Below are 56485 nucleotides of genomic sequence, written 5' to 3'. Positions count from 1 at the left end.
CGCCTCGCTGCAGGACGTGCTCGCCGCTCCCGGCGGCGCGAACCCGCTCGGAGCCGACAGCGCCGGCCGCGACGTGCTCTCGCGGCTGCTGTTCGGCACGCAGTTCAGCCTCGCGGGCGCCGCGGTGGCCCTGCTCGTCGCGCTCGTCATCGGCGTCACGAGCGGTCTGCTCGCCGGCTACTTCGGCGGCTGGTTCGACTCCGTGTCGGCCTGGACCTCCGGACTGATCATGGCGCTGCCCGGCTTCGTCGTGCTGCTGGCGGCCCGCGCGGTCATCGGCCCGTCGATGTGGCTGTCGATGGCGATCTTCGGAGTCCTGATGTCGCCCGCGTTCCACCGGCTGGTCTACGCCTCCGTCACCGCGGTGCGCGGCGAGCTGTTCGTCGACGCGGCCCGCGTCTCCGGCCTCTCGAACGGCCGCATCATCGCGCGGCACATCCTCACGGTGGTCCGCGCGCCCGTCATCATCCAGGCGGCGCTCATCGCCGGCATCGCCATCGCGATCCAGGCCGGACTCGAGTTCCTCGGTCTGGGCGACCTCTCGATCCCGACCTGGGGATCGATGCTCAACGACGGCTTCTCGAACATCTTCAACGCGCCCGTGCTCATGCTCTGGCCGAGCCTCGCGATCGCCCTCACCTCGATCGCGCTGACCCTGCTGGGCAACGCGATGCGCGACGAGCTCGAGCGCAGCGCCTCCGGCGGCACCCGCTCGAAGAAGCGCAAGGCCGCCTCGACGGCCGCGACCGTGCCGACGACCCTGTCGACCATCGGCATCCGCACCATGCTCGAGGAGGACGCCGCGACTCCGCGGACCGTCGTCCACGAGGAGCCCGCGGGAGCGGTCCGCGCCGAGGAGGTCCTCCGCGTGACGAACCTGTCGGTCGGCTACGGCCAGGGCGACGGATCCGTGAAGACGGTCGTGCACGACGTCTCGCTGTCGGTGCGCCGCGGCGAGATCCACGGCCTGATCGGCGAGTCCGGCTCGGGCAAGACGCAGACCGCCTGGTCGGTGCTGCGCCTGCTGCCCGAGGGCGGCCGCATCACGGGCGGCTCGATCGTCTTCGACGGATCCGACCTCGCCCACCTCTCCGAGAAGGAGATGACGAAGCTGCGCGGCAAGCGCATCGCGTACATCCCGCAGGAGCCGATGTCGAACCTCGACCCGTCCTTCACCATCGGCACCCAGCTCGTGCAGCCGATCCGGCTCTGCCTCGGCCTCTCGAAGGCGGCGGCCACGGAGCGGGCGCTCGCGCTGCTCGCCCGCGTCGGAATCCCGGACCCGAAGCGCACGTTCGACGCCTACCCGCACGAGGTCTCGGGCGGCATGGCGCAGCGCGTGCTCATCGCCGGCGCCGTCTCGTGCGACCCCGACCTGCTGATCGCCGACGAGCCGACCACCGCGCTCGACGTGACGGTGCAGGCCGAGGTGCTCGACCTGCTCCGCGAGCTGCAGTCCGAGCTCGACATGGGCATGATCCTCGTCACGCACAACTTCGGCGTCGTCGCCGACCTGTGCGACCGCGTCTCCGTGATGCGCGACGGGCGGATCGTGGAGACCGGCCCCGTCCGCTCGATCTTCGCCGACCCCCGCCACCCGTACACCCGCGCCCTGTTCGACGCGATCCTCGAGGAGGGGCCCGCCCGCGGACCGCTCGTCACCACCGCAGCCGCCACCACCGCAGCCGCCGCCACCGCAGCATCATCGAAGGAGGACGGACGATGAGCGATCTGCTCCTGGACGTCAAGGACGTCGTCGTCGAGTACCCCGGCAAGGGCTTCCGCGCCACGCCCTTCCGCGCGCTGAAGGGCGTCTCGCTCGACATCCGCCCCGGCGAGACCGTGGGACTGGTCGGCGAGTCCGGCTCGGGCAAGACGACCCTCGGCCGCGCGGTGCTCGGGCTCGCCCCGGTCACCGGCGGCGAGATCCTCTACAACGGCCGCGACATCGCGCACCTGGATCGCCGGCAGCGGCGCGGACTCTCGTCCGAGATCCAGGTCGTGTTCCAGGATCCGTACACCTCGCTCAACCCGTCGCTGACGATCGAGCAGATCCTGGTCGAGCCGCTGACGGTGCGGAAGGTCGACGCGAAGGTCGCGTCCCAGCGGGTGCGCGAGCTGCTCGATCAGGTCGGGCTCCCGCAGTCCGCCGCCGACCGGCTCCCGCGCGAGTTCTCGGGCGGGCAGCGGCAGCGGATCGCGATCGCCCGGGCGCTCGCCCTCGAGCCGCGGCTCATCGTCTGCGACGAGCCCGTCTCGGCGCTGGACCTCTCCACCCAGGCCCGCGTCCTCGACCTCTTCACCGAGATCCAGGAGCGCACCGGAGTGGCGTACCTCTTCGTCTCGCACGACCTGGCGGTCGTGCGGCACCTCTCGCACCGCGTCGCCGTGATGTACCACGGCGAGATCGTGGAGTGGGGCGACGGCGACCAGGTCACCGCGCGGCCCGCGCATCCCTACACGCAGCGCCTGTTCCTCGCGGCGCCCGTGGCCGACCCGGTGCGGCAGGAGGAGCGGCGCGAGCAGCGCCGAGCCCTGCTGACGGCGCAGCGCTGAGCCCCGCTGCACTGAACCCTTCTGCACTGCAGCCTGGGCGCATTAAAACCAACCAATGCTAGGTTTCGAGTGACGACGCCGTCGCCGAGCCCGTTCGACGAAGAGAGACTCCTGTGACCGACACCACCACCGCCTCCCTCCTCTGGGCGGAGGGCCCCGACGCCGATGCCCGCCTGACCGAGCTGATCGGCCGCCTCGACCTCGAGGAGAAGGTGCAGCTGCTCACCGGCCGCGACTTCTGGACCACCTGGCCGATCGAGAGCATCGGCCTGCGCCGCATGCTCGTCTCGGACGGCCCGTCCGGCGTGCGCGGCGAGGTCTGGGACGAGCGCTCGCCCTCGCTCAACCTGCCCGCGGCGACCGCGCTGTCCTCCTCCTGGGACCGCTCGATCGCCAGGCGCTACGGAGCCGCCGCCGCGGTCGAGGCGCGCCGGAAGGACGTCGACGTCGTGCTCGGCCCGACCATCAACCTGCACCGCTCGCCCCTGGGCGGCCGCCACTTCGAGGGCTTCAGCGAGGACCCGGTGCTCACCGCCGACCTGGCCGCGGCCTACGTGAGCGGCGTGCAGGAGAACGGCGTGGGAGCGACTCCCAAGCACTACATCGCCAACGACTCCGAGACCGACCGCTTCACCGTCGACGTGCGCGTGGGCGACCGCGCCCTGCGCGAGCTCTACCTCCTCGCCTTCGAGCGCGCGATCGTCGAGACCCGCGCCTGGCTCGTGATGAGCTCCTACAACTCGATCAACGGCACGACCGCCACCGAGAACGACCTCCTCGAGACGCCGCTGAACAGCGAGTGGGGCTTCGACGGAGTGGTCATCAGCGACTGGACCGCGGTGCGCTCGGTCGACAGCGCCCGCGCGGCGCAGGACCTCGTGATGCCCGGCCCCGACGGGCCCTGGGGCGCGGCGCTCGTCGCCGCCGTCCGCGACGGCTCGATCGAGGAGTCGGTGATCGACCGCAAGGTGCGCCGGATCCTCCGCCTCGCCGCTCGCGTCGGCGCCCTCGAGGGCTTCGCCCCCGCCGTCGCCGAGCCGGTGCTCGTCGAGGACGGCCGCGCCTTCGCCCGCGAGGCCGCCGCCGCGGGCAGCGTGCTGCTGCGCAACACCGGCGAGCTGCCCTGGGACGCCTCCGCCCTCTCCTCGGTCGCCGTCATCGGCCACAACGCCCGCGACGCCCGCACGCAGGGCGGCGGATCGGCGACGGTCCTGCCCGAGAAGGTCGTCACCCCGCTCGACGGGATCCGCGCCGCGCTGCCCGGCGCGCGCGTCGACTACGCCCTCGGCGCGATCGTGCAGGACGGAGTCGCGCCGCTCGCGCTCGAGACCATCACCAACCCGGTCACGGGGGAGCCCGGCCAGCGGGTGCGCTTCCTCGACGCGGAGGGCACCGAGCTGTTCGTCGAGGACCGCCGCGCCACCGCGCTCGTCTGGTTCGGCGGCACCGCGCCGATCGCGGCGTCCGCTCGCGTCGAGTTCTCGACGGTGCTGACCCCCGAGGCCGACGCGACCGTGCGCCTGGGCTTCGCGGTCGTGGGCACCGCGCGCATCTTCGTCGACGGGGACCTGTTCCTCGAGGAGACCCTCGCCCCGGTCGGCGCCGACCTCGGAGCCGCGCTCCTGGCGCCGCCGTCGGTCTCGGGCCCGCTGCAGGTCACCGCCGGCACGCCCGTCGACATCCGCATCGAGTACGACATCGAGCACACCGACGGCGAGCTCGAGGGAGCCCTCGGCTTCACCTACGGCATCGAGCCCGCCGACACCCCCGCCGAGCAGCTCATCGCCGAGGCGGTGGCGCTCGCCCGCGACGCCGACGTCGCGCTCGTGGTCGTCGGCACCAACTCCGCCGTCGAGTCCGAGGGCTACGACCGCAGCTCCCTCGACCTCCCCGGGCAGCAGGACGCCCTCGTGCGCGCCGTCGCCGCGGCGAACCCGCGCACGGTCGTGGTCGTCAACTCCGGATCGCCGGTGCTGCTGCCCTGGCGCGACGAGGTCGCCGCCGTGCTCGTCGGCTACTTCGGCGGGCAGGAGATGGGCGACGCGGTCGCCGACGTCCTGCTCGGCGCCGTCGAGCCGGGCGGGCGCCTCCCCACGACCTGGCCGGCCGCGATCGAGGACGTCCCCGTGCTCTCGACGCTGCCCACCGACGGCGAGCTGCACTACGACGAGGGCATCCACATCGGCTACCGCGCGTGGCTGCGGAGCGAGGTCGAGCCGGCCTACGGCTTCGGCCACGGCCTCGGCTACACGTCGTTCGACCTCGTGTCGCTGGCCCCCGTCGAGCCCGTCCGGGCCGGCGAGGACGCGGTGCTGCTGGTCGACGTCGTCAACACCGGCGACCGCGCGGGCAAGGTGGTGCTGCAGGCCTACGCCGAGCGCCGCGACTCCGCCGTCGAGCGCCCGGTGCGCTGGCTGGTCGGCTTCGAGAGCGCGAGCATCGAGGCCGGAGCCGCCGCGCAGATCGCGGTGACCGTGCCCACGCGACTGCTCGCGACGTGGAGCGACGGCTGGGACTACGAGGCCGGAGCCTTCACGATCCGCGTCGGCACCTCGCTCGAGGACGTCCCGCTGGCGTCGGAGCTCGAGCTGCTGGTCTGAAGCTGGGAGCGGGGTCCCGGACGGGTTTCTATCACGTTCGGGGCATCCCGCAACCCGGTGCGCTCCCAGGCGGCTCGCGCTTAACGTCGAGGAAGACGGCCGCAAGAGCGGACCGCCGCACACCGAGTGACAGAGCAAGGAGCACCACCGTGCCGCAGATCATCGAGACCGTCGACGTCAACGTCCCCGTGTCCGTCGCCTACAACCAGTGGACCCAGTTCGAGGAGTTCCCCAAGTTCCTCGACGAGGTCGAGTCGATCCAGCAGGTCACCGACGTCCTCACCGTCTGGAAGGTGAAGGTCGGACCGGTCGAGCGCGAGTTCGAGGCCAACATCACCGAGCAGCACCCCGACGAGCGCGTCGCGTGGAACAGCACCGGAGGCGAGACCGACCACGCCGGTGTCGTCACCTTCCACAAGCTCTCGGACTCCGAGACCCGCGTCACCGTGCAGCTCGACTGGGAGCCCAAGGGCTTCCTCGAGTCGCTCGGCTCGCTCGTCGGCGCCGGCAGCCACGCCGTCAAGAAGGACCTGAAGAACTTCAAGGAGTACATCGAGTCCAAGGGCACTCCGGACGGCGCCTGGCGCGGCGACGTCGAGGCCTGAGGCTCCGATGTCCGACACGACCGGCTCCCTGAACGACTCCGAGGGTGAGAAGAAGGACGGCGGCCTCGGCGACGACGGCACCATCCCCGACTCCGAGAGCGGCCTGGCCGTCGGAGTGACCGGCGACTCCCACTTCAATCCCGAAGAGGACGCCCCCGCCGACGACGAGTCCTGAGACTCGGGTACACCTCCGCGAGATGCCACTCGTGCGCACGCCCCAGGGCGTCCGCGAGTGGCATCTCGCGTGTGCGCGGGTGCGCTCAGCGCCAGGCGCGCGCGTACTGCGGCGGCACGACCGCGTCCAGGTCGGCGCCCAGCTCCTGCGCCATGCGCGAGGCGGCGTGCGGGTCGCGCAGCAGCTCCCGCGCGAGCAGCACGACATCGGCCTCGCCCGCGGCGAGCACCCCTTCCGCCTGCTCGGACGTCGTGATCAGGCCCACCGCTCCCACCGGTGCTCCGGTCGCCCGGCGCACCGCGGCCGCGAACGGCACCTGGTAGAGGGGAGCGACCGGGATGTCCGTGCCGCGGACCAGGCCGCCGGTGGAGACGTCGAAGAGGTCGGCCCCCGCCTCCCGCGCCCAGCCGGCGACGGTCACCGTCTCGTCGAGGTCCCAGCCGCCCTCCGCCCAGTCGGTCGCCGAGAAGCGGACCAGCAGCGGCAGCTCGCCGATCTCGGCGCGCACCTCGCGCACGACCTCGAGCAGGAGCCGCGCGCGGTTCTCGAGGGAGCCGCCGTAGGCGTCCTCGCGCCGGTTCGACAGCGGCGACAGGAACTGGTGCAGCAGGTAGCCGTGGGCGGCGTGGATCTCGATCACGTCGAAGCCGGCCTCGACGGCGCGGCGGGCGGAGTCGCGGAACGCCTGCACGAGGCCGGGCAGCTCGTCCGCGTCGAGGGCCCGCGGGGCGGCGTAGCCCTCGAAGGCGACGGCCGACGGGGCGACCGTGTCCCAGCCGCCCTCCTCCGCCGGCACCGTTCCGCGCCCGCTCCACTCGCGGTACGTCGACGCCTTGCGCCCGGCGTGCGCGAGCTGCACCCCGGCGAGGGCGCCCTGCTCGTGCACGAAGTCGACGATCGGCGCCCAGGCGTCGCGCTGCTCGTCGGTCCAGAGGCCGGTGTCCCAGGGGCTGATCCGTCCCTCCGGCACGACTCCCGTCGCCTCCGCGATCAGCACGCCCACGCCCCCGCGCGCGATCGAGCCCAGGTGCACGAGGTGCCAGGTGGTCGGCACCCCGTCGCGCGCCTCGACCGAGTACTGGCACATCGGAGCCGCCCAGAGGCGGTTGCGGGCGGTACGGGAGCGGAGGGTGAGGGGCTGGAGCAGAGCGGGAGCGGTGGTCATCCAGGTGACAACCGCTCCCGGCCGCCCGTCATTCCCGGCGGCGCGAGGGGTCAGCTCGGCCAGGTCGAGCCGGGCGCCTCCTGCCAGACGGTGCTCGGCGGGGTGAGCGCGGCGAGTTCCTCGAACAGCGAGTCCGGGATCTCGAGCGCGTCGTCGGCGACGAACTCGTCGAAGTGCTCGGCCGTCGTGGCGCCGACGACGGTGGTCGTGATCCGCTCGTCGCGGGTCGAGAACTGCAGGGCGGCGGCCCGGAGCGGCACCCCGGCGCGGTCGCACGCCTCGCCCATCTCGGTGACCGCCTGCACGATCTCGGGGGGAGCCGGGCGGTAGGCGTACGTCTCGACCGGCTGGGGCCAGCGGGCGAGCGCGCCGCCGCCGTAGACCGCCGCGTTCACCACGACGACGCCGCGGTCGACCGAGACGTCGATCAGCTCGTCCGAGGAGCGGTCGACGAGCGTGCAGCGGTTGTGCGTGATCACCGCGTCGAACAGCCCCGTCTCGACGTAGTGGTGCAGCATCGGCGCGGGTCCGCCCGAGATGCCGATCGAGAGCGCGACGCCGGCCTCCTTCATCGCGACGAGGGCCCGCACGGGGCCGTCCTCGGCGAACGCCTCCTCGTACGAGATGCGCTCGGGGTCGTGCAGGTAGAGCAGCGGGAGCACGTCCATGCCCAGGCGCTCGCGGCTCTCGTCGAGGCTGCGCCGCATCCGCTCGCCCGAGTAGCTGCCGGTCTCGGGATCGCGGTCGAGCTTCGTCACGACGGTGATGCCGTCCGGAACCCCGCCGTGCGCCCGCAGCGCCTCGCCGATCAGCCGCTCGCTGTGCCCCTGCGCGTACTCGTTGGAGGTGTCGATCACCGACACGGCGCGATCGGCGGAGGAGCCGAGCACCCGCTCGAGGGCGGGCACCGTCTCGAGGTCCCGCACGCGCTCGGGGTTCCAGGACGTGCCGAGCGTGAGCCGGGTGACCGAGGCGCCGGAGGGGCCGAACGGGCGGAGGAGAGGGGAGCTCGAATTCGAGGACTGCGATGTCATGCCCCCAGCCTGTCAGTGGGTGGACTCAGTGCACCAGCGTGCTCAGTGCACCAGCGTGCTCAGTGCACCAGCGTGCTCAGTGCACCAGCGTGCTCAGTGCACCAGCGTGCTCAGCCAGACCACGACGAGCCCGAGCAGCATCGTGCAGAGGGTGCTCAGCACGCGGCGGCCGGGCGGGCTCCCGCGGCGGGCCGAGGTGAGGTAGCCCAGAAGGGCCAGGATCGCGACGCCCGAGCCGAGCGCCAGGTAGTAGGCGGTCCACTCCTCGACCAGTCCGAGGGGGGCGAGCGCGAGCAGCGCCGCGGGCACGACCATGGCCACGAGCATCCCGATCGAGTGCCGTGCCGTGGCGAGCACCGCGTCGAGGATCGTGCGCACGCCGGGCTCCGCCTCCGGCAGCCGCGCGAGCGTGCCCGCGTACAGGTGCGCGAGCCAGAAGACGCTCACCGAGCCCAGGAGGAACAGCAGCACCTCGAGATCGGTGTCGTCGTCCCAGCCGACCGCGATCAGCGTGATCGCGAGGACCGTGCCGTAGATGGCGCCCTCGGTGCGGAGGATCGCGCTCACGGCACCGACGGCGGCGAAGGGGGTGCGGGCGGTCGCGGCGTGCGCGGGAGCGGGTGTCTCGGGGACGGGGATCCCGGGGACGTCGGCATCGGGGGCGGGAGTCATGGCGGCGGGCTCTCGATCGGCGACGGGGTGGTCCTCACTGTAGGGGGTGGGACTGCAGGGGGTGGGCGGCGTCCTCCCTCAGCTCGACGATCGCCGCGGCGACCCGCGAGACGAGGTCCGCCGGCAGCTCGCGCCCCCAGGGCAGCGCGACCGTGTCCTTGCCCGTGCGCAGCGGCGCGAGCTCGTGCTCGAGCTCGGGCGAGAGCCGGGGCACCGGATGCAGTCCCACGTGCGTCTTCCAGCCGGCCCAGTGGATCGCGTAGCGGCCGCCCAGCATCACGGCCGGCATGCCGTAGCGGATCCGCTCCTCGGCCCCGGGCGCCGCGGCGAGGATCAGGCGCCGCACCTCCTCGAGCCGCTCCCGTCGCTCCGGCGGGAACGCGGACAGGTACTCCTCGACGGTGACGGCGGCGGCGCTCATGGCGGCATTCTGCTCCGCCTCGCACCCGGACGGCACCCCTGCCAGGATCGGGAGATGGTCTCCGACTCCCTCGACTCCCTGGTCACTCCCGCGCTCGTGCTCGACGAGGCGGTCCTCGACCGCAACATCGCCGCGACCGCCGCCCGGGCCCGTGACCGCGGGCTGGCGCTGCGCCCGCACGCCAAGACGCACAAGTCGCTCGAGATCGCCCGGCGTCAGCTGGCCGCGGGGGCGGTCGGACTCACGGTCGCCACGGTGTCCGAGGCGGAGGTCTTCGCCGCGGGCGGCTGCGACGACCTGTTCATCGCGTACCCGCTGTGGCTCGACACCGAGCGGGCCGGACGGCTGCGCCGGGTCCTGCGCACCGCGCGCGTGCGTATCGGGGTCGACTCCGCCGCCTCGGCCGAGCGCGCCGCCGCGGCGATCCCGGTGGACGAGCGCGGGCGCCTCGAGGTCGTCGTCGAGATCGACTCGGGCCACCACCGCAGCGGGGTGCCGGCCGACGAGGCGGGCGAGGTCGCGGCCGCCGCCGTCGCCGCCGGACTCGACGTGGTCGGCGTCTTCACCTTCCCGGGCCACAGCTACGCGCTCGACGCGCGGGCCGCCGCCGCCCGCGACGAGGCGGAGGCGCTCGCCGCTGCCGCCGCGTCCCTCGCCTCCGTCGGCGTCACGGCGCGGGTCATCAGCGGGGGCTCCACTCCGTCCGCCGACTTCGCCGACGCGGGAGTCCTCACGGAGTTGCGCCCGGGGGTCTCATCGCTCGGCGACGCCCAGCAGTGGGAGATGGGCACGATCGGACCGGAGTCGATCGCCGTCACGGTCCTCGCCACGATCGTCTCGCGGCACGACGGCCGGCTGATCGCCGACGCGGGCAGCAAGGTCCTCTCCTCCGATCGCGGGGCCGTCTCGAGCGGCTTCGGGCGGCTGCCCGAGCACCCGGAGGCGCGCGTCACGGTGCTCTCGGAGCACCACGCCACGATCACCGGGATCGACCTGCCGCTCGGCTCGCGGGTCCGCATCGCCCCGAACCACGTCTGCGTCGCGGTGAACCTGGCCGACGAGTACCGGGTGCTGCTCGCCGACGGGGGCGCCGACGCGTGGCCCGTGGACGCGCGCGGGCGCAACAGCTAGAGGGCGGGACCCCGGCGCGGGATCCGCAGCCCGACGAGCGCGGTCAGTCCCAGCAGCACGAAGGCCGACCCGAAGGCGGCGGTCGGCGAGGCCGTGTCCGCCAGCAGGCCGGCGAGCAGCGGGCCGATGACGCCGCCGAGGTCCGAGGCCGCCTGGAACACCGAGACCGGCCGTCCGCCGCGATCGCCCGCCGCGTCGCCGACGAGGGCGCCCGGCGCCGTCCCCATGAACGCGGCCGCCGCTCCGTAGAGGCAGAGCAGCACCACGAGCAGCCACAGCTCCGAGACGAGCGGCATCGCGAGCATCGCCAGCGCCGCGACGGCGAAGCCGCCGATCAGTGCGGGCCGGCGACCCACCGTGTCGACGAAGCGGCCGGCCGGAGCGAGCGCCACGGTCTGCACGACGGCCGCGATCGCGAAGGCGATGCCCGTCCAGGCCGGGTCGTCGCCGAGGCCCTCGACCACCAGCACCGGCACGAGAGTGGCCCGCACGCCCATCGCCGACCAGCCGAGCGCGAAGTTCGCGAGCACGGCGCTCTGGTAGCGGCGGTCCCGCACGACCTCGCGCATCGGCCGGACGACCGCGGCCGTCCCCGCCGCCGCGTCCCGCTCGGGGCGGCGCAGCAGCACCAGTCCGACCAGCCCCGCGACGGCGAGCGTGCCCGCGTAGAAGAAGAAGGGAGCGGTCAGCGAGATCGCGGTCAGCACGCCTCCGACCGCGGGGCCCGCCATGCCGCCGAGCAGGAACCCGCCCTGGTAGAAGCCGATCGAGCGCCCGCGCCGCTCCGGTGCCGCCGTGCGCAGGAGGAGCGTCATCGCCGCGACCGAGAACATCGCCGAGCCGATCCCGCCCGCCCCGCGCAGCAGCAGCAGGTGCAGGTAGTCGCCGGCGAGCCCCACCAGCGCGCTCGACAGCGCCACGATGCCGATGCCCGTCGCGAGCACCACGCGCTCGCCGAGCCGGTCGACGAGCGGCCCGACGAACGGGTTCGCGACCAGCCGCATCAGCGCGAACGCCGACACGACCGCGCCGACCTCCACGTAGCCGACGCCGAAGCTGCGGACGTAGACGGGCAGCACGGGGACGACGACGCCGAAGCCCAGCATCACGAAGAACGCGACGATCCCGAGGACCAGGACGTCGCGCGGAAGCCTCTCGCGCTCGCCCCGGTTCTGCCACGGAAGTCTCACCCCCCGACGCTACCCGCTGCCCGGGCTGTGACGCGTCACCGCGCGAGGACGCCGAGCACCCTCAGCGCAGCGCTGCGCTCTCGGCGTCGTAGAGAGCCTTCACCTCGCCGGCCGTCAGCGTCCGGTCCCACACGCGCACCTTGGCGACGGTGCCGCGGGCGAAGTTGCCGGCCTTGCCCGTGAGCTGGACGCCTCCGACCGTGAAGTCGCCCGCGACCGGGTTCAGCCCGTGCGGGAACAGGTAGGGGTTCTTCGCGTACGTGTTGCGGAGCGTGTCGGTGTACCTCGGGTAGGCGGTCGCGACGCCGTCGAGGTACGAGACCGCCTGCGCGCCGTCGTAGGTGCCGACGTGCAGCTGCCAGACGGAGCGCGTCATTCTCGTGCCCGAGGCGGAGTAATCGCGGGAGTAGGGGTACCCCGGGGTCGGCCCGCCCGATCGCGAGACGTGGAAGTTGGCCCGGTCGGCACCGCCGTAGGTCCCGAGGTCGTAGAACAGGCCGTAGGAGCGGCGCGGCTGGTTCGCGTCCTCGGTCCACGAGCCGGCGACGAAGCCCGTGTCGGTGTCGGTGGCCCGCACCCACGCGGCGACCGTGACCGTGTTCTTCGACGCGCCGATCGTGAGCCTGCCGGTCGAAGCGGCCGGCAGGCGCAGGTAGCTGGAGCCCGTGAGCGAGAGGCCCGTGCCCCAGGGAGTCGCGACACGGGTGGCGGCCGTCCGCCCGGCCTGCGCGAGCGGCAGGTCAGCCGCGGTGGTGCGGAACGGGGCGGCCGACTCGGTGAAGTCCCACTGCGCGATCGGCGCGGGCACGCCGACGGGGACGCCGGAGGGGCTGGGGACCGTGGTGGGGGTCGGAGTGGGCGCGGTCGTCGGAGGAGGTGTCGGAGCCGGGGTGGGTGCGGAGGTCGGCGCGGCGGTCGGGGTGGGAGTCGCAGTGGGCGTCGGCGGGGGCGCCGCAGTGGCGGTGGCACTCGGAGTCGGAGTCGCCGTCGGCGTCGGAGTCGCGCCCCCCGCGTTCCGCACGATGAGGCGCACCCCCGCACTGGTCCCGGTGTTCCCCGCGGCGTCCCCAGCGCGGGCGGTCACGGTGTAGGTCGCGTCGCGCCAGGCGCGGGTGTCGGCGGTGAGGGCCCAGCGGCCGTCCGAGCGCTTCGCGCCGTCGCCGACGCGCGTGCTGCCGGACCAGAACGAGACGGAGGCGACGCCGACGTCGTCCGTCGCCGTCGCGACGAGGGTGGCCGGCCCCGACACCGTGCTGCCCGAGGCGGGGGATGTGATCCTGACGACCGGGACCGTGGCGTCCGCGGCGGCCGCGGGCGGGGCCGCGAGGGGCCCGGCGACGAGGAGGAGGGCGAGGAGTCCGACGCCGAGCAGGCGTCCGGTCCTCGACGCCGGAGGCGCGGCCGGACCCCGGCTCCCGGTGTCCTGCCGCGTGCTGCGCAGCGTGCTGCTGGGTGTGCTGTGCGGTGTGGTTCGAGGCATGGCGGAGCGGCCCTTCCGTCGTCGGGAGCGAGGACGGAGAGAGACGTGCGCGGTCCCCCCGTGGCGCCTCGTCTCCGGTGCTCGCACCCTAGAAGGGGCGCCGCGAGCACCTCCAGCGGGTTGACCTCTCGCTGAGCCGGGCGCTAGTCGGGGCGGCGGGATCCCCCGCTACGCGCGACGCCCGGGGCCCGCTCCGATCGACCAGACCCGCGGAGGGAGCGCACCGGTCACCGAGTGGTCGCCGACGATCCGCGCCTTGAAGACCCACGGATTGTGGCTCGCGGCGGTGCGGGCGTTGCGCCAGTGCCGATCGAGGTTCTTCGTCGTGCTCACTCCGGAGGCGCCGAGCGCGTCGAACACGTCGGACGTCGCGCGGGTCGCGAGCTGGGTCAGCACGATCTGCGCCTGCGCCGACTCGAGCTCGGCGAGGTCGTTCAGCCGCTCCTCCTCGACGACGTCCTCTCCGGACGCGGCCTCGTAGGCGAGCTGCAGGGCCTGCGCGGCCTTCTCGACGATCGCCGAGCCGGCGTACGCGGCGGCCGAGACCTGCCCGACGACCTGCAGGATCTGCGGATCGGCGGCGTACGAGTCGGCGTTGCCGTGCGAGTAGATGCGGGTGCGGCCGCGCACCGCCTCGGCGAGCTCGCGCTCGGCGGCGGCGATGGATCCGGCCAGCACCGACAGCAGCACGGCCTGGTAGAACGCGGTCTGGTAGCGGAACCGGGTGCCGAAGTCGACGACGTCCTCGGCCGCGACCACGGCGTCGACGAAGGTGCTGGTGCCGGAGCCCGTGGTGCGCTGACCGAAGCCGTCCCAGTCGTCGGCGTGCGTCACTCCGCCCTGACGGGCGTCGACGATCGCGATGACCGTCGCGCCGGTGTCGGAGCGCTGGGCGAAGACGTCGATCCAGTCGGCGAAGATACTGCCGGTCGAGTAGTACTTGGTGCCGTTCACGAGGAAGCGCTCGGCATCGCCCTCGATCGGGCTGACCTTGGTGTTCACGTCGCCGATGGCGACGGTGCCGACCTCGGTCCACGCGTTGCCGCCGATCTCGCCGTCGACGAAGCGCTGGAGCCAGCGCTCGCGCGTGCCGTCGGTGGCGACGAGGCGGTCCTCGACGAGCGCGAAGTGCCCGCGCAGGGCCTGCGGGATGTTCGAGTCGGCCGAGGCGAGCTCGGTCAGCAGCCGGAAGAGCTGGGGGAGGGTCGCCCTGCTCCGCCGTTCTCGATCGGCACCCGCACAGCGCCGAAGCCGGCCGCGGCCAGCGCCCGGATCTGCTCGGCCGGCAGCACGTGGTCGCGCTCGCGGGCGGAGGCGCCCGCCGCGATCTCGGCGAAGAGCGGGCGGAAGCGCGCGGCGAGCTCGTCGTAGGGCACGGTCCCGACGGCCGGGGCAGGTGCGGCGGCGGTGGCGGTGGGCGCGGCGGCGGTGGCGACGGACATGGTCGGCTCCTCTCGAACGGCGCGCCGGAGGCGGCGGCACGGGAGCGACGGTAGCCGCCGGGCGCGACGCGGCGGGCTCTGTGTCCAGGTGTTACGGGGAGTGCGGGGAAGTCGGGCGGCTGGGGAGGAGAGCTGGACCGGGGAATGCCTGGCGACGCTCGGTGTTGGCACAGGGGATGACTTCGACGCACCCGTCCCCCGCACACTCCGCTCCCGCCGACTCCGACCGCCGCGCCCTCGTGGTCGGCGCGACCGGCATCGCCGGATCCGCCCTCGTCGATCTGCTCACCGAGCAGGGCCGGCCCGTCACCGCCCTCTCGCGCCGGCCGATCGCCGAGCGTCCCGGCGTCCGCCCGCTCGCGGCCGACCTGCGCTCGGCCGACGACCTCGCCCGCGTGCTCGCCGACGAGCGGCCGACGCACGTCTACTTCACCGCCTGGTCGCGCCAGGAGACGGAGGAGGAGAACATCGCCGTCAACGCCGGCATGGTCCGCGACCTCCTCGCCGCGCTGGCGCACGCTCCGCTCGAGCACGTCGCCCTGGTCACCGGGCTCAAGCACTACCTCGGCCCGTTCGAGGCGTACGGCCAGGGCGCGATGCCCGACACCCCCTTCCACGAGGAGGAGGAGCGGCTGGACGCCCCGAACTTCTACTACGCGCAGGAGGACGAGCTCTTCGCCGCCGCCGAGCGCGCGGGCTTCACCTGGTCGGTGCACCGCTCGCACACCGTGATCGGCCACGCGGTCGGCAACGCCATGAACATGGGCCTGACCCTCGCGGTCTACGCCTCGATCCAGCGCGAGCTCGGCCGGCCCTTCGTGTTCCCGGGCTCGCTCACCCAGTGGAACGGCCTCACCGACATGACGGACGCCACCGTGCTCGCCGCGCAGATGGTCTGGGCCTCGACGTCCGAGGCTGGTCGCGACGAGGCCTTCAACGTGGTCAACGGCGACGTCTTCCGCTGGCGCTGGATGTGGACGCGCCTCGCCGAGCACTTCGGCGTCGAGCCGGTGGGCCCGGGGGAGGAGCCGCAGCCGCTCGAGCAGCAGATGGCCGACGCGCAGCCCGTCTGGCAGCGCCTGGTCGAGCAGCACGGCCTGATCGAGCCCGACCTCGGCCGTGTCGCGTCCTGGTGGCACACCGACGCCGACCTCGGCCGCGAGATCGAGGTCGTGACCGACATCAGCAAGTCCCGCCTCGCCGGATTCACGCTGCACCACCGCACCGCCGACTCCTTCACCGCGCTGTTCGACCGCTACCGCGCGGGAGAAGCTGATCCCGTAGGGCGAGCCCCCGCGCACCCTCCCCGTCCTCCCGACCGTCGCCGTCCCGTCGCCTCCCCGTCACCCCGATGACACCGACCGCACCTAGCGTCACGGCATGGCGGCGGCGGTGAGCGGAGCATGATCGAGCGGGTCGACCCGTTCATCGGCACGGAGGCGACGGCGCTCGCCGAGCCCACCGGTCTCGCCGCGACCTGGTGGTCGCCCAAGCCGCTGATCGGCAACACGCACCCCGGAGCGACGTACCCGCTCGGCATGGTCTCGGCCTGCTCCTACTCGGGCGCCTACCCGACCGGATACGGACGCTACGACCTGGCGCTCGAGGGCGTGCCCCCGCTCATCCGCGAGGGCATCGAGGCCTCGGGCTTCACGCACTTCCAGCAGTCGGGCACCGGGGCGATCCGGAAGTACTACAACTACCTCCGCGTCACGCCCATGATCGAGCCGCTCGACGAGCTCGGCCGCAGCTGGGACGTCGTCGACGAGGTCGCCGAGCCCGGCTACTACGCGGCGACCCTCTCCTCCGGGGTCCGCGCCGAGCTGACCGTCGGCCCCGCCTCGGCCGTGCACCGCTACACGTTCCCGCGCCACCGCAGCGCCCGCGTCGTCGTCGACCTCTCGCTCGGCGGCCTCGCCATCCCGAGCGGAGCGACCGTGCCGCTGCGCGCGCAGCTGCGGTCGATCTCGCCCGGCGTCGCGAGCGGCGAGGTCGTGATGGAGGGCGCGCCCTCGCGGTGCACCTCGAGTGCGACGCACTGCACTGGCGCCAGATGCTCTGGTACGACCGGCGGCTCATGCCGGGCGGCACCCGGCTCGACTTCGACCACATCCGCCCGACCACCCTCCGCCCGTTCGGCCTGATGTGGGCGGGGCCGAGCGAGCCCGGCACGACCGTCGAGCTCCGGATGGGCTTCTCGCTCCGCGGGACCGAGCGCGCCCGCGAGAACCTGCATCGCGACGTGCCGCCCACCGGCACCGGCTTCGACCAGCGCCGCGACCGCACCCGCAAGACGTGGCGGAAGCACCTGCGCCGGATCGCCGTCGACACCCCGTCCGTCGACCGCGAGACCGTCTTCTCGACCGCGCTGTACCACTCGCTGATCAAGCCGTGCCTCGCCCCCTCCGAGAGCCCGTTCTGGCCGACCGACGGCCCCTTCGTCTTCGACATCAGCACCATGTGGGACATCTACCGCACCCAGCTGCCTCTGCTCACCGCCCTGATCCCGGAGCGTGCGGTCGAGATCGGAGCGGCGCTGCTCACCATCTGCGAGGAGGAGGGCAACTTCCCGATCGGCTACCGGATGGCCAAGGGCAGCGACCGCTTCTCGCGGCAGGGCAGCGCCCTGGCGCACACCTTCCTCGCCGACCTCTGCCGACTGGGCCTGCCCGGCATCGACTGGGACGCGGCGCTCGTGCACATGGCGGAGGACCTCAAGCGCACCTACGGCGAGGAGTTCCTCGCGGCCGGCGAGGCGCATCCGATCAGCCACACCCTCGACCTGGCCCACGGCTACTGGTGCACGGCCGTCGTGGCGCGCCACGTCGGCGACCGGGTGCTCGCGGAGCAGCTCGAGGAGCGCGCCGCGCAGTGGGTGAACGCCTTCGACCTCCGCACCGGGCTGCTCAAGGACTCCACCTACTACGAGGGCACGCGCCACAACTACTCCTTCCGTCTGCTGCACGACATGGCGGGCCGCATCGCGCTGAGCGGAGGCGACGACGCGTTCGTCGCGCAGCTCGACGAGTTCTTCGGCTACGGCGCCGAGCCGGTGACGCAGCCCGGGCTGCGCCCCGCTCGCGCCGAGATGGCGGAGGGAGCCGCGCTCGGGCGCTTCGAGGGCCTCAACAACGAGCCCGACATGGACGCTCCCTGGGCGTACCACTACGCGGGCCGGCCCGACCGCACGGCCGAGATCGTGCAGGGCGTGCTGCACCAGCGCTTCGGCACCGGCCGCGGCGGGCTGCCCGGCAACGACGACTCCGGCGGGCTGAGCTCCTGGTACGTCTGGGCGAGCCTGGGGCTGTTCCCGGTCGCCGGGCAGGGACTCGTCCTGGTGAACGCACCGGCGTTCTCCCGGGTCTCGGTCGCCGTCGGCGGGGCCGACCTCGAGATCCGCACCACCGGCTTCGTCGAGCCCGTGCCCGGTGGAGCGGTGCAGTACGTGCAGTCGGCCGAGTTCAACGGCGCACCCCTCGTGTCGAGCGCTATCAGCGCGGCCGAGCTGCACCGCGGGGGCGAGCTCACCCTGCACCTCGGACCCGAGCCGTCGGAGTGGGCGAATGCCCCGGAGCACCGGCCGCCGTCGCATCCCGCGCGGCCCGCCGCCACGACCACCAGCACCACCCAGCCCTAGGAGGAGACCATGGACCAGAGCACTCACGCGAGCACCGTGCAGAATCGGCTCGTGATCGTCGTCCGGGCGGATCCCGTGATCTGCGGGCACTCGGTCGAGGCGCGCAATCTCGCCGAGACGGCGCTCGAGCGCGGCTTCGACGAGGTCCGCATCGTCACCTGGCCGATCGAGCGACTCCGAGGCGGCGGGTCTGCCGCTGAAGCCGCTGGACGCGGTCCTGCCCTACAGCGAGGGCATCATCGTGGAGCGGCCGGCACCGGTCGGCGACTACAAGGTGCCGGACGGCCGCTACCTCGCCGGCATGATCGGCCGCCTCATCGAGCTGTTCACCGACGGGGTGCCGACGGTCTGCCTGTCGCTCTACCTCAGCCCGCACACGATCGCGGTGTCCGACGCCCTCCGCGCCGCCTGGAGCAGCGGGCTGCCCGTGAACGTCACCACCATCGCCGAGGCGGTGGGCTCCGACGTCACGAACGTCGTCCGCCGCGCGGTCGAGGAGGGGCGTCTGGGCGCCGCCGCCCACATCTTCGCCTCCTATCTCTCGCAGGACCACTGCGTCGCCGTCTCGGAGTACACCCGCGACCTCGTCGTCGAGGAGGCCGAGCAGATCGACGCCGTGCACGGCACGCGCTTCGCCGAGCAGTGCCGGTCCCGCATCGCGATCTCGTACCCGGCGATCGACTCCGACGCCTACTCCGACCTCGATCCGGTCGCCCTCGACGACCTGATCCGGGCACGCGGGCTCCGCCGGGACGGCTACGTGCTCTTCCTCTCGCGCCTCACCGAGGCCAAGGGCGTCGAGGACCTCATCGCCGGCTACGAGCGCAGCCGCGTCCACGAGCAGCACGAGCTCGTCATCGCGGGGCGCGGCCCTCAGGAGTCGGAGCTGCGCCGGATCGCGGCCGCCTCGCCGCTGGCGCACCGCATCCGGTTCCTCGACGACGTCGGAGACGCCGAGAAGCCCTACCTGATGGCCGGCTGCTCGGCGTTCGTGCTGCCGAGCAAGCCCCGGCCCGAGTTCGTCGAGACGTTCGGCATCGCGCTCGCCGAGAAGATGCTCGCCGGGGGCGGTCCCGTCATCACGACCCTCACCGGCGGGATCGGGGAGGCGATCGGCGAGCACGCCTTCGTCGTCCCGGTGGAGGATCCGGACGCGATCGCGTCGCTCCTGGACCACGCGATCCTCGAGCTCGACGACTCCGAGCGCGCCCGACTGGCCGTCGCCGCCCGCGAGTACGCGCTGCGGTTCGACCGCCGCGCGGTGTTCGACCGCCTGTTCGCGCGACTCGGGCGCACGGCCCGGCCGGAGCCGGCGCTCGAGGCGTGAGGACCGCCCTCAGGAGGCGTCGGGGCCTGTTCAGCAGGCCCTAGGCGCTCCGGCGGCCCGCTCCCCGCTGACGGGGCTCCTGCTCGTCGGCGGGGAGCGCGAGCCGGTAGCGCACGAAGCGGAGGGTGAAGCTGCGGCGCTCGGAGCCCTCGAGGCGCTCCGCGAGGACCCGGATGCCGAGGACGGCGACGACGCGCCACTGCTCGAGACCGCCGGTCACGACGGCGGTGAAGACGGCTCCGGGGAGGACCTCGGCGTGGGCGGCGCCGGGGTCGCGGGAGTCGTCGGCCGTCGCTCCGCTGCTGCCGTCGGCACGGACGTCGACGCCGTCGGAGGGATCGAGGGGCTCGACGCGCTCCTCGCTGCAGGGTGAGATCTCGATGGTCATTGTCGCCGGCTCCTGGGGGTGGCGGACCTGTCCGCGGCGCTTCGGGTGCGCCTCGCACCCGACCGCTGGTCGCGGGCAGGGGGGACCCGGCGACCAGCGGTCGGTCATGCGTGCGGCTCGGGGGCGAGCCCGCCGGAACGCCCTCCGCACCGCCCTCGCAGTGTAGGGGGCGTATCTGGGTTCTGGCGCGGAATGTCAACCACTTGCGGGGTGGCCGTTCAGACCGACGATCGTCGGTCTCGAACGCACCGAAGGCCCGTCCCCGCTGGGGATCGGGCCTTCGAAGGAGGTCGTCCGGATCGGATGCTCGATCGGGAGCCGATCGATCCGGGTGCCGGGGCGGATCAGGCGGCGGACTCGGCCCGACGCAGCGGCACGGCGGCCTGCGACGCCGGCTCGGGGACGATGCGCAGCCCCGCTCCGCTGTTCGCGCGCTCCATGAGCGCCTCGACCCACTCGGGGTTGATGGTGGGCTGGCGGCTGCCCTTGAACTCGAACTGGATCGGGATGGTCGGGTGCATCCACACGCCGCGGCGGCCGGTGCCGGCCTGGGGGGAGGCGTCCAGGGTCAGCAGGAAGCGCTCGTCGCGGCGGAACTTGTTGATGATGACGATCTGGAGATGGGCGAGAGCCCGGTCCTCGACCTCGATCGAGGCGGGAGGGGTGCCGTAGAGGATGTTGCCCATGATCTTCTCCGATCAGACGAGTGGATGCGGTCCGATCAGCATATCGCTAGACGGACTTCCTACTAGTCAAGCTAGTTACTTCTGCTCGGGGGATTGACCCTCGGCGCGACCCGCACTACACGCTCCACGGCGAGCGGCGTGCGCCAGTCCTTGCCGTCGGCTCAGCGACACGGTAGCCACCGCAGGTGAACGGATGGCGAGGGGTGACGAAGGCGTCGCCGGAAGCCCGGACGGGCCGCGCGTCAGGCGCGGCGGCGCTCCGGAGCGCTCTCGACGAGCTCGTCCGCGAACGCCTGGTCCGCGAACGCGATGTCGGCGGTCTCGGCCGGGTTCTCCACGATGTCGCGCATCGTCGAGAGGAAGCGGATCACCGTGCGGGCCTCGACGGGGTCGAGCTGCTCGGCCGCTTCGAGCATCCGGCGGTGCATCTCGTCGAGCGTCTCGCGCACCTCGCGGTGGGAGGTCGGCGTGGCGACGATGCGGATGGCCCGGCGGTCGCTCGGATGCGGCTGGCGCACCACGTGACCGCTCTTCACGAGGCGGTCGATCAGGACCGTGGTGGAGGCGGAGGAGATGCCGAGGTAGGCCGCGAGGTCCTTCGGGCTGACGTGCTGACCCGTCTGCTGGCGGCGCATGAGGAACTGGACGGCGAGGAGGTCGTTCTCGCCCATCCCCATCGACCCGCGCGTGCGGCGGCGCATCGCGGTCTCGGCCGTGCGGAACGCCCTCATCGCGGCGAGCACCTCGACCGCACCGGGCTCGCTCGACTCACCCGGGAACCAGAAGGCTCCGGGTCGAGTGGTCGCGACGTCGTCCATGCAGGACAGTCTAGACAGTCATGTAGCAAGAACATCTAGTGATGCCAAACCCCGTCCCACCGGCTTGTGCGGCGACGTCCCCTCCGATAGAACTCTCGTAGCTAGTTAGACGAGCTAGCGATATTCAGGGGGTGATGCGGCGTGATCGACGAGCTCGACCTCCTCCCCGCCGGGACCTCCGTCGATCCGCTCCTCGGAGCGACCCTGTCCGGCCGCTACCTCGTGCTCGAGCGCATCGGCGAGGGAGGCAGCGCGAGCGTCTACCGCGCTCGCGATCTGCGCCTCGCCCGGCCCGTCGCGGTCAAGGTGCACCGCGCCGTCGCCGACACCCCGAACGAGCGGGCCCGCCGCGAGCGCGAGATCCGCATGCTCATCGACTCCCGCCACTCCAGCGTCGTCGAGATCCTCGATCAGGGCGAGATCGCCCAGGAGGAGGGGGAGCTGTCCTACCTCGTCCTCGAGTACTTCGATCCCGCCGACCCGGCCGCTGCGTGGTTCTCGTCGCGTGACGAGCGGATGATCGCCGAGGTCGGCGCTCAGGTCGCCGACGCGCTCGCCCACCTGCACGCCCGCGATGTGCTGCACCGCGACGTGAAGCCCGAGAACGTGCTCGTGCGATCGCGTCCGGTGCCGGCCGGCTCCTCCCTCCCGCGATGCCAAGCTCAGCGACTTCGGCATCGCGCGCTCCGTCGACGACGCGCGCCTCACCCGTCCGGACCTGCTCGTCGGGACCGCCGGGTACCTCAGCCCCGAGAGCGTGGGCGCGGGGCCCGTCGGGCCGTCCTCCGACGTCTACTCGCTCGGCCTCGTGCTGCTCGAGGCCCTGACGGGGAAGCGGGCCTACGAGGGCACGACCCTCGAGATCTCCCTGCAGCGGATGCACCACGCCCCGGTCCTGCCCGCCGGGCTCCCCGAGCGCTGGCGCGCTCTGCTCGCCGCGATGACCGCGCTCGACCCGGAGGAGCGCCCCTCGGCCGCGACCGTGGCGGAGCGGCTCTGGAGCGGCCTGCACGGCGCCGGCCCGACCGCTCCCGCGCGGATGCGGCTGCACGGGCTGCTCGCGACCGTCGCGACGCTGGCGGTCGGCGCGCTCTCGGCGCTCTCGCTCACGGGCGTCCTCGACTGACCGGACGCTCCGTCCCCCTCCGCCCGCATCGCGCTCCCTCAGGGCTTCCGGAGCGGCGGTGACGTAGTCTCCCGGCCATGAGCCCCCGTCGACTCTTCCGCGTCCTGTCCGTCGTCGAGGCGGTGACCTGGACCCTCCTGATCGCCGGCATGCTGCTGAAGTACGCCGTCGGAGTCGGCGACTGGCCCGTCAGCGTCGCCGGCCCGATCCACGGCTTCGCCTTCCTCGCGTACGGCGCGGCGGCGCTCGTCCTCTCGGTCAACCAGCGCTGGTCGATCGCGGCGACGGTGCTCGCGCTCGCCAGCGCGGTGGTCCCGTACGCGACCGTCCCGCTCGAGCGCGGCTTCGAGCGACGCGGTCTGCTCGAGGGGGAGTGGCGCCGGGCCGCCGGGGACGATCCGCGCGATCACCGCCTCGCGAGCCGGCTGCTGCGCTGGGCTCTCGTCCGACCGGTGCTCGCGGGTGCGCTGGTGCTCGCGGCCGTCGCCGTCGTGTTCACGGCGCTGCTCGTGGTCGGGCCGCCCGGCGGCGGCGAGGCGTAGCCGCCCTCAGGCGGTCCGGCGCGAGACCGCGTCGATCAGGATCTCTGCGGCCCGTCGGGCGTGCAGCGCGGACTCGGGCGTGCCGGCGATCGCCGCGGTGGTCTGCGCGCCCTCGGCGAGGATCGCGAGCTGCGCGGCGAGCTCGGCGTCGCCTCCGATCTGCTCGGCCAGCTCGGCGAGGAAGCGCTGGAACACGGCCTTGTGCTCGCGCGCGAGCTCGGCGACGGCGGGGTTCGACGAGCCGAGCTCGCCGAAGGCGTTGATGAACCCGCAGCCGCGGAACGTGTCCTCCGAGAACCAGTCGAAGAGGAAGTCGTAGATGGCGAGGAGCTTCTCGCGGGCCCCCTCGACCCCGGCCACGCGGGCGGTCACCCCGGCGGTCCATCCGGCGTGACGGCCGTGCAGGACGGCGACGACGACGGCCTCCTTGCTGGGGAACTCGGAGTAGAGCCGCTTGAGCGAGACGCCGGCCGCGGTGCGCAGCTCGTCCATGCCGACCGACAGGATCCCGCGCGCGTAGTAGAGACGGTCCGCCGCCGCCAGGATCGCCTCGCGGGGGGTGGGGACGGGCACCGCCCCACCCGGGGTCGGGGACGCCGGGAGGGCGTCGGCTGTCGTGGTCGCGGGCATCGTCCCATGGTACGCGTCGTCAGAACGCGCGTTCTCGGACCGACGGGAACCGGCTGCTCCGGTGTCGGTCGCCGGTGCTAGCGTCGGCCCTGCTCGGACCCCGAGCACGATCCCGGAGGGGGACGGCATGGTTCTGCAGATGCTCGCCGACGAGTACTCGATCGCGTCGCTGCGCCCGGCCGAGGTCGAGCTCGGCGAGCCCGGGCCGGGGTCCGTCCGGATCCGGGCGCGCCGCGGGGGTGAACCCCTCCGACGCGAAGCTGCTCTCCGGGGTGTTCGGGCGGGGCCGCACCCCCGTCCGCCCGGGCGGCGAGGTCTCGGGAGTGGTCACGGCCGTGGGCGAGGATGCGGTCGGTCCGCTCGGTGCGCTCCGCGTCGGCGACGAAGTGGTCGCGTTCCGCGTCTCGGGCGGCTGGAGCGAGGAGCTCCTCGCGAGGGCGTCGTCCGTCCTGCCCAAGCCTGCGGGGTTCGGCTGGGAGGCGGCGGCCGGGCTCCTGCTGACCGGCACGACCGCGGTGCACCTGCTCGAGGCCACCCGGGTGGCGGCGGGCGAGACCGTGCTCGTGCACGGGGCGAGCGGAGCCGTCGGCAGCCTCCTCGTGCAGCTGGCCGTCGCGCGCGGGGCCCGCGTGCTCGGCACGGCGAGCGGGCGCGGCGCCCCGGTCGTGCGGCGCTTCGGCGGCGAACCCCTGGCCTACGGGCCGGGCCTCGAGCAGCGCGTGCGCGGGGCCGCACCCGACGGGGTGGACGTCGCGCTCGACACGGCCGGCACCGACGAGGCGCTCGACGTCTCGGTCGCCGTCGTCGCCGACCGCTCCCGCATCGCCACCATCGCCGGCTTCGAGCACGCCGAGCGGCTCGGCGGCGTGCTGCGGCTGGGTGGGGAGCGGGGGCCGACCCCGGCACCGCGCTGCGCGACTCCGCCCGGGAGCCCCTCGTCGAGGCCGCCGGTCGCGGCGAGCTCGAGGTCGTCCTCGGTCCGTCCTTCCCGCTCGTTCAGGCGGCCGCCGCGCTCGAGCTGGTCGCGTCGGGCCGCGCGGGCGGCAAGGTGGTGCTGATCCCCCTGAGCGAGACGCGCACGGTGGAGCTCCGGGCGGACGGGCCCGTCGACCTCGCGGCCACCGCGAGCCTCCTCCGCAACCACGCGGTCCCCGGTGCCGAGCGGGTGGCCGAGGGCGGTCGCCGGCTCGAGCGCCTGCTCGTCGTCGACGGGCGACCGCGCCACGTCGTCCTCGAGCTGACGGAGGCGGGAGCGCTCGTGACGGCGGACGGCGATGCGATCGACCGGGTCGCGGTCCGGGTGCGCGCCTGGCTCGATCTCGACTCCGACGTCGAGGCGATCGGAGCGGCGCTGTCCGCCGATCCCCGGCTCGCCGCGTCCGTCGCGGCGCGGCCCGGTCTGCGCGCGATCCGCTATCCGGAGCCGTTCGAGGCCGCTGTGGCGTCGGTGCTCGGGCAGCAGGTGTCGGTCGCGGCGGCGCGCACCTTCGCCGGACGGGCGGTGGCGGCGTTCGGCGGCTCGGGCCCTGCGGGACTGCGGCTGTTCCCGTCCCCCGTCGAGCTGCTCGCCGTGCCCCTCGAGGAGCTGCGGGCGGCGATCGGAGTGACGAACGCCCGCGCCCGCACCGTCCGCGCCGTCGCGGCCGCGTTCGCCGACGGCCTGGTGCTCGACGCCGCCGGTGATCTGCCCGAGCAGCGGCGCCTCCTGCTCGCGATCTCCGGCATCGGTCCGTGGACGGCGGACTACCTCGCGCTGCGCCTGCTCGGCGATCCCGATGCCTTCCCGGCGGGCGATCTCGTGCTGCGGCGGGCGCTCGGCGGCGTCTCGACGGCGGCGGCCGATGCGGAGTCGGAGCGCTGGCGTCCGCACCGGGCGCACGCGGCGTACCACCTGTGGGCCCTCGCGGGCGCGGTCTGAGCCTCGCGGGGCGGTGGGTTCCGAGTCCTAGCTCAGGTACTCGACGTCGTCGTAGTGGAAGGGCGCGTCCTCGGCGTCCGGGTCTTCGGCCGGCACGTCCTCGTGCTCGAGGATCACGGCCACCCCGGGGGAGACGAGGACGCAGACCTCGCGCTCGCCGGCGACGGTGAAGCTCACCATGTCGCCGTGATCGCGCACGGCCTGCACGAGGCGCTTCTCGAGCTCCTCGGTGTCGAGGGCGAGCGAGAGGAGGAACCGGCGTCCGTCGATGCTCAGGATCGTGCGTCTCATCGTGTCCTCCTGATCGGGGCCCCCGGTGCGCCCTGCGCGACCAGGGTCGCGGCCTTGACGCGCAGCGAGGCGGCGTGCATCCGGATGACGGCGTTCATCCGCGTTCCGGTCGGGACTCGTGGTGGCGGCGGCCCGCCGTGCGGCGGTCCTCCTTCATCTCGGACTCGAAGAGGTGGCGGCGCCCGTCGGCGAGCTCGTCGCGGGCGGCGCGCTCCTGCTCGCGGAACGCCGAGTAGTAGGTGTCGTCGTAGTCCTCGACGATCTGGAAGGTCCATCGACCCTCGATGACGTTGCGGCCGACCAGCTCCGACTCGAGCCTGTCGGCCACTCCTGGGTGCCCCGCCTCCCGGAACGCCTCGACCGCCTCGCCGAGCGCGAGGTCGGCGGCGCCGGTGAGGCGGTGGAACCCGTAGAGCAGGCCGCGGGCGTGCTCGACGGTCTCGAGGGCCTCGGACAGCTTGCCCAGTGCGGCGACGGTGGCGTCGTCGAGCCCGACCGGGCGGAGGTGCGCGGTGTCGGGGGTGTCGTGCGAACCGGTCATTCCATCGAGCTTAGGCGGACCATACTTCGTCGCCACCCCCTTGCGCCGAGGGCGCGGAACGTCCTGGACCGCGTGCGCGGGGGTTCGTCAAGGCCCTCCCCGACACCGTTCGGGCTCGCTTAGCGTCGCGTCATCGGACCCCTCGAGCGACGACGAGGTCGCGGGGGACCGGGGATCGGGAGGCAGCCATGCTCGGCTTCGGGATCGAGGAGGAGTTCGTCCTGCTGGACGCCGCGGGGCTCCGACCGCTGGACCTGGGCAACGCGGTCTACTCCGAGTTCTTCGGCGATCCGAACTTCGGCGGTTGCGTGGGCCGCGAGTTCCTCGCCTGCCAGCTCGAGTTCACCTCGCCGGTGCTGCGGAGCCTCGCGCAGGCGCACGAGTGCCTCTCGTCGTTCCGCTCGCGCCTCGCAGCGACCGCGGCGGAGTTCGACGCGCTGGCCGCGGGTGTCGGCGTCCCCTTCTCCTCCGGGGGCGCGCCCGCGCTGTCGCCCGAGCCGCGCTACCGGGAGGTCGGCGAGCGGATGGGGGCGCCGCTCGAGGGGCACCGCATTCAGGCGCTGCACGTGCACGTCGAGGTGCCGAACCGCGACGCGGGAGCCGCCGCCCTCAACCGGCTCCGGGTCTGGCTGCCGACGCTGCTCGCGCTCTCGGTCAACTCGCCGTTCCAGGGCGAGGCCGACTCGGGGTTCGGGAGCTGGCGGAGCGTGGCGCTGCGGCGCTGGTCGACGGCCGGCTGCCCGCCCTCTTCACCGGCGCGGACGACTACGACCGCCGCGAGCGCGCGCTGATCGGGCTCGGCTCGAGCGTGGACCGCGAGGCGATCGCCTGGCAGGCGCGCCTGTCGTCGCGCTACCCGACGCTCGAGATCCGGGTGGCGGACGCACAGCTCGACGCCGCCGACTCGGTGCTGCTCGCGGGGATCTGCCGCGCGCTCGTGCGCTCGGGCCTCGAGCGGGCGGAGGCCGGCGAGCCCTGCTCCCCGCTCGCGCCGGAGCTGCTGGACGCGGGGCTCTGGCACGCGGGCCGCTTCGGCCTGGACGGCACGCTGCTCTCGCCCGGGGAGGGGCGGGCGCTGCCGGCCGCCGAGGTCGTCGCGGAGCTGCGCGAGTGGATCGACCGCGGGCTGCGCGCGAACGGCGATACGGAGGCCGTCGACGACGGGCTCGAGCGGCTGGCGAGGATCGGCACGGGGGCCGCCCGCCAGCGTCGCGCGTTCGCGGAGGGAGGGACGCGGGGGCTGAGCGAGCTGCTCGGCACTCCGGGCGCCCCCGCTCCGCGGAGCCTGCAGCGCGAGCTGTCGCGGCGCGGGGAGTGGTGAGCGGGGGAGCGCTGAGTGCCTACAGGAGGCGCGGAGCCGCCGGCACCCGTGGCGGCAGCTCCACCAGCCGCACGTCGTGCAGCGCGCCCGCCTCGGCCACCGCTGTCAGGTAGGTGCACGCGGGCTGGCGGCGTCGATCCGTCGGCGAGCCCGGATTGAGCAGGCGCATCCCCGCCGGGCTCGTCGAGTCCCAGGGGATGTGGCTGTGCCCGAAGACGAGCACGTCGGTGTCGGGGTGCGCGGCGTCGGCGCGGGTCTCGCGTCCCGACGCCGCGCCCGTCTCGTGGACCACGGCGACCCGCAGGCCGCCGACGACCGCGTGCGCGACCTCGGGCAGGCGCGCGCGCAGCCCCTCCGGGTCGTTGTTCCCCCACACCGCGAGCAGCCGTGCAGCACGCGCCTCGAGCGCATCGAGGGCGGCCTCGTCGACCCAGTCGCCCGCGTGCACGACCAGGTCGGCCTCGTCGACGGCGCGCCAGACCTCCTTCGGCAGCTCCTTCGCCCGCTGGGGCAGGTGGGTGTCGGCGAGCAGGAGGAGGCGGACGGGTCCGTCCAGCCGCGGGGGAGCGCCGGCCGCGTCCGGGACGAGCAGCGCCATCAGTGCGCCGGACCCGGGGTGGGCTCGACTCCGCCCTCGGAGCCGGGCGCCTCGGGGGAGTCCGAGCCGGACAGCCGGGCGTCGAGCGCGTCGAGCGCGGGGACGAACCACAGGTGGTCGCCCCGGTTCGACTCGACGACGAAGTCGTGGAACGCGCTTGAGTCCGAGACGGCGGCGGTGATGTCGCCGATGACGACGAGGCGCTTGCGGTAGTTGACGAGCTTCTGCACGAATTCGCCCGCGACTCCGGAGCGCAGGCGGAAGAACTCGGGGTCGAGGCGGCCGACGGGCACGACCACCGTCTCGACGTCGCCGTCGTAGGTCCCGGCGACGAGCGCGAGCGCGTCCTCGGGGGTGGAGAGTGCTGGCCCGTCGTCGTCGACGAGGAGGAGGGGGACGCCCTGGCGGGTCTCGGTGCGCATCGCCCCAGTCGATCACGGCGGACCGACGAGCGCCAGGGCCCGGCGCCGCCTCAGTCCTCGGCGCGGAAGGCCCGCAGCCGCAGGCTGTTCAGCACGACGAACACGCTCGAGAACGCCATCGCCGCTCCCGCGACGAGGGGGCCGAGCAGCCCCGCCATCGCCAGCGGGATCGCCGCGACGTTGTACGCGAAGGCCCAGAAGAGGTTGCCGCGGATGACGCCCAGCGTCCGGCGGCCCAGGCGCAGAGCGTCGGGCACCCGGGCGAGGTCGTCGCCGACGAGCGTGATGTCGCTCGCCTCGATCGCGGCGTCGGTGCCGGCGCCCATCGCGATGCCGAGGTCGGCCGCCGCGAGGGCCGCCGCATCGTTCACCCCGTCGCCCACCAGCGCCACGCTGCGCCCCTCGGAGCGCAGGCGCTCGACGACCGCGAGCTTCTCCTCCGGGAGCACCTCCGCGATCACCTCGTCGATGCCGACGGCGGAGGCGACCGCCGCGGCCGCGCGCGGGTTGTCGCCGGTGAGCAGGAGCACGCGCAGTCCGCGGCGGCGCAAGGACGCGACCGCCCGCGAGGCCTCGGCCCGCGGCTCGTCGCGCAGCACGGCGAGACCGCGCAGCTCGCCGTCCCAGCCGACGCCGACGACGGTGCCGCCGCTCTCCCCGGCCCGGTCGGCCTGCTCGGCGAGGGCGCCGGGCGCGAAGCCCCACTGCTCCTCGAGCCAGCGCAGGCGGCCCGCGACGACCAGGCGCCCCTCGACGCGCGCCCGCACGCCGAAGCCGGCGCTCGCGCGGAACCCGCTCGCCTCGGGGACGACGAGACCGCGCTGCTCGGCGCCGCGGACGATCGCCGCGGCGAGCGGGTGCTCCGAGCCGCGTTCGACGGCCGCGAGCATCCGCAGCGCCTCGTCGCCGCTCGCGTCGACGACCTCGAAGGCGCCGGTGGTGAGCGTGCCGGTCTTGTCGAAGACGACCGTGTCGATCCGCCGGCTGCTCTCGAGGACCTCGGGTCCGCGGATCAGGATGCCGAGCTGCGAGCCGCGGCCGGTGCCGACGAGCACCGCGGTCGGAGTCGCGAGGCCGAGCGCGCACGGGCAGGCGACCACGAGCACCGCGACGGCCGGCGAGACGGCGGCCGCGAGCTCGGCGCCGGTCAGCAGCCAGCCGACCAGGGTGGCCAGCGCCAGCACGACGACGACGGGGACGAAGACGGAGGAGACGCGGTCGGCGAGGCGCTGGATGCGCGCCTTGCCCGCCTGCGCGTCCGAGACGAGGCGGCCCATCCGGGCGAGGACGGTGTCGGAGCCGACGCGGTCGACCCGCACCGTCAGCACCCCGTGGGCGTTCAGCACACCCCCGGCGAGAGCGGATCCGGGACCCGCCTCGACCGGGACGCTCTCGCCCGTGAGCATGCTCGCGTCCACCGCGCTCGAGCCCTCGAGCACCGTGCCGTCGGCGGCGACGACCTCGCCCGGGCGCACGCGGATCCGGTCGCCGACGGCGAGCGAGGCCGCCGGGACGCGCTCCTCCGCGCCCTCGGCGGTCACGCGCACCGCGTCCTTGGCCCCCAGATCGAGCAGCGCGCGCAGGGCCGCCCCGGCGTCGCGCTTCGAGCGCGCCTCCAGGTACCGGCCGGCGAGCACGAAGACCGGGACGGCGGCCGCGACCTCCAGGTAGATCTCGTCGTGGCCCGAGCGGGAGCCGAGCAGCTCGACGGGCATGCTCATCCCGGGGCGCCCGGCGTCGCCGAGGAAGAGGGCGTACAACGACCAGCCGAACGCCGCGAGCACGCCGAGGCTGATCAGCGTGTCCATCGTCGTCGAGCCGTGCCGCAGCGCCCTCACCGCGTTCCGGTGGAACGGCCACGCCCCCCAGACGGCGACCGGCGCGGCGAGCATCAGGCACAGCCACTGCCAGTTCGCGAACTGCAGCGGAGGGATCATCGAGAGCACGACGACGGGTGCGGCCAGCAGCGCCGAGACCCTCAGGCGCGTGCGGAGGGTGCGGCGCTCGAGGTCGTCGGGATCCGCTGCGCCGTCCGGTCGCCCGGGCTCGTCCGTCCGGGCCGCGGGCACCGTCGCCGTGTAGCCCGCGGACTCGACCGCGGCGATCGCGTCGGCGGCCGTCGTGCCCTCCGGCAGCACGACGGTCGCGCGCTCGAGAGCGAGGTTCACCGTCGCGCTGACTCCGGGCAGCGCCACCAGGCGCCGCTCGACCCGGGCGACGCACGAGGCGCAGGTCATCCCGCCGATCGCGAGCTCGAGCGAGGCCGCCTCCCGGGTCGGCACGTCAGGAGAGGGGCGCGAGGCGGTAGCCGGCGTCGGCGACGGCGGCCGCGATCTCCTCGCGGCCCAGCGGACGCGACGAGCCGACGGTGACGGCCGAGACTCGCTCGGGCGAGAGCGAGACGTCGACACCGGTCACCTCGGGGTAGGCGGCGAGCTCCTCCGTCACACTGCGCACGCAGTGCTCGCAGGTCATGCCGGCGACCCCGAACGTCTGCACCGAGGGCGCGATCATCGTGGCGCCGGCGCCGCCGTGCGCGTCCGCGTGGCCGCCGCAGGCGCAGCCGCCCGCCGAGCCGCAGGAGCCGCCGGCGACGGCGTCGCCGGTCGCCTTCGCGGTCAGGCCGAGGTCGAGTCGAGTGGTCATGTCGGTGCTCCTCGTGGTGGCGGACCCGGTCCGCCGCCGTCGTGGTCGGATACCCCCAGGGGGTACTCCCATCGTAGGTCGGGGAGGGCTCTCGGGCAAGACGCGGCACGACGGAGGAGAATCGAGCCGTCATCGCGACGGGAGGAGGGGACGTGGACGCAGGTGCACCGCCGCCGTGGGGCGCTCCGACCCGGGAGTCGACCAGGGGACCCGTCCGCGCAGCGCCGCTCCCTCCGCGCACCCGGTTCGAGCCGACCGTGCTGCTCACGTCTCCGGGCGAGCTGCTGCGCCTGCGCGAGAGCGTGCGCTCGCGGATCCACCACGCCGCGCCCGCCCGCCAGCGCAGGCTCGCGGAGCTGGCCGACGTGGGCGAGGGCTTCGCCGTCCTCGGCGCCCGGGAGCTCGAGCGGTCGCTGCGCCGGGCCGCGGCCCCCGCCGCCGCGCGGCGCCCCGACTCCGTCTCGGTCGTGGCCCTCGGCTCCGACGGTCCGGCGCTCGCCGCCGAGCGCGCCGACTCCCTCCCGATCGCCCGCTGGGACGACGTCGCGTCGGTCCAGGTGGCCACGGTCGCCCTCGGTGCCCGGCGGGTCCGCGCCCTCGCGCTCGGGGTGCTCGCCCCGGCCGGCGCCGGCGCCGCACAGTGCTGGTCCCGCTGGTCGTGGCCTCGCCCGGTCCGCTGGGCTGGGGCGTCGCCGACGACCGCACCTTCCTCCGCGCCCACGACCGCCTCCTGGCCGCGTGGCCGGGGAGCGGCTCGTGAGGGCCCGCCTCCCGTACGCGCTCGCCGCGGTCGCGGCGCTCGGCCTCGGTCTCGCCCTGCGCTTCCTCCTCGTCGGCCTGATCGCCGACGTCGCGGGCGGCGTGCTCTACGTCGTGCTCGTCGCCCTGCTGGCGGCGGTCGTCCTGCCGGCCCTGGCGGGGCTCCCGGCCGCGGGCATCGCCCTCGCGTGGTCGATCGCGATGGAGCAGCTGCAGGCGATCGGAGTCGCCGAGCGGCTCGTCGACGCGTGGCCGCCGCTGCGCCTGGTCGTCGGCAGCACCTTCTCCTGGATCGACATCGGCGCCTACGTCCTCGGTGCGGTCGTCGCCGCCGCGGTGCTGATCGCCGTCGCTCCCAGGGCGCGTCCCGAGGAGGATCGGCCCCTCGTCTAGGGTGAGCGGATGGAGGCGAAGCACAGCCGCGACCGGCGCACGGACCGGCGCATCCCCGAGCCCGTCGACCGGTTCGCGACCGGCGAGGACTTCCCGGAGTACCGGGTCGATCTCGAGCGGATCCGCTTCTCGCCGTACTTCGCCCGGCTCTCGGCCGTCACGCAGGTCATCTCGCCCTCGGGGGTCGGCCAGGTCGTCCACAACCGCCTCACCCACTCCATCAAGGTCACGGCCGTCGCCCGGGCGATCGCCATGCAGCTCACGACCACCGATCCCGCCCAGCGCGAGCTGGTCGAGCGGCTCGGCGGCTGCGACCCGGTCGTCGTGCAGGCCGCGGCCAGCGCGCACGACCTCGGCCACCCTCCGTTCGGGCACCTCGGCGAGCAGGCGCTCGACCGCCTCGCACGCGAGCGGCTGGGCCTCGAGGAGGGCTTCGAGGGCAACGCGCAGTCCTTCCGGATCCTCTCGGAGCTCGACGTCTGCGAGACCGTCGAGGCGGGTCTGAACCTCACCGCCGCCTCCCGCGCCGCGGTGCTGAAGTACCCGTGGGGGCGCACCGTCTGCCGCCCGGACATCGCGTCGGCCGATCCCACCGAGCTGCCCCGGGGCTCGACCGCGAGCCGCTGGGAGACCGCGCCGCCCAAGTTCTCGGCCTACACCCTCGACCTCGACGACATGCTCGACGCCCGCGGCACGTTCGAGGCGATCGCGCCCTGGCAGCAGACGCTCGAGTGCTCGGTGATGGACGTCGCCGACGACATCGCCTACTCGCTGCACGACCTCGACGACTTCTACCGCGCGGGGGTGCTGCAGCAGGCCGCGGTGGCGGTGGAGTTCCGCGCCTTCCTGCGCGAGCAGAACGCGCTCGCCGCCCTCGACGCCGCCGAGCTGTGGGCCCGAGCGCCCGGGCACTCGCTCGAGATGCTCCGGCGGCGCCTCGTCGCGCGCGACCCGTGGATCGCGAGCGACGAGTACTTCCGCTCCTCCGTCGAGCGCGTCTCGGCCGAGCTCGTGGAGGGGCTGCTCGCCGTGCCGTTCGACGGGTCCACCCGCACGGAGCGGGCGATCGAGGCGTTCGTCTCGTCGTGGATCGGCCGCCTGCAGCGGTCGGTGCTCGTGCTGGCCGAGCCCAACGTCCGCTCGGGGCACGTGTCGCTGCTCCCGGACGCCTGGCACGACGTCGCCGTGCTCAAGTTCGTGCACACCCGCTTCGTCATCGACCGCCCCGATTTCGCGACCTACCAGCGCGGGCAGTCGCGGGTGCTCGAGACCCTCGTCACCCACCTCGACGACTGGCTGGAGGACCCGCGCGACGGATCCCGCGCCCCGCAGAAGCTGCTGGACCTGATCGAGCTCGCCACCGACGGGTACTTCCGGCTGCGCGCCGACCGGCCCGAGTGGCTGCCCGCGGGAGAGAGGGGCCGCCCGCGCGTGGACACGGAGTCGCTCCGGCGCCTGGGCCGCGCCCGCGGCATCGTCGACTACGTCGCGACCCTCACCGACGAGCAGGCGATGGCGCTCGCCGCGCGGCTGCGGGGCGACCGCGAACCCTGGGCGATGGGCACCTGACGCCGCTCGCCGGGGAGGTTGACAGCGGGGGCGCGGTGTGGCCGTACGCCGCGATCCGCGCCGTTCCGGGCGGGAGGGGCCGCGGAGGGGGTTCCCACGGCACTCAGCGGCCGTCCAGGATTCACTGAGTGAACGAAAGCGTAAAATCATCGCGGCACCTGCCACGATCGACAACTCGACAGGGAGTTCCGTTGGACGGAAACGCAACGACCACGCACCGCAACGTCGCGTTGCTGTCCGTCGCGACCACCATCGCCCCGCGCGTGACGACCTCCGAGGAGATCGACGCGCGCTTGGCGCCGGCTCTGAAGCGACTCCGCCTGCCCACCGGGCTCCTGCAGCGGGTCGCCGGCGTGCACGAGCGCCGCAACTGGGGCGAGGACCAGACCTTCGACGCGGCGGCCATCGACGCCGGGCGTCGCGCGCTCGAGGAAGCAGGGGTGCGGCCCGACCAGATCGGGCTGATCATCAACACCTCGGTCACGCGCAAGCACCTCGAGCCCTCCGTCGCGGTGCGCCTGCACCACGGCCTGGGCCTGCCGTCCTCGGCGATCAACTTCGACATCGCCAACGCCTGCCTCGGCTTCGTCAGCGGCATGACCCTCGCGGCCCAGCTGATCGACTCCGGCCAGATCCGCTACGCGATGATCATCGACGGCGAGGACGCCGACGAGATCCAGGTCAACACGATCGAGCGACTCAGCCGCGACGGCGTCTCGCGCAAGGACTTCATGAGCGAGTTCGCCAGCCTCACCCTCGGGTCGGGCGCCGCGGCCGCCATCCTCGGCCCGGCCGATGCGCATCCGAAGGGGCACCGCCTCCTCGGCGGCATCACCCGTGCCGCCACCCAGTTCAACGAGCTCTGCGTCGGCAGCGTCGACGGCATGTTCACCGACGCGAAGGCCCTGCTCAAGGGCGGCATGGAGCTCGTCGTCTCCGCCTGGAAGGAGGCGAAGCGCGACTGGAAGTGGAGCGGCATGGACCGCTACATCATGCATCAGGTCTCGGAGGTGCACACCAGCGCCCTCGTCAAGGCCGTGGGCTTGGACCGCGACCGCGTGCCCACCACCTACGCGCTGCTCGGCAACGTCGGCCCGGCCTCGATCCCGATCACCCTCGCGCAGGAGTCGAAGACCCTGCAGCCCGGCAACCGCGTGCTGCTGATGGGCGTGGGCTCCGGCATCAACACCGCGATGCTCGAGATCGCCTGGTGACCCCGCCCGCCGGTCCCCACCCGGCCGCGCGGATCCGCTCCGCGCTGGGCTCCACCGCACCGGCGCAGCTGCCGCCGCCCGGGCTCGAGGGGCTCGACCCGTCGTGGTCGCGGCTCGTCGACGCACCGGACGTGCACGGCGACCCGCGCCGCTGGCACCTGCTCGACACGGGGGAGGCCCTCGGCGCCGAGCCCGTCGGCACGATCCTGTGCGTGCACGGCAACCCGACCTGGTCGTACCTCTGGCGCCGACTCGCCTCCGCGACCCTCGAGGCGGCCCGTCGCGGCGGGCCCGCGTGGCGCGTCGTCGCCGTGGACCAGCTCGAGATGGGCTTCTCTGAGCGCACCGGCGCTCTGCACACCCTCGCCGACCGGGTCCGCGAGCTCTCGAACCTCACCGATGTGCTGGGCCTGGACCGCGACGTCGTCACGTTCGGGCACGACTGGGGCGGAGTCGTCTCGCTCGGCTGGGCGGTCGACCACCCGGACGCGCTCTCGGGTGTCATGCTCCTGAACACCGCCGTGCACCAGCCGGACGGTGAGCCGATCCCGGCTCCGCTGCGCCTCGCGCTCGCGTCCGGCGTCCTCGGAGCCTCCACCGTCGGCACTCCGGCGTTCCTCGAGACCACGCTCGCGATCGCGCACCCCGCCCTTCCCGCCGCCGTGAAGGAGGGGTACCGCGCGCCCTACCGAGGAGCGGAGCGACGGGGCGGAGTCGGCGGGTTCGTCGCCGACATCCCGGTCGACGCCGCGCATCCGAGCCACGGCGAGCTGAGCCGGATCGCGGCCGGCGTCTCGGGCCTCGACGTGCCTGCGCTGATGCTCTGGGGCCCGCTGGACCCGATCTTCTCGGACCGCTACCTCGACGACCTCGTCGACCGCCTGCCGCACGCGCAGGTGCACCGCTTCGAGGGCGCGGGCCACCTCGTCGCCGAGGACGTGGACTACGCCTCGGCCGCGCTGACCTGGCTCGGCGACGTCTTCTCCGGAGCGGGCGCCGCGCCGGACGTCCGTCGGCCGACCGCTCCGATCGAGCCGCTCTGGCGCCACCTCGAGACGCACGCCGACGACGACGCTCTCGCGCTCGTCGAGATGGCGCCGCCCGGCGGCGCCGGGCCGCGCCGCGTGTCCTGGCGCCTGCTCTCCCGCCGCGTGCACGAGCTCGCCGCAGGGCTCCGCGCCTCGGGGGTGCGGCCGGGAGACCGCGTCTCGCTGCTCGTCCCGCCCGGCGCCGATCTCACCGCGCTGCTCTACGCGTGCCTGCGCATCGGAGCCGTCGTGGTCGTCGCCGACGCCGGGCTGGGCCTGAAGGGCCTCACCCGCGCCGTCCGCGGCACGTGGCCGGATCTCGTGGTCGGTGCTCTGTCGGGCCTCGCGGTCGCCCGCGCGCTCGGCTGGCCCGGCGGCCGCGTCTCGACGCAGACCCTTCCGCGCGCCTCGGCCGCGGCCCTCGGCATCGACTCCTCGCTCGGCCAGCTGATCGAGCTCGGGCGCGCCGAGCTCGCCGCCGACCCCGGGCTGCTCGCCGAGTCGCCCGCGGCCGACGACGTCGCCGCGATCCTCTTCACCTCGGGCTCCACCGGTCCCGCCAAGGGTGTCGTCTACACGCACCGGCAGCTCGCCGGCGTCCGCGACGCCCTGGCCCGCCAGTACGGGATCGGGCCCGGCACGGGTCTCGTGGCCGGCTTCGCTCCGTTCGCGCTGCTCGGGCCCGCGCTCGGAGCGCGCTCTGCGACTCCCGACATGGAGGTCACCGCCCCGCGCACGCTGACCGCGACCGCCGTCGCCGCAGCGGCCGCGCAGGTCGAGGCCACCGTCGTGTTCCTCTCGCCCGCGGCGCTCGCGAACGTGGTCGCCACCGCCGACGCGCTGACCGCAGAGGATCACCGCGTCCTCGCCGACGTGCGGACGTTCCTCTCGGCCGGCGCCCCCGTCTCGGAGGGGCTGCTCGCGCAGGCGCAGGCGCTGATGCCGAACGCGTCGGCGCGCACCCCCTACGGCATGACCGAGGGACTGCTGCTCACCGACGCATCGCTCGAGGGCATCCGCGAGGCCGCCGCCGACGACGATCCGCGCGGCGGCGTCTGCGTGGGCGTCCCCGCGGCGGGCGTGCGCGTGCGCATCGCCCCGCTCGACGCCGACGGACGCGCCTCCGACTCCGTGGAGGAGCTCGTCGGCGTCACCGGCGAGATCGTCGTCTCGGCCGGGCACGTCGAGGACCACTACGAGCGCCTGTGGCTCACCGACCGCACCGCCCGCATCGGGGCCGTGCCCGGTGAGCGCTGGCATCGGACGGGCGACGTCGGCCGCCTCGACGCGCAGGGCCGCCTCTGGGTCGAGGGCCGGATGCCGCACGTCGTCGTCACCGCCGAGGGCGTCGTGACGCCCGTGGGTCCGGAGCAGCGCATCGAGGCGCGGGTCGCCACCGTCGCCCGCGCCGCGATCGTCGGAGTGGGGCCGCGCGGCACCGCCCAGCTCGTCGCGGTCGTCGAGCGGAGGGACGCCGTCGCGCGCACCCGCCTCGCCGACCCCGGGCTCGCGGCCGAGGTCCGCGCCGCCGTCGGCGCTCCCGTCGCGGCGGTGCTCGTCGTGCCGGCACTGCCGACCGACATCCGGCACAACTCCAAGATCGACCGGGCCGCGCTCGCGCTGGGCCGGGGCGATCCTCGCCGGTGGACGGATGACGGCGCCGTGACGGTCCTCGTCACGGGCGCCAGCGGGCTGCTCGGCGGAGCGGTCGCCGCTCTGCTCGCCGCCGAGGGCCACGACGTCCGCACCTTCCAGCGCCGGCCCTCCGGGGTCGCGGGCGTCGAAGACGCGCGCGGCTCGCTGACCGATCCGCGCGCCGTGGAGCAGGCGCTCGACGGGGTCGACGGCGTCGTGCACCTCGCCGCCAAGGTCTCGCTCGCGGGCGATCCGGGCGACTTCGATCGCGTGAACGTCGACGGCACGCGCCGCCTGCTCGCCGCTGCCCGCCGCGCCGGCGTGAGCCGCTTCGTGCAGGTGTCCTCGCCGTCGGTCGCCCACTCGGGCTCCTCGATCACGGGCGACGACGCCGAGCCGGCCGATCCCGACCGCGCGCGCGGCGACTACGCCCGCACGAAGGCGCGCGGCGAGCTGCTCGCTCTGGCGGCCGACGAGGCCGGCTTCGCCGTCGTCGCGGTGCGGCCGCACCTGGTCTGGGGCCCCGGCGACACGCAGCTCGTCGCCCGCATCGTCGAGCGGGCGCGCACCGGGCGGCTCCCGCTGCTGGGCGACGGCCAGGCGCTCATCGACTCGACCTACCTCGACAACGCGGCGTCCGCGATCGTCGCCGCCTTCCACCGCGCCCCGGAGGTGCACGGGCAGGCCTACGTCGTCACGAACGGCGAGCCGCGACCGGTCGCCGAGCTGCTCGCGGGCATCTGCCGGGCGTCCGGCGTCCAGCCGCCGAGCTGGTCGGTGCCCGCCTCCGTCGCCCGAGCCGCGGGCTCGCTCGTCGAGCGGGTCTGGGCGGTCCGGCCGGGCGCGGACGAGCCTCCGATGACCCGCTTCCTCGCCGAGCAGCTCTCGACCGCGCACTGGTTCGACCAGCGCCGCACGCGCGCCGACCTGCAGTGGACGCCGTCGGTGTCCCTCGACGAGGGACTCGCCCGGCTGGCGGAGGCGTCGCGCTGAGGCGGCGCCCCCCTCGGGCCGGACCGGCTCGGTCCGCGAGGATCTCGGTCCGCCCGCGAGGACCTCAGTCCGCGAGGATGAGGTACAGTGCCCGCCGCGCCTCGTCCAGCTTGTCGGAGGCCGCGGCGCGCTGAGCGTCGGAGGCCCCGCGGAACTGCTGGATCACTCCCATCAGCTTGCCGACGTTCTCCATGAACGCGCGGTCGCCGTCGCTCGCGCCGGGAGTCGCCTCCCAGGCGGCCGCGAGCTCGTCGGCGTGCTCGCGCACGTAGGTGCCGCCCGCGTCGGTGAGCTGGTACTCGGTGCCGCGGCCCTCGCCGACGGCCGTGATGAGGCCCTCGTCGACGAGCTGCTGGAGGGTGGGGTAGACGGAGCCGGGGCTGGGACGCCAGGCACCGCCGGTCTTCTCGGCGATCGCCTTGATCAGGCCGTAGCCGTTCGAGGTGGTCTCGGCGAGGAGGGGAGAGGAGGGCCGCGCGGACGTCGCCGCGCCGGGCGCGTCCTCCGCCGCGGCCCGGTCCGCCGAAGGGTCCGCCGAAGCCGGGGCCGAAGCCGGGCCCGAAGCCGAAGCCCGGTCCGAAGCCGCGCCCGTGGCCGCCGGGGCCGCGGCGCTCGCGCCGACCCGGGTGGTCGTGACCGCCGCGTCGGGGGTCGTCGTGGGGCGCGCCGTCGTGGCGCGAGGAGTCGTGGTCGGGGAAGAAGTTCCTGGCGGTCATGTCTGATCTGCTCTCGTTCGTGTGGATGCCTTCCGGTATCCGGTCGCCCGTCTTCGAGCGAGTGCTCTTCGATCCGTCGGCGATGCGTTAAAGATATATCGCTACTGTTCGCGAAGTCAAGACCGATATCCTGATCGCGATGCACACCGACGATCACGACCTCGCCGCCGTCCTCGACTCCACGCTCCTGACCGGGGCCGTGCTCACCGATCGGGCGAGCAACCTCGGCAACCTCCGCAAGCTCGCCGCCCGCGACCCCGCCCACCTCTACGGCGTCGACGTCGCCGAGCACTGGGATCTCGACAGCCTCCTCGCCCTGATGGGGGAGCGCGTCGGCATCAGCACCGACCCCGCCTTCGAGAGCGGGCAGGACCGCATCGACGTGCGGCTCACCCTCGCCCGCCTCGACGCCTACCGCCGCCGCTTCGCGGAGTCGGTCGAGCGCGGCGACCTGCTCCTCTTCGCCACCGCCCATCCCGCGACCCTGATGGACCTCTACCGCCGGCTCGCCACCGCCGCGACCGAGGCGGGCGCGCAGGTCCTGGACGTCAACGCGCTGCCCTTCGCGGGCGCCGACCGCATCCGGGTACCGCTGGCCGACGAGCACCAGTTCCTCTGGTGCACCGGCGGGGTCACCTGCGTCTACCGCGGCGGGAGCCTGCTGCACACCCATTCGCCGGAGCCGATGAACGCCCTGCTCGACCAGCTGGACGCCCTGGGGATCCGCCCCGACCTCGTCGTCGCCGACCACGGCTGGGCCGGCGCGGCCGGGCGCCGCGGCCTGCCGACGATCGCGATCGCCGACTGCAACGATCCCGCGGTGTTCGTCGCCGAGGCGCAGGGCTCGGTCGAGGTCGTGGTGCCGATCGACGACGGCCTCGCCGTGCACCTCTACGAACCCGTCCTCCGGTACGTCCTGGCAGCCCTCTCCGAGCCCGGTCCCGGCTCCGACTCGTAGACTCGTCACTTCCCCACCCCTCTGCAGTCGGAGCATCCGTGACCCAGCCCCTGGACGGCGTCCTGCCGCGCTTCGCCGTCGGAGTCGACATCGGCGGGACGTCGATCAAGGCGTCCCTCGTCGACGTGACCACCGGAGAGAGGGCCGCGCGCCGCTTCGCCGTCGCCAACCCGCTGGGCAAGGAGCCCGAGGACTTCGCCGTCGCCATCGCCGGCATCGTCCGCGACGTCTCGCCCATCGCGGGCACGCCCGTCGGAGTCGGGTTCCCGGGCATCGTGCGCGGGGAGTGGTCCGCCAGACCACCCACGTCTCGCAGCGCTGGGTCGGCCTCGACGCGCAGGCGCTCCTGTCGGAGGCGACCGGCGTCGACGTGGTCGTCGTCAACGACGCCGATGCGGCGGGAGTCGCGGAGCGCGAGTTCGGCGCGATGCGCGATCGCGAGGGGCTGCTCCTGCTGACCACCCTCGGCACCGGCATCGGCACTGCGCTCGTGCACGAGGGGGTCGTCATCCCCAACTCCGAGCTCGGCCACGTGCACATCGACGGCCCCGACTTCGAGCCGCGCGTCGGCTTCTCGGCGGTGCGCCGCGAGGGCATCACGCTCGAGGAGTGGGCGGGGCGCCTCAGCGTCTACTACCGCCACCTCGAGATGCTGCTCTCGCCGCAGCTGTTCGTGATCGGAGGAGCGGCAGCGCACGTCTTCGACGAGTTCGCCGGCTTCCTCGACATCGGCACCGAGATCGTCCCGGCCCGCTTCGGCAACGACGCCGGCTTCACCGGCGCCGCCATGGTCGCCGTCTCGCCCGACCGCCTCGCCCCCTGGTACCGCTCCACGAGCGGCGCCCGCCTCGACCCGGGCGCCCCGGCCGTCCTCGACTGACCGGCCCGGCCTCCGCCCTCCGTGTCGGCCGCCACTGTGCCGAGGGAACCCCGGACCGTCGAGGGAACCCCCGGGAGCGGGCTCCCTCGACGGTCGGGGGTTCCCTCAGCGGGACAGCAGCCGCCTGTAGAGGTCGTCCAGGCGCTCGGCCGCGGCCGGCCACGAGTGCGCGGCGGCCCAGGCCGTGCCGCCGCGGCCGAGCCGGGCGAGCTCCTCGGGCCTGCGCAGCAGGCCGAGGACCGCGTCCGCCCAGACGTCCGGGTCGGCGGAGTCGACGAGCACGCCGCTCCTGCCGTCCCGCACCGCGTCCACCAGGCCCGTCGTCCGGCGCGCCACCACCGGAGTGGCCGAGGCCGCGGCCTCGAGCGCGATCAGCCCGAAGGTCTCGGCCGCCGACGGCACGAGTGCGAGCCGGGCGCTGCGGAGCCGCCGCGCCACCTCGTCTCGGTCGGCCACTCCGTCGAAGCGCACGTCGGCCTCGACGCCGAGGGCGCGCGCCGCGGAACGCACGGCGGCCAGGTACTCCTCGCGTCCCGGAGCGGGCCCCCCGACGATCCGCAGGAGGGGTCGCTCGGCGGCGGGCATCCGCGCCAGCGCCTGCACGGCGAGCAGCTGCCCCTTGAGCGGCTGCACCCGGCCCACCAGCACGATCTCGTACGGGCGGTCCTGCGCACCCGGGTGGAACCGCGCCTCCACCCCCGGCGGCACGACGACGATCCGCGACGGATCCACGCCGTACCCGCCCTCGACGTCCGCGCGCTCCGCCGACCCTGCGACCACGACCGCATCGGCCGACGCGAGCACCGAGCGCTCGGCGTCGATCCGCTCGGCGGGCTCCGGCACGTCGCCGGGCGCGAGCCGGGCGTTCTTCGCCAGCGAGCTCGAGTGCATCGAGTGCACGTGCGGCAGCCCGGTCAGCGCGCCCGCCAGGCCCGAGACCCAGTAGTGCGAGTGCACGACGTCGGCACCGGCCGCCGCTCGCGCGAACTCGGGCGTCGACGCCGCGAGAGCGTACTTGTCGCCGGCCTCCACGGGCACGCCGACCACCTCGACTCCCGGAGCGAGCGTCCTCGTCCCGGAACCGCGGGTCAGCACGACGACGTCCCAGCCCCGCCGCGCGAGCTCCGGCAGCACCGCCGCGAGGTACACGTTCATGCCGCCCGCGTCACCCGTCGAGGGCTGCTCGAGGGGGGAGGTGTGCGCCGAGACGACGGCCAGACGGGGCATCCGACCATCGTACGGAGGCGTCGCGCGTCCACGGATCCCGGCCCGCGGCTCGCGAGCGCCCCGGAATCGGGTTGAATGGACGGATGCGTTCCGTTCGGAGCGCGGAGAGCATGAGGTCCATGGCCCGCCGGAGTCCCTCGAGCGACGCGCAGCCCTCGGCCGCGCCCGCTCCGCCGGAGACCCCCGAGCCCCAGGACCCGTTCTCCGAGCAGGACATCCGCGCGCTCGTCGGCACCGCCGCCTTCGAGAAGGGCACCGCGTACGCCGACGAGGGCCGGGTCGGCGAGCTGCAGTGGTTCGGCGGGCGCACGCGCCTGTTCGGCCAGGTCCGCGGCTCCGGCCGCTCGCCCTACGCGGTCAGCGTGCAGCTGCGCGAGGACGGGGGGCGCTCGATCCTCCTCGGCGGCGCCTGCAGCTGCCCGGTCAAGCACGAGTGCAAGCACGTCGCCGCGGTGCTCGTCGAGGCCCTGCGCCGCGAGCGCGAGGGCGGTCTCGCCGGCCCGTTCGCCGGCGAGACCGGCGCCGACGCGGTGCCGGAGTGGCGCAGCGCGCTGGCCCCGCTGCTCGCGGGCACCGAGCGCTCGCGCTCCGGCATCCCGCTCGGGCTGCAGTTCGAGCTGCTCCCCGGCGAGCCGGTGCGACGACCGCCCGGCCGCTACAACAGCTACCGGCCGCCGCCCGAGCCGCGCCCCCGCCTGGGCGTGCGACCGGTGCGGATGGGCGACCGCGACCGCTGGGTGCGCACCGGCACCAGCTGGCGCGACCTGGGCTACCTGCACTACAGCCACGACTACGACGAGCGCCAGATCGACGTCGTCCGCGAGATCCAGGGGCTGCTCTCGGGGCACAGCGCCTCGAGCTACTACTCGCCCGACACCTGGCTCTACCTCGACGGCTGCCGGAGCGAGGCCATCTGGGCCGCGCTGCACGGCGCCGTCCGCGCCGGCATCGGCCTGGTCATGGGCGACCGCGACCAGACTCCGCTGCGCATCCTCGACACCACGGCCACCGCCTCGATCGACGTCACCCGCACGGCGGGCGGCCTCGAGCTGCGCTCGCTCGTGGCCATCGGCGACACCCCCGCGCCCGAGGAGTTCGGCTTCATCGGCGACCCCGCCGTCGGCCTCTACCTCTGGGAGCCCGGCGACGAGCTGCGCGCGCGCCCCGTCACGCTCGTGCCGTTCGCGGCGCCGCTGCTCTCCTCCGCCCGCACGTTCCTCTGGAGCCGCGAGCCCATCCGCATCCCGGAGCAGGAGGAGGCGGCGTTCCTCACCGAGCACTACCAGCGACTGCACCGGCTGTTCGCGATCGTCTCGCGCGACGGCTCGTTCGAGGCGCCGCCCGTGCCCGAGCCGCGGCTCGGACTGACGCTCGAGCACACCGACGGCGCGGGCCTGCGCGGCTCGTGGTGGTGGCGCTACGGCGTCGAGGGCGCCCGCGGAGTCGACGCCGAGCGCCTCCCGCTGCGGATCGACGGCGAGACCGGCTACCGCGACCCCGACGCGGAGCAGCGGGTCCTGGACTCCCTCGTCGCCGCCGGCATCGATCCCGAGTCCACCCCGGCCCTCGTCTCGGCCTCGAGCAGACGGCTGCGGCCCACCTTCGATCTGCGCGGCATGCAGACCGTCGGATTCCTCACGGGCGAGGTCGAGCGGCTCCGCGAGCTCGGCACGGTCGAGATCGAGGAGATCGGCGAGCGCGTCGAGTACCGCGAGGCCGAGACCGCGCCCGTCGTCGCCGTGCAGACCGTCGCCCAGCCCGACAGCCGCGACTGGTTCAACCTCGAGATCTCGGTCACCGTCAACGACGAGGCGGTCCCGCTCGCCGAGATCTTCCTCGCGCTGGCCCGCGGCGACGAGTACATGGTCCTGCCCAGCGGCGTCTACTTCGCCCTCGACGACGAGCGCTTCGGGCGCCTGCGCGAGCTGATCGCCGAGGCGCGCGAGCTCTCGGACGACCCGGGCGAGACGCTGCGCATCAGCCGCTTCCAGTCGTCGCTCTGGGACGAGCTCGTCGAGCTCGGCGTCGTCGAGGCGCAGGCCGCCGCCTGGCGCCGCGCCGTCGAGGGCCTCTCGGGCTTCACCGCCACCGGTGCGCTCGAGTCGCGGCCCCTGCCCGACGGCTTCCAGGTCGAGCTGCGGCCCTACCAGCAGCTCGGCTACGACTGGCTCTCCTTCCTCTACGACAACCAGCTCGGCGGGGTCCTCGCCGACGACATGGGCCTGGGCAAGACCGTGCAGTCGCTCGCCCTCATCGCCCGCGCGATGCAGGAGCAGCGCGCCGCGGCGGGAGACGCCGGCACGTCGCCGCGGCCCTTCCTCGTGATCGCGCCGACCAGCGTCGTGCCGAACTGGGTCGGCGAGGCCAAGCGGTTCGCCCCCGGGCTGACCGTGGTCGGCATCGACGAGACGTCGAAGAAGAAGCGCCGCGCCCTGTCGACCACCATCGGCGAGGCCGAGCTCGTCGTCACCTCCTACGCCCTCTTCCGCCTCGACTACGAGTCGTACGCGGGCATCCGCTGGGCCGGGTTGATGCTCGACGAGGCGCAGTTCGTGAAGAACCGCCAGTCGGCGACGCATCAGCTCGCGCGCCGGCTCGACGTGCCGTTCAAGCTCGCCATCACGGGCACCCCGATGGAGAACAACGTGATGGAGCTGTGGTCGCTGCTCTCCATCGTGGCGCCCGGCCTCTTCCCCTCACCCGCGGGCTTCGCGGAGTACTACCAGAAGCCGATCGAGCGGGAGGCCGACACCGAGCGCCTCACGCAGCTGCGCCGCCGCATCCGCCCGCTGATGCTGCGCCGCACGAAGGAGCTCGTCGCGACCGAACTGCCGCCCAAGCAGGAGCAGACCATCGAGGTCGAGCTCGGCACCCGGCAGCGGAAGGTCTACGACACCTACCTCGCCCGTGAGCGGCAGCGGGTGCTGGGCCTCATCGGCGATTTCGAGAAGAACCGCTTCGCGATCTTCCGTGCGCTCACCGTGCTGCGGCAGGTCGCCCTCGATGCGGCGCTGGTCGACGAGGCGCACGCCACCGTGCCCTCGACCAAGCTCGACCTGCTCGACGAGCTGCTCGCCGACGCCCTCTCGGAGGGGCACCGCGTGCTGGTCTTCAGCCAGTTCACCCGCTTCCTCGGCCGGGTGCGCGACCGCCTGGACGGGGCCGGCATCGAGTACGCCTACCTCGACGGCGCCACGAAGAAGCGCGACGAGGTGATCGACCGCTTCCGCTCCGGCGAGGCGGGCGTGTTCCTCATCTCGCTCAAGGCCGGCGGCTTCGGCCTGAACCTCACCGAGGCCGACTACTGCATCCTGCTCGACCCGTGGTGGAACCCGGCGACGGAGTCGCAGGCCGTCGACCGCGCGCACCGCATCGGCCAGACCCGCTCGGTCATGGTCTACCGCCTCGTGGCGAAGGACACGATCGAGGAGAAGGTGATGGCGCTCAAGGAGGCGAAGGCCGCCCTGTTCGCCGCGGTCATGTCCGACGACGGTGCGGCGGCGACGGGCGGCATCACGGCCGAGGACGTGCGCGAGCTCCTCGGGTAGCGGCCCGCGGCGAGGCCTCCCGGGGCTCAGCAGTCGGGAGTCGCGAACGCCTTGGCGAAAGCCGCGGTCTGGTAGGCGTACTCGTAGGCCCACGCGCCGAGCGTGTACGGCTCGCCGGAGCTGACCATCAGCACCTCGCCCGGCCAGCAGCGCTCGAGCAGCATCCGCGCCCGGGTGATGTGCGGGGTCTGGGTCACGACGACGACCGATGCCCAGTCCTCGGCGCGCGCCTCGTCGGCGAGCGCGCGCGCCTCGCCCTGCGTGGTGCCGGGGTCGGCGGTGAAGCACTCCACGCGCATCCCCGGCTCGTCGCACGCGACGACGTCGCGATCGTCCGGATCCGCGGCGAGGTCGGAGGGCCAAACCGAGATCACGAGGGTGTCGGCGACGCCCTCGCGCACGAGCTCCCGGCCGAGGTCGGTGCGAGCGCGGGTCGGCGGGCCGAGGACGAGCACCGCATCGGCGCGCTCCGGCACCGCGTCGACGGAGGGGAGGACGTAGACGGGCAGCCCCGCGACGACCACGAGACCGAGGACGAGGGCCGCCACGAGAGCGATCCGGCGCGCCGAGCGCAGCAGTCGTGCCACACGCCCTCCGTTCCCCGGCGCACACCGTACCCCGTCCGTGTGACAGCGGGATGACGTCGGGCTGCGGGGGCCGTGGACCCTGCCGGGATCAGCCGCGGGCCTGCTCCGCGGCCTCGCGTGCGCTGCGCACCGCGTGCACGACGTCGGCAGCCCGCCGGCCGAGGGCCGCCGCGGCACGGAGGGACGGGGCGCGGTGCGGCTGCGCGAGCCGCTGGGCCGCGCTGCAGGGCAGGCAGAACGCCCCCGTGACCGCCGCGTCGATGCGGTCCAGGCCCCCGTCGTCGCGGCCGAAGACCAGCTCGCGCCCCTCGCGGGCGAGCGGCTCGGGCAGATCGGCCTCGCCGATCGGGAGCCGGAGCGTCAGCAGGAGAGCGGCGGCCGCGATCCGACCGGGAAGCGGGCGACCCAGCCGCGACGCCGCGAGCTCGCCGAAGAAGTCCGCGTGGCGCTCGAGGATCCCGGTCACGGCGTCCGCGAGGCGCTCCATCTCCGGGTGCAGCGAGAGGCGGGCGAGGCGGCGGTACGCGTGCAGCGAGACGTGCGCGTCCACGGCGAGCACGAGGGCGACCGGGCCGGGCAGCAGGCCCGCGACCCGTGCCCGCAGAGCGGAGGGGGCGGCGATCGGCTCGGGAGGCCGGGTCTCGATCCCGCGGATGCGCGGCGAGGCCGTCAGCACGTCGCCCAGGGCATCGGCGATGCGGTGCCGCTCAGCGGCCCAGGCGCTCGCGAAGCCGCGCACGCGGGCGTCCGGATGCGTCCGCGCGACGGGCAGGACCCGCGCAACGATCGCGTGCTCGAGGGCGCGGAGGTAGGCGGTCGCGACGATGGCCTCGCGGTCGAGCGGGACCTCCTCGAACTCGCGGATCGAGAAGTCGTCACGGAGGCTGCCGTGCGCACTCCTGCTGTAGTCGTCGACGTCGAACGGTTCCGCGATCCCCATGTCCCGCCCCTCCTGCCGACCCCGTCGACGCTACCCCTCATCCTCCGCCGACCGGGGGCCGGGATCCTGGGAAACCGGCGAGCCGGTTCACGGCGACGGCGGAGGACGGGCGTCCTGGGAGACTGGGCGGACGCGTCGACCGACGCGGGAACGGGGCCCGGATGACCACGCGCACGTCGGCGATCGCCGCGGTGGTGTTCGCCGCCGTCTGCTTCGGGACCACCGGCACCGCCCAGGCGCTCGGTGCCTCCGGCACGGATCCGCTGCTGCTGGGCGCCGCGCGCATCGTCCTCGGCGGTGCGCTGCTCGCCCTCCTCCTCGGAGTCGAGGCCCTGCGCTCGCGACGGCTCGCGCGGCCGACACGGGCGACGCTCCTGCTCGTGCTGCTCGGCGCCCTGGGCGTGGCGGCCTACCAGCCCGCCTTCTTCACGGGCACGTCCGAGAACGGAGTGGCCGTCGGCACCATCGTCGCGCTCGGCTCGGCCCCGGCCTTCACCGGGCTGCTCGAGTGGCTGGTCCTGCGCACCGTGCCCAGCGCCCGCTGGTTCGCCTCCACCGCCCTCGCGGCCGTCGGAGTGGTGCTGCTGGCCGGCCTCCTGACGCAGGGCGGCTCCGCGGGCGTCTCGGTGCAGGGACTCCTCGGGTCCGCGGGGGCCGGCGCCTCCTACGCCCTGTACGCCGTCTGCGGCAAGCTCCTGCTCGAGCGCGGGTTCACTCCTGCCGCGGCGATGGGTGCCCAGTTCGGAGCCGCGGCGATCCTGTCGCTGCCCGTGCTGCTCGCGGGTGATCCGTCCCGTCTCGCTCCGGCGCTCCCCGCGGTCCTCTGGCTCGGGGTCGTCACCGTCGCCCTCGCCTACACGTTCTTCGCGCGCGGCCTCCGCGTGCTGCCGGCCGCGACCGTCTCGACGCTGACGCTGGTCGAGCCGGCCACCGCGACCCTCCTGGGCGTGGCCCTGCTCGGCGAGCGGCTCACGACCGACGCGGTGGTCGGCGTCGCCGTGCTGGTCGCCGCGGTGCTGCTGCTGGCGGTGCCCGCTCGTCGCCGAGCAGGAGCACGACGGAGCGCCTGAGCCGCAGCCGACCGGTGGCGCAGCCGATCGAGTCGGTGCCGCCGGTCCTCCCGGTCTTTGGCCCTGACGACGCGGTCAGCCGGTCGCGGGCGGCGGCGTTCCGGAACTGAGCCTCAGCCCGACCGCCGACCCCTCGTCGACGGACGTCCCCGCGGAGGGATCCGCCCCGTCGACCTCGTCTCGGGGACGCACCGAGTCGACCGGTGACGTCACTCCCACCACGAGGCCCGCCGCCTCGAGAGCTCGACGCGCGTCGTCGATGCCGAGCCCGACCACGTCCGGCACGGTCGTCTGCGGGGCGACGATCATCGACGGGTCAGGAGCGGCGAAGTCCGCTCCGCCGTACCGGGCGTCGATGCGGGTCATCAGCGGCTTCCAGATGCGGTGCCGCGCGTTCGGTGCCCAGCCGCTCTCGAACGACAGGCCGTCCAGGCTCATCCGCGTGCCCGACTCTCGGGGCGAGATGCTGCCGACCCAGACGGCGAGGGACGCCGAGCTCGAGGCGCCGACCGTCCACGTGTCGACGGAGTCGTCGGTCGTGCCCGTCTTGGTGATGTGCTGCACGCCGTCGCGCGGGTCGGCCTCGTAGCCGCTGCCGATGGCGGTGACCTGGAGCATCGCGTACTGCATCGCGTGGGCGACCTCCGGGGTGACCGAGCGGCTGCACTGCGTCTGGATCGGGGCGATCTCCTCGCCGTCCGCCCCGATGATCGCGGTGATCGACACCGGGGTGCACGTGACGCCGTCGTTCGCGATGCCCGCGTACGCGACGGCCATCGTCAGCGGCGAGATCTCGTTCGTCCCCAGCACCGCGGCGGGGGTCTGCACGAGCGGGTCGCCGTCGGCCCGGTGGACGCCGAAGGCCTCCGCGCGCTCGCGGATGTCGCACAGGTCGAGCAGGTGCGACATGCCCGTGAACCCGGTGTTGAGCGAGTTGATGGTCGAGTTCAGCGCGGTGTCGGTGTCGGAGTAGCCGAAGTCGTTGACGTTCTTGGGATCGTACGTCGGATAGTTCTGCACTCCGTCGCAGCGGTCGGCGAAGCCGGTCCAGTTCTTCCGCTTCGAGTCGAACTTCTCGACCAGCGTGTGCCCCCGGTCGAGCCACTCGGCGAGGGTGAAGACCTTGTACGCCGAGCCCGTCTGGAAGCCCTGCCCGCCGCCGTCGTCCGCGTCGACGTTGAGGTTGATCGCCGAGTACCCGGGCCCGCTCTCGAGCACCGTGGGGTCCTGGCTGTAGCGCGTGTTCTGCACCATGGTCAGCACCCGGCCCGTGCCGGTCTGCACGCCGACGGCCGTCGCTCCCACCGGGAATCGCGGGTCGTACGAGGGCACCTGCGCGTCGAGTGCCGCCTGCGCCTCCTTCTGCAGGCCGAGGTCGATGGTCGTGTAGACCGTGAGGCCGCCCCTCTTCATCGTCGCGTAGCGCTCGTCGTCGGTGGCTCCGAGGGCCGGATCGTCGCGCAGGACGTGGGAGACGTAGTCGCAGAAGTAGGCGGCGTCGCCGGCCGTCCGGCACCCCGTCGAGGGCGGGGTGATCGAGGGCAGGATCGCCTCCGCCCGTGCCGCGTCGTGCGCCGCCCGATCGAGCGAGCCGGTCTCGAGCATCCGGTCCAGGATGTAGTCGCGGCGCGCGGTCGTCAGCGCGTAGCCGTTCGCCTCGCCGTTCGCGGGGTCGTCCGGCCGGTCGAAGCGGAACTTCTCGGGGTTGTTGACGATGGCGAGGAGTGCGGCGGCCTGGGCGGTCGAGAGCTCGCTCGCGGGGACGCCGTAGTAGTAGTTCGCGGCGGCCTCGATGCCGTAGACGGTGCCGCCGAAGAGGGCGATGTTGAGGTAGCCGAGGAGGATGTCGTCCTTCGAGTACTCCTTCTCGAGTCCGATCGCCAGGCGCATCTCCTTGAGCTTGCGCTCGGCGGTCGTCGCGGTCGCCTCGGCGTACGCCTTCTCACGCTCGTCGGGATCGCTGATCGACTCGGCCTTCTGCACCAGGACGTTCTTGACGTACTGCTGGGTGATCGAGGATCCGCCCTGGGTCTCCTCGTGCAGGAGGTACGTGCTCGCGACCGCCCGCAGCGTGCCCTGCAGGTCGATGCCGCCGTGGTCGAAGAAGCGCGGGTCCTCGCTGGCGACGAGCGCGTCCTTCACCGGGTCGGCGATCCGGTCGGCCGAGACCTCGATGCGGTTCTGGTCGTAGAAGGACGCGAGGAGCGTCGGATCCTCCGGGTCGCCCGCGTAGACGTCCGTCTTCTGCATCAGCTCGCCGACCTCGAGGTAGCTCGGCAGCGACTGGAACGCCGAGATCGTGCCCGACGTCGCCGCACCCGTGAGGGCCACGGCGGGAGCGACCGCGATCGTCGCGAGGAGACCGGCGAGGACGCTGACGATCACGAATCCGATCAGCGCGCCGAGAGCTCCGTGGACGGTTCGACGGGGCTGGAAGACGGGGACGTTGGGTCGCTTCAGGATCGTTCCTCTCGCTGCACCAGCACTGTAGGCGAGGTGCCGGAGCGGCTCGGGGAGGCGCGCTGCGCTCGACGGAGCGCGCCTGCCCGGATCAGTCGAAGACCAGGTCGCCGTCCACGTCGCCGACGTCGCTCGTGTTGACGGGCGCCTCGCCCGAGCTGATCTGCAGGGGGATCACCGCGCCGTCGACCGCGTCCTGGCCGGCGCTCGGGGTCGTCCAGACGACCGATCCGGCCGGGACGGTCGTGGAGTCGACGATCTCCTGGTGGCCCGCGGTGAGGCCGGCCGCCTGGAGGGTCGCGGTCGCCTCCTCGACGGTGCGGCCGGTGACGTCGGGCACCTCGGTGACCGAGGCCGCGCGCGAGGAGGAGGCGAGCATCGACGACGGCGGATCGATGAAGTCGTCGCCGCCGTACTTCGAGTCGAGCGCGGTCATGATCGGACGGAAGATCGCGTGACGCGCCTGGGCGGCCTGGATGCTGCCCTTCTCGCCGGTGATCCTCACCTGGCGCAGGTTGATCTTCTCGCCGTCCTCGAAGCCGTTGATGCTGCCAACCCAGACGGCGAGCGAGGCGGAACGGCTGGCGCCCGCGGTCCAGACGTCGGCGGCGTCGTCGGTGGTGCCGGTCTTGCCGATGTGCTCGATCCCGTCGTCGGGGTTCGACGACACGCCCGTGCCGGACGTCATGACGCGCTGCATGGCGTACTGCATGCCGTGCGCGACCTCGGGCGAGACGGCGGGGGCGCAGTCCGCGGCGGGCACGGCGACCGGAGCGCCGTCGGCGCCCGTGATGCGGTCGATCACGATCGGGTCGCAGGCGACTCCGTCGTTCGCGATGCCCGCGTAGGCGCCGGCAACTGTGAGCGGGGCGATGGTGTTGGTCCCCAGCACGGTGGACGGGGTGGACCACAGCTCGGTGTTCGTCGCGGTGTGCATGCCGAACGCCTCGGCGGTCGTCCGGATGTCGCAGAGGTCGAGCTGGTGGGCCATGCCCATGAAGCCCGTGTTGATCGACCCCTGCGTCGCGGTGACGGCGCTCATCGACTCGCGGTTGTCGGAGGGGGCGTCGTTCTTCGGGCGGTAGAAGGGAACGGGGACCGTGACCCCGTCCTCGGCGATGTTGCACTTCTGCGGGTAACTGCGGAAGCCGGAGGTCGGGGAGGGGAAGCTCTCGTTGAGGGTGTGGCCGGCGGTCAGCCAGTTGGCCAGGGTGAACACCTTGTAGGTGGAGCCCGTCTGGACACCGCGGTTGCCGCTCATCGCCTCGTCGACGTTGAGGTTCACGGCGCTCGTGCCGGGCGAGGCGGCCAGGACCTCGGGGTCCTGGCTGTAGACGGTGTTCTGGACCATCGAGAGCACTCGGCCGGTGCGGGCCTCGACGCTCGAGGCGGTCGCTCCCACCTCGAAGCGCGGATCGGTCTGGGGCACGTAGGCGTTCAGAGCGGCCTGCGAGACCTGCTGGATGTCGAGGTCGAGCGTCGTGACGACGTCGTAGCCGCCGCGGCGGATCTTCGCGTAGCGCTCGTCGTCCGTCGCTCCGAAGACCTCGTCGTTGCGGAGCACGTTGAGGACGTAATCGCAGAAGTACGCGGCGTTGCCGGCCGTCGTGCAGCCGGTGGAGGGCTGCGTGATGTTCGGCGTGATGGGCTCGGCGATCGCGGCGTCGTGGGTGGCCTGGTCGATCTTCCCGTACTTCAGCTCCTCGGTGAGGATGTAGTCGCGGCGCTCCTTGGTGGCGGCGTAGCCGTTGGCGGCGCCGTTCGCCTCGCTCGCCGGGTCGTCGAAGCGGAACTTCTCGGGGTTGTTCACGATGGCGAGGAGTGCTGCGGCCTGGGCGGTCGAGAGCTGGCTCGCGGGGATGCCGTAGTAGTAGTTCGCGGCGGCCTCGATGCCGTAGACGGTGCCGCCGAAGAGGGCGATGTTGAGGTAGCCGAGGAGGATGTCGTCCTTCGAGTACTCCTTCTCGAGTCCGATCGCGAGGCGCATCTCCTTGAGCTTGCGCTCGGGAGTGGGGGCCGTCGCCACCTTGTAGGCGGCGGCGCGCTCCGCCTCGTCGGCGATCGACTCCGCCTTCTGCACGAGGACGTTCTTGACGTACTGCTGCGTGATCGACGATCCGCCCTGGAGGTCGTCGCCCGAGAGGGTGACCGCGAGCGCGCGCAGGGTGCCCTGGATGTCGATCCCGCCGTGCTCGTAGAAGCGCGGGTCCTCGCCGGCGACGGCGGCGTCCTTCGCGGTCTGCTCGACCTCGTCCCAGCCGACCTCGACCCGGTTCTGGTCGTAGACGGAGGCGAGCAGGGTGGTGCCGTCCCCCGCGAAGACGTTGGTCCGCTGCATGGTCTGGCCGACGTCGATGTAGCCCGGCAGGTTCTGGAACATGCCGATCGTGTTGGTCGTCGCGAGACCGGTGAGCGCGAGCGCCGGGGTCACCCCGACCGTGATCAGGACGCCGGCGACGACGCTCATGCCGATGAACCCCATGACCGCCCGCAGCGACATCCCCAGCGGCCTGTCGGAGCGGCGGGACGCGGTGGGGAGAGCCATGGAGCAGAGGTCCTTCCGGCGCGGCGGGGCCGCGGGGTGTCGAGGGGGAGGGGCGGCCGGAGCCTCGCGCCGTCGCGCGATGCCCCCGTGAGAATGGTACGTGAACGACCCCCGCCGAGGGCGTCCTCCGCCAGGACGAGATGCGGAGTGGCGGGGGATGTACAGCGGCCGACCCCGCCTGGTAGCCGCGGCGCCGGACGGCGCCTCCGAGGGGTGCCTCCGAAGGGCGCCCCGGGGCTCCCTCGGAGCCGATGCATCCGTATCGTGGGGGGAGCGCGCCCCGCACGGGCCGCACCGCTCCAGCACCACTCGGCACCAGCGCCGGCCCCGGGCCCCGGGGCGGTCCCCACTCCGGCAGGAAGCACACACCATGGCACGCATCCACGACGACGTGACGCAGCTCGTCGGCAACACCCCGCTCGTCCGCATCAACCGCCTCCCGGGCGCCGAGAGCGCGAGGGTGCTCGCCAAGCTCGAGTTCTACAACCCCGCGAACAGCGTGAAGGACCGCATCGGCGTGGCGATCGTCGACGCGGCGGAGGCGTCGGGCGAGCTGCCGCCCGGCGGCACCATCGTCGAGGGCACGAGCGGCAACACGGGCATCGCGCTGGCCCTGGTGGGAGCGGCGCGCGGCTACCGGGTCGTGCTGGCGATGCCCGAGACCATGTCGGTGGAGCGCCGCGTCCTGCTGCGCGCGTACGGGGCCGAGATCGTGCTCACCCCCGGCAGCGAGGGCATGCGCGGAGCGGTCGAGCGCGCTGAGGCCATCGTCGCCGAGACCCCGGGCGCGATCCTCGCCCGCCAGTTCGAGAACGCCGCCAACCCCGAGGTCCACCGCCGCACGACCGCCCAGGAGATCTGGGACGACACCGACGGCGAGGTCGACGTCTTCGTCGCCGGCATCGGCACGGGCGGCACCATCACCGGAGTCGGGCAGGTGCTCAAGGAGCGCAAGCCCGGCGTGCAGATCATCGGGGTCGAGCCGATCGACTCGCCGCTGCTCACGCAGGGCACCGCCGGACCGCACAAGATCCAGGGCATCGGCGCCAACTTCGTCCCCGCGAACCTCGACCGCGAGGTCTACGACGAGATCATCGACGTGACTCTGGACGACTCCATCCGCGTGGCCCGCGAGATGGCCGCTCGGGAGGGCGTCCTCGGCGGCATCTCGTCCGGCTCGATCATGTGGGCCGCTCTCGAGGTCGCGAAGCGGCCCGAGAACGCGGGGAAGACCATCGTCGCGATCGTCTGCGACTTCGGCGAGCGGTACATCTCGACCGTTCTGTACGAGGACCTCCGCAGCTGAGCCCCGCCGATCGCGGTCCCGGCGTCCTCGTGCGACTGCGCGAGGACGTCCGGACCGCACGCCGGCGCGACCCGGCCGCCAGGAGCGCGGCGGAGGTCGTCCTCTCGTACCCGGGTGTGCACGCCGTCTGGCTCCACCGGATCGCGCACCGCTGGTGGCGCAGCGGTCTGCGCCTCCCCGCGCGGCTTCTCTCGCAGGCGGCCCGGGCGGCCACGGGAGTCGAGATCCATCCCGCGGCGACCATCGGCCGGCGCCTCTTCATCGACCACGGCATGGGGGTCGTGATCGGCGAGACGGCGCGCATCGGCGACGACTGCATGATCTACCACGGCGTCACCCTCGGCGGGCGGTCGTCGACGCGCGAGCGCAGGCACCCCTCGATCGGCGACCGCGTCGTGATCGGCGCGGGAGCCGTGGTGCTGGGCCCGATCGCCCTCGGCTCCGACGTCAGCGTGGGGGCGAACGCGGTGGTCGTGAAGGACGCCCCGGACGGAGCCGTCCTCGTCGGCATCCCCGCCCGCGATCTGCGGGCCCCCGGCCGCGGCGGCGCTCCGCTCGCGGATCCCGCGCTCCTCCTGGACCCCGCGGGCGACGACTGAGGGTCGGAGACGACTGACGTCCGGGCCCGCCCCGCGGCCCGGACGGAGCCTCCCTCAGTCGGCGTCGACGTGCGCGATGCTGCGCGGCGAGCTCTTGATGCGCGCGAAGGCGTCGAGGGCGTGCACCCGGGTCTCCTTGAGGTCGAGGATCGGCGCGGGGTAGTCCTCGCCCTCCGTGGTCAGCGTGTCCAGGAGGGTCCAGGGCTCGTGGATCGCGGAGCCGGTCACCGCCGCGAGCTCCGGGATGTTCTTCCGCAGGTAGTCGCCGGCGGGGTCGAACTTGTGCGACTGGGTGACGGGGTTGAACACCCGGAAGAACGGCGAGGCGTCGGCTCCCGATCCGGCCACCCACTGCCAGTTGGCGGCGTTGCTGGCGGGGTCGGCGTCGACGAGGGTGTCCCAGAACCAGTCCTCGCCCACGCGCCAGTCGACGAGCATGTTCTTGATCAGGAACGAGGCGGTGACCATCCGCACCCGGTTGTGCATGTACCCGGTGCGCCAGAGCTCCCGCATGCCGGCGTCGACGAGCGGGTAGCCGGTGCGGCCCTGGTGCCAGGCGTCGAGGTGCTCCTGACTTGCGTGGGCCCACGGGAAGCGGTCGAAGCGGGTGTCGAAGTTGGCGGTCGCGAGGTCGGGCCAGTGGAACAGCAGGTGGTAGCAGAACTCGCGCCAGAGCACCTCGGAGGCGAAGCGCTC

Annotated in this window: 46 protein-coding genes and 7 pseudogenes (2 of these 53 cut by a window edge); 28 read left to right on the top strand and 25 right to left on the bottom strand. The window is 73.7% G+C overall.

The features are described 5' to 3' along the window. The 5 genes from AC0CID_RS09515 to AC0CID_RS09495 all read left to right on the top strand — a co-directional run. Nucleotides 1–1726, top strand: partial view of a dipeptide/oligopeptide/nickel ABC transporter permease/ATP-binding protein gene (locus tag AC0CID_RS09515; RefSeq protein WP_465226599.1) — the 3' portion only. It extends 185 nt beyond the left edge of the window; the window shows 1726 of its 1911 coding nt (coding positions 186–1911); its start codon lies off the left edge, out of view; it ends in the stop codon at nucleotides 1724–1726. Next, nucleotides 1723–2556, top strand: a complete 834-nt coding sequence (locus AC0CID_RS09510; RefSeq protein WP_465226598.1) for an ATP-binding cassette domain-containing protein — start codon at nucleotides 1723–1725, stop codon at nucleotides 2554–2556. Before AC0CID_RS09515 ends, AC0CID_RS09510 begins: the two co-directional genes overlap by 4 nt. A gap of 113 nt (nucleotides 2557–2669) precedes the next feature. Continuing rightward, complete coding sequence (locus AC0CID_RS09505; protein WP_465226597.1) at nucleotides 2670–5156, top strand: glycoside hydrolase family 3 protein; 2487 nt, start codon at nucleotides 2670–2672, stop codon at nucleotides 5154–5156. 149 nt (nucleotides 5157–5305) lie between these two features. Then, nucleotides 5306–5761, top strand: a complete 456-nt coding sequence (locus tag AC0CID_RS09500) for an SRPBCC family protein (RefSeq protein ID WP_207407619.1) — start codon at nucleotides 5306–5308, stop codon at nucleotides 5759–5761. Nucleotides 5762–5768: 7 nt separating this feature from the next. Continuing rightward, a complete protein-coding gene (locus AC0CID_RS09495; RefSeq protein WP_207407621.1) occupies nucleotides 5769–5936 on the top strand; it encodes a hypothetical protein in 168 nt (55 codons plus the stop codon). Nucleotides 5937–6021: 85 nt separating this feature from the next. Here AC0CID_RS09495 and AC0CID_RS09490 read toward each other — a convergent pair whose 3' ends face one another. The 4 genes from AC0CID_RS09490 to AC0CID_RS09475 all read right to left on the bottom strand — a co-directional run bounded on the left by AC0CID_RS09490 (nucleotide 6022) and on the right by AC0CID_RS09475 (nucleotide 9228). Next, nucleotides 6022–7101: an NADH:flavin oxidoreductase/NADH oxidase gene (locus AC0CID_RS09490; RefSeq protein ID WP_465226596.1), complete on the bottom strand. Its 1080-nt coding sequence runs from the start codon at nucleotides 7099–7101 to the stop codon at nucleotides 6022–6024. Between the two features lie 50 nt (nucleotides 7102–7151). Beyond that, the gene (locus AC0CID_RS09485; protein ID WP_465226595.1) at nucleotides 7152–8135 is read right to left on the bottom strand and encodes an aldo/keto reductase; all 984 of its coding nucleotides are present in this window, start codon (nucleotides 8133–8135) and stop codon (nucleotides 7152–7154) included. A 93-nt stretch (nucleotides 8136–8228) separates the two neighbouring features. Beyond that, complete coding sequence (locus AC0CID_RS09480) at nucleotides 8229–8807, bottom strand: hypothetical protein (RefSeq protein ID WP_465226594.1); 579 nt, start codon at nucleotides 8805–8807, stop codon at nucleotides 8229–8231. A gap of 34 nt (nucleotides 8808–8841) precedes the next feature. Further along, nucleotides 8842–9228 (bottom strand): iron chaperone, encoded by a 387-nt coding sequence (locus tag AC0CID_RS09475; RefSeq protein WP_465226593.1) that lies wholly within the window; start codon nucleotides 9226–9228, stop codon nucleotides 8842–8844. A gap of 54 nt (nucleotides 9229–9282) precedes the next feature. On the opposite strand from AC0CID_RS09475, the gene AC0CID_RS09470 reads away from it, so the two are divergent. Further along, the gene (locus tag AC0CID_RS09470; RefSeq protein WP_465226592.1) at nucleotides 9283–10359 is read left to right on the top strand and encodes an alanine racemase; all 1077 of its coding nucleotides are present in this window, start codon (nucleotides 9283–9285) and stop codon (nucleotides 10357–10359) included. On the opposite strand, the gene AC0CID_RS09465 is transcribed toward AC0CID_RS09470, so the two are convergent. The 4 genes from AC0CID_RS09465 to AC0CID_RS09450 all read right to left on the bottom strand — a co-directional run bounded on the left by AC0CID_RS09465 (nucleotide 10356) and on the right by AC0CID_RS09450 (nucleotide 14471). Continuing rightward, the gene (locus AC0CID_RS09465; RefSeq protein WP_465226591.1) at nucleotides 10356–11549 is read right to left on the bottom strand and encodes an MFS transporter; all 1194 of its coding nucleotides are present in this window, start codon (nucleotides 11547–11549) and stop codon (nucleotides 10356–10358) included. The genes AC0CID_RS09470 and AC0CID_RS09465 overlap by 4 nt on opposite strands. Before the next feature lie 61 nt (nucleotides 11550–11610). After that, a complete protein-coding gene (locus AC0CID_RS09460; protein ID WP_465226590.1) occupies nucleotides 11611–13029 on the bottom strand; it encodes an Ig-like domain-containing protein in 1419 nt (472 codons plus the stop codon). Between the two features lie 168 nt (nucleotides 13030–13197). Further along, nucleotides 13198–14031 carry an acyl-CoA dehydrogenase family protein gene (locus AC0CID_RS09455; protein WP_465226589.1) on the bottom strand — a complete coding sequence of 278 codons (834 nt, stop codon included), beginning with the start codon at nucleotides 14029–14031 and terminating at the stop codon, nucleotides 13198–13200. A 176-nt stretch (nucleotides 14032–14207) separates the two neighbouring features. Beyond that, complete coding sequence (locus tag AC0CID_RS09450) at nucleotides 14208–14471, bottom strand: hypothetical protein (protein WP_465226588.1); 264 nt, start codon at nucleotides 14469–14471, stop codon at nucleotides 14208–14210. Nucleotides 14472–14647: 176 nt separating this feature from the next. Between AC0CID_RS09450 and AC0CID_RS09445 the strand changes: the two genes are divergently transcribed. The 4 genes from AC0CID_RS09445 to AC0CID_RS09430 all read left to right on the top strand — a co-directional run bounded on the left by AC0CID_RS09445 (nucleotide 14648) and on the right by AC0CID_RS09430 (nucleotide 19435). After that, a complete protein-coding gene (locus AC0CID_RS09445; RefSeq protein WP_465226587.1) occupies nucleotides 14648–15826 on the top strand; it encodes an SDR family oxidoreductase in 1179 nt (392 codons plus the stop codon). Nucleotides 15827–15874: 48 nt separating this feature from the next. Further along, nucleotides 15875–16615 (top strand): hypothetical protein, encoded by a 741-nt coding sequence (locus tag AC0CID_RS09440; RefSeq protein WP_465226586.1) that lies wholly within the window; start codon nucleotides 15875–15877, stop codon nucleotides 16613–16615. Further along, on the top strand, nucleotides 16525–18108 hold the full coding sequence (locus AC0CID_RS09435; protein WP_465226585.1) for a glycoside hydrolase domain-containing protein: 1584 nt from the start codon (nucleotides 16525–16527) through the stop codon (nucleotides 18106–18108). Before AC0CID_RS09440 ends, AC0CID_RS09435 begins: the two co-directional genes overlap by 91 nt. Nucleotides 18109–18349: 241 nt before the next feature. Continuing rightward, nucleotides 18350–19435, top strand: a complete 1086-nt coding sequence (locus AC0CID_RS09430) for a glycosyltransferase (RefSeq protein ID WP_465226584.1) — start codon at nucleotides 18350–18352, stop codon at nucleotides 19433–19435. Between the two features lie 40 nt (nucleotides 19436–19475). Here the strand turns inward: AC0CID_RS09430 and AC0CID_RS09425 are convergent, their stop codons facing one another. The 3 genes from AC0CID_RS09425 to AC0CID_RS09415 form a co-directional block, all read right to left on the bottom strand. Continuing rightward, nucleotides 19476–19823: a hypothetical protein gene (locus AC0CID_RS09425; RefSeq protein ID WP_207406064.1), complete on the bottom strand. Its 348-nt coding sequence runs from the start codon at nucleotides 19821–19823 to the stop codon at nucleotides 19476–19478. A gap of 344 nt (nucleotides 19824–20167) precedes the next feature. After that, the gene (locus AC0CID_RS09420; RefSeq protein WP_207406065.1) at nucleotides 20168–20509 is read right to left on the bottom strand and encodes a DUF7882 family protein; all 342 of its coding nucleotides are present in this window, start codon (nucleotides 20507–20509) and stop codon (nucleotides 20168–20170) included. 242 nt (nucleotides 20510–20751) lie between these two features. Continuing rightward, nucleotides 20752–21327, bottom strand: a complete 576-nt coding sequence (locus tag AC0CID_RS09415) for a MarR family winged helix-turn-helix transcriptional regulator (RefSeq protein ID WP_207406066.1) — start codon at nucleotides 21325–21327, stop codon at nucleotides 20752–20754. Between the two features lie 141 nt (nucleotides 21328–21468). Between AC0CID_RS09415 and AC0CID_RS09410 the strand changes: the two are divergent. The 3 genes and pseudogenes from AC0CID_RS09410 to AC0CID_RS09400 form a co-directional block, all read left to right on the top strand. After that, nucleotides 21469–21891 (top strand): annotated as a pseudogene (locus tag AC0CID_RS09410) (protein kinase domain-containing protein); the annotation flags it as partial. A gap of 100 nt (nucleotides 21892–21991) precedes the next feature. Continuing rightward, nucleotides 21992–22453 (top strand): annotated as a pseudogene (locus tag AC0CID_RS09405) (protein kinase domain-containing protein); the annotation flags it as partial. Between the two features lie 77 nt (nucleotides 22454–22530). Further along, nucleotides 22531–22995 carry a DUF3817 domain-containing protein gene (locus tag AC0CID_RS09400; protein ID WP_465226583.1) on the top strand — a complete coding sequence of 155 codons (465 nt, stop codon included), beginning with the start codon at nucleotides 22531–22533 and terminating at the stop codon, nucleotides 22993–22995. 6 nt (nucleotides 22996–23001) lie between these two features. Here the strand turns inward: AC0CID_RS09400 and AC0CID_RS09395 are convergent, their stop codons facing one another. Further along, entirely contained in the window at nucleotides 23002–23625 is a 624-nt protein-coding gene (locus AC0CID_RS09395; protein WP_207406069.1) for a TetR/AcrR family transcriptional regulator, read from the bottom strand. A 74-nt stretch (nucleotides 23626–23699) separates the two neighbouring features. On the opposite strand from AC0CID_RS09395, the pseudogene AC0CID_RS09390 reads away from it, so the two are divergent. From AC0CID_RS09390 to AC0CID_RS09380, 3 genes and pseudogenes are all read left to right on the top strand, one after another. Then, a pseudogene (locus AC0CID_RS09390) lies at nucleotides 23700–24419 on the top strand (alcohol dehydrogenase catalytic domain-containing protein); the annotation flags it as partial. 116 nt (nucleotides 24420–24535) lie between these two features. Further along, nucleotides 24536–24622: pseudogene (locus tag AC0CID_RS09385) on the top strand (hypothetical protein); the annotation flags it as partial. A 51-nt stretch (nucleotides 24623–24673) separates the two neighbouring features. Then, nucleotides 24674–25543, top strand: a complete 870-nt coding sequence (locus AC0CID_RS09380) for a DNA-3-methyladenine glycosylase family protein (protein ID WP_465228074.1) — start codon at nucleotides 24674–24676, stop codon at nucleotides 25541–25543. 27 nt (nucleotides 25544–25570) lie between these two features. Here the strand turns inward: AC0CID_RS09380 and AC0CID_RS09375 are convergent, their stop codons facing one another. Both AC0CID_RS09375 and AC0CID_RS09370 read right to left on the bottom strand, forming a co-directional pair. Further along, nucleotides 25571–25834: a hypothetical protein gene (locus AC0CID_RS09375; RefSeq protein WP_465226582.1), complete on the bottom strand. Its 264-nt coding sequence runs from the start codon at nucleotides 25832–25834 to the stop codon at nucleotides 25571–25573. Nucleotides 25835–25928: 94 nt separating this feature from the next. Next, a complete protein-coding gene (locus AC0CID_RS09370) occupies nucleotides 25929–26375 on the bottom strand; it encodes a hypothetical protein (protein WP_207406072.1) in 447 nt (148 codons plus the stop codon). A gap of 188 nt (nucleotides 26376–26563) precedes the next feature. Between AC0CID_RS09370 and AC0CID_RS09365 the strand changes: the two are divergent. Further along, nucleotides 26564–27696, top strand: a pseudogene (locus AC0CID_RS09365) (carboxylate-amine ligase). A gap of 19 nt (nucleotides 27697–27715) precedes the next feature. On the opposite strand, the gene AC0CID_RS09360 reads toward AC0CID_RS09365, so the two are convergent. Genes AC0CID_RS09360 through AC0CID_RS09345 form a run of 4 tightly spaced genes read right to left on the bottom strand, consistent with a single transcriptional unit; the run spans nucleotide 27716 to nucleotide 31362 of the window. Beyond that, nucleotides 27716–28294, bottom strand: a complete 579-nt coding sequence (locus AC0CID_RS09360; protein ID WP_465226581.1) for a metallophosphoesterase family protein — start codon at nucleotides 28292–28294, stop codon at nucleotides 27716–27718. Further along, a complete protein-coding gene (locus tag AC0CID_RS09355; RefSeq protein ID WP_465226580.1) occupies nucleotides 28294–28716 on the bottom strand; it encodes a DUF4180 domain-containing protein in 423 nt (140 codons plus the stop codon). Before AC0CID_RS09355 ends, AC0CID_RS09360 begins: the two co-directional genes overlap by 1 nt. Before the next feature lie 50 nt (nucleotides 28717–28766). Next, nucleotides 28767–30998: a heavy metal translocating P-type ATPase gene (locus AC0CID_RS09350; protein WP_465226579.1), complete on the bottom strand. Its 2232-nt coding sequence runs from the start codon at nucleotides 30996–30998 to the stop codon at nucleotides 28767–28769. A 1-nt stretch (nucleotide 30999) separates the two neighbouring features. Further along, nucleotides 31000–31362: a heavy-metal-associated domain-containing protein gene (locus AC0CID_RS09345; protein WP_465226578.1), complete on the bottom strand. Its 363-nt coding sequence runs from the start codon at nucleotides 31360–31362 to the stop codon at nucleotides 31000–31002. Between the two features lie 756 nt (nucleotides 31363–32118). Between AC0CID_RS09345 and AC0CID_RS09340 the strand changes: the two genes are divergently transcribed. The 5 genes and pseudogenes from AC0CID_RS09340 (at nucleotide 32119) to AC0CID_RS09320 (ending at nucleotide 38953) form a co-directional block, all read left to right on the top strand. Continuing rightward, nucleotides 32119–32514, top strand: coding sequence for a DUF2809 domain-containing protein (locus AC0CID_RS09340; RefSeq protein WP_465226577.1), 396 nt, complete (start codon nucleotides 32119–32121; stop codon nucleotides 32512–32514). Between the two features lie 9 nt (nucleotides 32515–32523). Continuing rightward, nucleotides 32524–34083: a deoxyguanosinetriphosphate triphosphohydrolase family protein gene (locus tag AC0CID_RS09335; RefSeq protein WP_465226576.1), complete on the top strand. Its 1560-nt coding sequence runs from the start codon at nucleotides 32524–32526 to the stop codon at nucleotides 34081–34083. Nucleotides 34084–34274: 191 nt separating this feature from the next. Then, nucleotides 34275–35297, top strand: coding sequence for a 3-oxoacyl-ACP synthase III (locus tag AC0CID_RS09330; RefSeq protein ID WP_207406081.1), 1023 nt, complete (start codon nucleotides 34275–34277; stop codon nucleotides 35295–35297). 32 nt (nucleotides 35298–35329) lie between these two features. Then, a pseudogene (locus AC0CID_RS09325) lies at nucleotides 35330–37991 on the top strand (alpha/beta fold hydrolase). Then, nucleotides 37988–38953, top strand: a complete 966-nt coding sequence (locus AC0CID_RS09320) for an NAD-dependent epimerase/dehydratase family protein (protein WP_465226575.1) — start codon at nucleotides 37988–37990, stop codon at nucleotides 38951–38953. Before AC0CID_RS09325 ends, AC0CID_RS09320 begins: the two are co-directional and overlap by 4 nt. Before the next feature lie 64 nt (nucleotides 38954–39017). Here AC0CID_RS09320 and AC0CID_RS09315 read toward each other — a convergent pair. Then, nucleotides 39018–39669, bottom strand: a pseudogene (locus AC0CID_RS09315) (PadR family transcriptional regulator). 139 nt (nucleotides 39670–39808) lie between these two features. Between AC0CID_RS09315 and AC0CID_RS09310 the strand changes: the two are divergent. Continuing rightward, a complete protein-coding gene (locus AC0CID_RS09310) occupies nucleotides 39809–40627 on the top strand; it encodes a phosphatase (RefSeq protein WP_465226574.1) in 819 nt (272 codons plus the stop codon). 286 nt (nucleotides 40628–40913) lie between these two features. Then, nucleotides 40914–41507, top strand: coding sequence for an ROK family protein (locus AC0CID_RS09305; protein WP_465226573.1), 594 nt, complete (start codon nucleotides 40914–40916; stop codon nucleotides 41505–41507). 105 nt (nucleotides 41508–41612) lie between these two features. On the opposite strand, the gene AC0CID_RS09300 is transcribed toward AC0CID_RS09305, so the two are convergent. Further along, entirely contained in the window at nucleotides 41613–42734 is a 1122-nt protein-coding gene (locus tag AC0CID_RS09300; RefSeq protein ID WP_465226572.1) for a glycosyltransferase, read from the bottom strand. A 119-nt stretch (nucleotides 42735–42853) separates the two neighbouring features. On the opposite strand from AC0CID_RS09300, the gene AC0CID_RS09295 reads away from it, so the two are divergent. After that, complete coding sequence (locus tag AC0CID_RS09295) at nucleotides 42854–46282, top strand: DEAD/DEAH box helicase (RefSeq protein WP_465226571.1); 3429 nt, start codon at nucleotides 42854–42856, stop codon at nucleotides 46280–46282. Between the two features lie 26 nt (nucleotides 46283–46308). Here AC0CID_RS09295 and AC0CID_RS09290 read toward each other — a convergent pair whose 3' ends face one another. Then, nucleotides 46309–46869, bottom strand: coding sequence for a YdcF family protein (locus tag AC0CID_RS09290; protein WP_465226570.1), 561 nt, complete (start codon nucleotides 46867–46869; stop codon nucleotides 46309–46311). An 88-nt stretch (nucleotides 46870–46957) separates the two neighbouring features. Then, nucleotides 46958–47809 carry a hypothetical protein gene (locus AC0CID_RS09285; RefSeq protein ID WP_465226569.1) on the bottom strand — a complete coding sequence of 284 codons (852 nt, stop codon included), beginning with the start codon at nucleotides 47807–47809 and terminating at the stop codon, nucleotides 46958–46960. A gap of 161 nt (nucleotides 47810–47970) precedes the next feature. Here AC0CID_RS09285 and AC0CID_RS09280 point away from each other — a divergent pair, with 161 nt between their 5' ends. Next, nucleotides 47971–48879, top strand: a complete 909-nt coding sequence (locus tag AC0CID_RS09280; protein WP_465226568.1) for an EamA family transporter — start codon at nucleotides 47971–47973, stop codon at nucleotides 48877–48879. A 75-nt stretch (nucleotides 48880–48954) separates the two neighbouring features. Here AC0CID_RS09280 and AC0CID_RS09275 read toward each other — a convergent pair whose 3' ends face one another. Together AC0CID_RS09275 and AC0CID_RS09270 are read right to left on the bottom strand one after the other, a co-directional pair. Beyond that, a complete protein-coding gene (locus AC0CID_RS09275; protein WP_465226567.1) occupies nucleotides 48955–51264 on the bottom strand; it encodes a transglycosylase domain-containing protein in 2310 nt (769 codons plus the stop codon). A gap of 166 nt (nucleotides 51265–51430) precedes the next feature. Continuing rightward, nucleotides 51431–53884: a penicillin-binding protein gene (locus AC0CID_RS09270; RefSeq protein WP_465226566.1), complete on the bottom strand. Its 2454-nt coding sequence runs from the start codon at nucleotides 53882–53884 to the stop codon at nucleotides 51431–51433. Between the two features lie 370 nt (nucleotides 53885–54254). Here AC0CID_RS09270 and cysK point away from each other — a divergent pair, with 370 nt between their 5' ends. Together cysK and epsC are read left to right on the top strand one after the other, a co-directional pair. Continuing rightward, the gene (cysK, locus tag AC0CID_RS09265; RefSeq protein WP_465226565.1) at nucleotides 54255–55190 is read left to right on the top strand and encodes a cysteine synthase A; all 936 of its coding nucleotides are present in this window, start codon (nucleotides 54255–54257) and stop codon (nucleotides 55188–55190) included. A gap of 29 nt (nucleotides 55191–55219) precedes the next feature. Continuing rightward, the gene (gene epsC, locus AC0CID_RS09260; protein WP_465226564.1) at nucleotides 55220–55789 is read left to right on the top strand and encodes a serine O-acetyltransferase EpsC; all 570 of its coding nucleotides are present in this window, start codon (nucleotides 55220–55222) and stop codon (nucleotides 55787–55789) included. A 54-nt stretch (nucleotides 55790–55843) separates the two neighbouring features. On the opposite strand, the gene AC0CID_RS09255 is transcribed toward epsC, so the two are convergent. Beyond that, nucleotides 55844–56485 carry the 3' end of a cryptochrome/photolyase family protein gene (locus AC0CID_RS09255; protein WP_207406108.1) on the bottom strand. It continues 825 nt past the right edge of the window, so the window shows 642 of its 1467 coding nt (coding positions 826–1467); the start codon falls outside the window, past its right edge — the gene reads right to left on this strand; the stop codon is at nucleotides 55844–55846.

This window comes from Rathayibacter sp. AC451, from assembly GCF_979253095.1.
Note: the sequence above shows the minus strand (reverse complement) of the source record. Positions and strands in the feature narration are given on the sequence as shown.

Coding starts and splice junctions, on each gene's coding strand:
- AC0CID_RS09485 (WP_465226595.1), bottom strand. CDS start 8,135: ATGACATCGCAGTCCTCGAATTCGAGCTCCCCTCTCCTCCGCCCGTTC.
- AC0CID_RS09470 (WP_465226592.1), top strand. CDS start 9,283: ATGGTCTCCGACTCCCTCGACTCCCTGGTCACTCCCGCGCTCGTGCTC.
- AC0CID_RS09295 (WP_465226571.1), top strand. CDS start 42,854: ATGGCCCGCCGGAGTCCCTCGAGCGACGCGCAGCCCTCGGCCGCGCCC.
- AC0CID_RS09300 (WP_465226572.1), bottom strand. CDS start 42,734: ATGCCCCGTCTGGCCGTCGTCTCGGCGCACACCTCCCCCCTCGAGCAG.
- AC0CID_RS09395 (WP_207406069.1), bottom strand. CDS start 23,625: ATGCCCGCGACCACGACAGCCGACGCCCTCCCGGCGTCCCCGACCCCG.
- AC0CID_RS09400 (WP_465226583.1), top strand. CDS start 22,531: ATGAGCCCCCGTCGACTCTTCCGCGTCCTGTCCGTCGTCGAGGCGGTG.
- AC0CID_RS09495 (WP_207407621.1), top strand. CDS start 5,769: ATGTCCGACACGACCGGCTCCCTGAACGACTCCGAGGGTGAGAAGAAG.
- AC0CID_RS09510 (WP_465226598.1), top strand. CDS start 1,723: ATGAGCGATCTGCTCCTGGACGTCAAGGACGTCGTCGTCGAGTACCCC.
- AC0CID_RS09355 (WP_465226580.1), bottom strand. CDS start 28,716: ATGCGCACCGAGACCCGCCAGGGCGTCCCCCTCCTCCTCGTCGACGAC.
- AC0CID_RS09310 (WP_465226574.1), top strand. CDS start 39,809: ATGCACACCGACGATCACGACCTCGCCGCCGTCCTCGACTCCACGCTC.
- cysK (WP_465226565.1), top strand. CDS start 54,255: ATGGCACGCATCCACGACGACGTGACGCAGCTCGTCGGCAACACCCCG.
- AC0CID_RS09420 (WP_207406065.1), bottom strand. CDS start 20,509: ATGGGCAACATCCTCTACGGCACCCCTCCCGCCTCGATCGAGGTCGAG.
- AC0CID_RS09270 (WP_465226566.1), bottom strand. CDS start 53,884: ATGGCTCTCCCCACCGCGTCCCGCCGCTCCGACAGGCCGCTGGGGATG.
- AC0CID_RS09280 (WP_465226568.1), top strand. CDS start 47,971: ATGACCACGCGCACGTCGGCGATCGCCGCGGTGGTGTTCGCCGCCGTC.
- AC0CID_RS09450 (WP_465226588.1), bottom strand. CDS start 14,471: ATGTCCGTCGCCACCGCCGCCGCGCCCACCGCCACCGCCGCCGCACCT.
- AC0CID_RS09490 (WP_465226596.1), bottom strand. CDS start 7,101: ATGACCACCGCTCCCGCTCTGCTCCAGCCCCTCACCCTCCGCTCCCGT.
- AC0CID_RS09435 (WP_465226585.1), top strand. CDS start 16,525: ATGCTCTGGTACGACCGGCGGCTCATGCCGGGCGGCACCCGGCTCGAC.
- AC0CID_RS09425 (WP_207406064.1), bottom strand. CDS start 19,823: ATGACCATCGAGATCTCACCCTGCAGCGAGGAGCGCGTCGAGCCCCTC.
- AC0CID_RS09375 (WP_465226582.1), bottom strand. CDS start 25,834: ATGAGACGCACGATCCTGAGCATCGACGGACGCCGGTTCCTCCTCTCG.
- AC0CID_RS09370 (WP_207406072.1), bottom strand. CDS start 26,375: ATGACCGGTTCGCACGACACCCCCGACACCGCGCACCTCCGCCCGGTC.
- AC0CID_RS09360 (WP_465226581.1), bottom strand. CDS start 28,294: ATGGCGCTGCTCGTCCCGGACGCGGCCGGCGCTCCCCCGCGGCTGGAC.
- AC0CID_RS09345 (WP_465226578.1), bottom strand. CDS start 31,362: ATGACCACTCGACTCGACCTCGGCCTGACCGCGAAGGCGACCGGCGAC.
- AC0CID_RS09335 (WP_465226576.1), top strand. CDS start 32,524: ATGGAGGCGAAGCACAGCCGCGACCGGCGCACGGACCGGCGCATCCCC.
- AC0CID_RS09440 (WP_465226586.1), top strand. CDS start 15,875: ATGATCGAGCGGGTCGACCCGTTCATCGGCACGGAGGCGACGGCGCTC.
- AC0CID_RS09475 (WP_465226593.1), bottom strand. CDS start 9,228: ATGAGCGCCGCCGCCGTCACCGTCGAGGAGTACCTGTCCGCGTTCCCG.
- AC0CID_RS09460 (WP_465226590.1), bottom strand. CDS start 13,029: ATGCCTCGAACCACACCGCACAGCACACCCAGCAGCACGCTGCGCAGC.
- AC0CID_RS09480 (WP_465226594.1), bottom strand. CDS start 8,807: ATGACTCCCGCCCCCGATGCCGACGTCCCCGGGATCCCCGTCCCCGAG.
- AC0CID_RS09285 (WP_465226569.1), bottom strand. CDS start 47,809: ATGGGGATCGCGGAACCGTTCGACGTCGACGACTACAGCAGGAGTGCG.
- AC0CID_RS09415 (WP_207406066.1), bottom strand. CDS start 21,327: ATGGACGACGTCGCGACCACTCGACCCGGAGCCTTCTGGTTCCCGGGT.
- AC0CID_RS09445 (WP_465226587.1), top strand. CDS start 14,648: ATGACTTCGACGCACCCGTCCCCCGCACACTCCGCTCCCGCCGACTCC.